Below are 50,309 nucleotides of genomic sequence, written 5' to 3'. Positions count from 1 at the left end.
GGTGGCTACGACGGGATTCGAACCTGTGACCCCATCATTATGAGTGATGTGCTCTAACCAGCTGAGCTACGTAGCCAAAACCATATTTTTTGTTCTCAACGCTTTGTTGCCTTGTCGTTGGGAACGGCGCGCATTATGCGAAGTTGAGTGAGATCCGTCAACAGTTTTTTTTAATAAATTTCGGAAAAAACCTCGTTCGCTTCCTTTTTAAACAAAGAGGCGTGTTTATGATCTAAAACTGGAAATAAATTAGCTTGCAGTTGCGTAATTTATTTTTGTTCATTTACTTAAGGTATTAAAAAAGCCAGCTTAACAGCTGGCTTTTAGTGTAAATGAAGTGTTTAGAATTCATTCATTTAATTAAACATTGAAGCGGAAGTGTACAACATCGCCATCTTTTACGATGTAGTCTTTACCTTCTAGACGCCATTTACCTGCGTCTTTTGCGCCATTTTCACCATTGAATTGGATGAAATCGTCGTAACCAACTACTTCTGCACGAATAAAGCCTTTCTCGAAGTCAGTGTGGATCTTACCTGCCGCCTGAGGCGCAGTTGCACCAACAGGGATTGTCCAAGCACGTACTTCTTTAACACCTGCTGTGAAGTAGGTGTGTAGAGTCAGTAGTTCGTAACCAGAGCGAATTACACGGTTCAGGCCCGGCTCTTCGATCCCCATATCTGCTAGGAATTCTTCGCGATCTTCATCTTCTAGTTCAGATAGTTCAGATTCGATAGCTGCACATACAGGTACAACGACATTGTTTTCTTTTTCTGCGAACTCACGAACCGCATCTAGATATGGGTTATTTTCGAAGCCATCTTCGTTTACGTTTGCAATGTACATAGTTGGCTTCAGTGTTAGGAAGTTTAGGTAGCCGATTGCTGCTAACTCTTCTTTAGATAGCTCAACTGTGCGTGCCATGCCGCCTTCAGTTAGTACTGGTAACAGTTTTTCTAGTACGGTTAGTTCAAATTTTGCGTCTTTATCGCCGCCTTTTGCCTTCTTCGCGTTACGTTGAATCGCTCGCTCACAAGAATCAAGGTCAGCCATTGCAAGTTCAAGGTTGATCACTTCGATATCTTCGATAGGTGAAACTTTACCTGAAACGTGAACAATGTTTTCGTTTTCAAAACAGCGTACAACGTGGCCAATCGCGTCTGTTTCACGGATGTTAGCTAGGAATTTGTTACCTAAACCTTCACCACGTGATGCACCAGCAACAAGACCAGCGATGTCCACGAACTCCATCGTCGTTGGAAGAACTCTCTGTGGGTTAACGATCTTAGCTAGTGCGTCTAGACGTAGATCTGGCACAGGAACCACACCAGTGTTTGGTTCAATGGTACAGAACGGGAAGTTTGCTGCTTCGATACCCGCTTTAGTTAGTGCGTTGAACAGAGTTGATTTACCTACGTTAGGTAGACCAACGATGCCACATTTAAAACCCATGATAGTAACCTTATTCAGCTTTGAACGTGTGGAGGCGATTTTGTGCTTTAGATAGGCCATCCTTAATCAGGATATCTAGACAACGAACAGCCTCATCAGCTGCTGCATCTAAAAGCTCTTGCTCTTTAGCTGGCGCTTTACCTAATACAAAACCCGCCACTTTATCTTTGTGTCCCGGATGACCAATGCCAATACGAAGACGATAAAAATCTTTGTTATTGCCCAGTTTGCTAATGGTGTCACGCAGACCGTTGTGTCCACCGTGCCCCCCACCTTTTTTAAACTTAGCGACACCTGGCGGTAAGTCTAGCTCGTCATGAGCAACCATGATCTCTTCAGGTTTAATTTGATAAAATTTCGCAAGCGCAGCGATCGATTTACCTGATAGATTCATGAAGGTGGTTGGGATAAGCAAACGGAGATCCTGGCCATTGACCATAATGCGTCCTGTTAGACCAAAAAACTTTGGTTCGTTCTTCAGTGTAACGTTGTGAACGCGTGCTAATTCTTCTACAACCCAAGCGCCCGCATTGTGACGAGTTCTGGCGTATTCTGGTCCTGGATTAGCAAGACCAACAAGAAGTTTGATTTGTTGACTCAAGGTTAGGATCTCTCTGGAATCTCAAAAAGCGCAGTATGATAGCACAGAAAACTCGCGGTGGGCGACCAAGGGATTTTCTAGTTATCAGTACAAATAAAAAAACACCCCAAAGAGGGGTGCTTTTGAAATCAGTGTAACTGAAATGTTCGTATTAGTTGAACATTGCAGAGATTGACTCTTCGTTGCTGATACGACGAATCGCTTCAGCCAGCATGCGAGATAGGCTTAGTGTTGTCACTTTACCTGTTGCAGCCATCTCTTTAGACAGAGAGATAGAGTCAGTTACGATAACTTGGTCAAGAACTGAGTTCTTGATGTTATCCGCAGCGTTGCCTGAGAATACTGCGTGAGTAGCGTAAGCGAATACACGCTTAGCACCGCGCTCTTTTAGTGCTTCAGCTGCTTTACATAGTGTGCCACCTGTGTCGATCATGTCATCAACGATCACACAGTCACGACCTTCAACATCACCGATTAGGTTCATTACTTCAGAAACGTTTGCACGTGGACGACGCTTATCTACGATTGCGATGTCGATGTCGCCTAGTGCTTTTGCTGTTGCACGAGCACGAACAACGCCACCTAGGTCAGGAGATACCACTACAGGGTTATCTAGACCGCGAGCCTGCATATCTTCAAGTAGCACTGGCGTGCCGAAGATGTTGTCTACAGGTACATCGAAGAAGCCTTGAATTTGCTCTGCGTGTAGGTCGATAGTTAGAACGCGGTCAACACCAACGTTAGATAGGAAATCAGCAACAACTTTTGCAGTAATTGGCACACGCGCAGAACGTACACGACGGTCTTGGCGAGCGTAGCCGAAGTAAGGGATAACTGCAGTGATACGGCCTGCTGAAGCACGGCGCATTGCATCAATCATAACAACCAATTCCATTAGGTTGTCGTTAGTCGGTGCACAAGTGGATTGAATGATGAAAACATCGCTACCACGAACATTCTCATTGATTTGAACTGCAACTTCGCCATCAGAAAAGCGAGAAACAGATGCATCACCAAGAGAGATGTAAAGACGATCAGCAATACGTTGGGCTAGTTCAGGTGTTGCGTTACCAGCAAATAGCTTCATATCAGGCACGGTGGAAACCTCGGGTTTGCGTCCAGTTTAAATAGGTCGGTGTGAGGCTGATTGGTATTCAGCCAAAGTCTCTTTTAATGGCGAAATATTGCGCCCTTGAGCGATAAATGCCGAGACTTTATCAGAGAGTTGTGCAAGGATAGTTTCTGCTTCAGATTTGCTCGAAAATTCAGCAAAAACGCAAGATCCTGTCCCCGTCAATCTTGACGGCGCGTATTGTAGCAGCCAAGAAAGTTGCTTATCAACCTCTGGGTAGAGCATTCGTACAATTTTTTCGCAATCGTTTACGCTTGGCGTATTTAAAAGTGTTTCTAGATCTCGTTTTGGGGTGTTTCGCGTCAGATCTGGATGACAAAAAACGTCGACGGTTGCGATAGATACATTCGGTCTGACGACTAAATACCATTTTTCTTCGGGATAAGCAGGAGAGAGTTTTTCACCAACACCTTCAGCAAAAGCTGCAAATCCGCGCACAAATACGGGCACGTCTGCGCCTAGTTTTAAACCTATTTCAGCCAGTTCGTCGTCAGTTAGATTCAGTTGCCATAAGTAATTCAGTGCCACTAATGCTGTAGCTGCATTCGATGAGCCCCCACCAATGCCTCCACCCATAGGCAGCACTTTCTGTAGCTCAATGTGCGCGCCAAAAGGGCAGTTTGAGTAAGCTTGAAGCGCGGTTGCTGCTTTCCAAATTAAATTGTCTTGAAGAGGCACACCTTCTATCTCTGGAGAAATCGTAATATCACCAGAATGGTTCGCTTGAATGGTGAGCTCATCGCCGTGATCGACGAATTGGAATAAGGTTTGTAACTCGTGGTAGCCATTCTCTGTACGGCCGTTGATATATAGAAAGAGATTCAATTTCGCTGGTGATGGCCAGCGTGTTGAAAGTTCAATCATTGGGTGATGTTCCATTTTGTGATCACTAGATTTATTTTGACATCAGCTGTGGTGAGTTTCAGCTTATTTGGCAGAGGGAGAGACTGTTCATGCCATTGAACGTCGCCATATCGTTGATAAGCGATACTCCAATCATTTAAACCAATTTGTTTGTTTAACGCTTGCAGTGTATTGGTTGGAGACAGTTGGAATTTGTCGGCATCGGTAGGTAGACCTAATAGCCAGTCAGGCATGTGCTCGACGGGCATCATTAACCCTGTAAGACGGTAAATCAGCTGGTTAGCACTGCGAGAAGAAAGGACCTGATCATCGTAAGTTTCTACTGTGGCGCCTTGTGGGGTGATGGTGAGCTTTAATGCCGTTTGTCCGAGAATCGTTGTTAAACGCAACTGGCTTAGTGCTGAAGAATGTTTCCAGTAGAAGTTTAAATTTTGTCTTTGGTCTGGGCCAATATAACCAAGTTTCCCCGTTGCTTGAAAATCTTGGATGGTTTCGAGTCGCTGCTCATGAGCTTGCCATTCAACGCTGGTAACACTTTCAGGAACGGACGAACAACCAGCGAGCAGTAAGCTCGACAAGAAAAAAAGAATAAAGGAGCGTAACGTCATGTTTGATGGCTTATTAATCAGTTTCATCGGGAATCGCTCACAACTATAGCATTGAAAAGTCGCACTTAGGAAAACAAATCCGGCTTACCCTTTCAATAAATGCGTGCTTACAGTAAAATTCTGGACCTATTTTATAACCTATCCCAGAGATACCACGTTAGATGTCCTTGCTTGCTATTGGAATTAATCACAATACAGCGTCTGTCGACTTGCGAGAGAAGGTGGCGTTTGGTCCGGATAAACTCGGCCCTGCACTCGAGCAACTTAGAGAGCACGAAGCGGTTAACGGCAGTGTGATTGTTTCAACCTGTAACCGAACTGAGTTGTACTGCGATGTTAAGCAAGGAGCGCGAAACAAGTTGATCGATTGGCTTGCTCAATTTCATCAAGTGAGCCGCGAAGATTTAATGCCGAGTTTGTATGTTCATGAAGAACAAGCTGCAATAAAGCATTTGATGCGCGTATCGTGCGGTCTTGACTCTCTGGTGTTGGGTGAGCCTCAAATTTTAGGGCAGGTAAAGCAAGCATTTTCTGACTCGCGAGATCATCAAGCCGTCGATGCCTCGATTGATAAACTGTTTCAAAAGACGTTCTCAGTCGCCAAACGGGTAAGAACAGAGACAGATATTGGTGGCAATGCCGTGTCCGTGGCTTATGCGGCATGTACACTGGCAAAACATATTTTTGAGTCGTTATCAGATTCAACCGTGCTTTTAGTTGGTGCGGGTGAGACGATTGAATTGGTCGCGAAGCATTTAGCGTCCAACGGTTGCACAAAAATGATTGTCGCGAACCGCACTAAAGAGCGCGCGCAAGGCTTAGCGGACCAATTTGGCGCAGAAGTGATCAGTTTGAACGAAATTCCTGAACATTTGGCGAAAGCGGACATTGTGATTAGCTCAACGGCGAGCCCATTGCCTATTATTGGCAAAGGTATGGTCGAAACGGCTCTAAAGCAGCGCCGACATCAACCTATCTTGTTAGTCGATATTGCGGTGCCGCGAGATGTAGAGTCGGAAGTCGGTGAACTGAACGACGCATATCTGTATTCTGTTGATGACTTGCAATCTATCATCGACAGCAACATTGAGCAGCGTAAAGTCGAAGCGATTCAAGCTGAAGCGATTGTTAGTGAAGAAAGCGCTGCATTTATGACATGGTTGCGTTCACTGCAAGCCGTCGATAGTATTCGCGACTATCGCAAATCAGCCAACGAAATTCGTGAAGAGTTACTGAGCAAAAGTTTGCAATCTTTAGCGGCAGGCGCAGATCCGGAGAAAGTGCTGCGCGAGCTGAGTAATAAACTCACCAACAAACTGATTCACGCTCCAACTCGCGCATTGCAAAGTGCAGCAGAGCAAGGCGAACCAGCAAAATTAACGATTATCCGCCAAACACTTGGCTTGGATGATCTATAACTCACGCTTTTTATTAAGAAAACGACACTATGAAAGCCTCTATTCTGACTAAGCTAGAAACGCTAGTAGAACGTTACGAAGAAGTTCAACATCTTCTTGGTGATCCTGATGTAATTGGAAATCAGGACAAATTCCGTGCTCTATCAAGAGAGTACTCTCAGCTAGAAGAAGTAACCAAGTGCTTCCAAGCTTATCAACAAGCACAAGAAGATCTTGTCGCCGCTGAAGAGATGGCAAACGAAGACGACGAAGAAATGCGTGAAATGGCGCAAGAAGAAATCAAAGAAGCGAAAGCGACGATTGAGCGTCTTACTGATGAGTTACAGATTCTTCTTCTGCCAAAAGATCCGAACGATGATCGTAACTGTTTCCTAGAAATTCGTGCAGGTGCGGGTGGCGACGAAGCGGGTATCTTCGCGGGTGATCTATTCCGTATGTACAGCAAGTACGCAGAAAAGCGTGGCTGGCGCATCGAAGTCATGTCTTCAAACGAGGCAGAGCACGGTGGTTACAAAGAGATGATCGCGAAAGTAAGCGGCGACGGTGCATACGGCGTGTTGAAATTTGAGTCAGGCGGTCACCGTGTACAGCGTGTTCCAGCAACAGAGTCTCAAGGTCGTGTGCATACTTCTGCTTGTACAGTAGCAGTAATGGCGGAAATCCCTGAAGCGGATCTGCCAGAAATCAAAGCAGCAGACCTGAAAATCGATACGTTCCGTGCATCTGGCGCGGGTGGTCAGCACGTTAACACCACGGATTCTGCAATCCGTATTACCCACTTACCAACGGGTACGGTAGTAGAGTGTCAGGATGAGCGTTCACAGCACAAGAACAAAGCGAAAGCAATGGCGGTTCTTGCTGCTCGTATCGTTCAAGCGGAAGAAGAGCGTCGTGCCGCAGAAGTGTCTGATACACGTCGTAACCTTCTAGGTTCTGGTGACCGTAGTGACCGTATTCGTACCTACAACTACCCACAAGGTCGTGTGTCTGATCACCGTATCAACCTAACCATCTATCGTTTGAACGAAGTGATGGAAGGTGACCTGCAAAGCTTGATTGATCCTGTGATTCAAGAGCACCAAGCAGACCAACTTGCGGCGCTCGCAGAGAACGGCTAATCGATGAGCCAAGTTCAATCGATTGAGCAAGCACTGAAAAGTGCGACGGCGAAACTGGCAGAAGGCGGCAAAGAGTCGCCTTCTCTCGATGCAGCTGTACTCCTTTGCCATGTCCTTGGCAAACCACGAACTTACCTGCTGACCTGGCCAGAAAAAGCGTTAGAAGCAGAGCAAAAATCTCAGTTTGACGCTCTACTTGAACGACGTTTAACTGGTGAACCCGTCGCTTATATTATTGGTGAGCGAGAGTTTTGGTCTTTACCGTTCAAAGTTTCTCCCTCTACCTTGATCCCAAGACCGGATACAGAACGTTTGGTCGAGGTTGCACTCGATAAGACCTACGAGCAAACTGGGCCTATTTTAGATCTTGGAACGGGGACGGGGGCAATTGCTATCGCACTCGCATCTGAAATGCCAAAACGTCAAGTGATGGGCGTAGATCTCAAACAAGAAGCGAAAGCACTTGCAGAGTACAATGCTGAGCAGCTAAACATCAAAAATGTGACCTTTGCTCAAGGCAGTTGGTTTGAGCCTATTACAGAAGGTACGAAGTTTGCTTTAATTGTCTCCAACCCGCCATATATTGATGAAAAAGATCCACATTTATCCCAAGGTGATGTGCGCTTTGAGCCAAAATCTGCATTAGTTGCTAAAGAGAATGGCTTAGCTGATATTCGTCATATCTCGGATCTTGCTCGTCAGTATCTTGAAGTGGGCGGTTGGCTGGCATTTGAACATGGTTATGATCAAGGTGAGGCGGTGCGTGAGATAATGCGTGGCTTTGGTTACCAACAGGTCGCTACGGAAAAAGATTATGGCGGTAACGATCGAGTAACGCTTGGTTGTCTGGCCAGTTAATCATGGAAGTCAGCAAACACTAACTAAAAAGAGAAGAAAAATGTACGTAGCTCTAAAACACATACACTTAGTGACGATCGCTCTCAGCGCGACGCTACTATCGATCCGATTCGTGTTAATGATGATGAACTCACCGAAGCGAAATAATCGCTTTTTGAAAGTGTTTCCCCACATCGTTGATACTGCATTGCTAGTGTCAGGTATCGCGCTTATTTTCATTACGGGTTTCATCCCGTTTACCGATGCCGCACCGTGGTTAACAAACAAAATCACCTGCGTACTGGCGTACATTGCGCTTGGATTCTTCTCATTGAAACTTGCGAAAAACAACCTACTGAAGATATTTGGCTTTTTCGGCGCATTAGGTTGGTTGGTCATGGCTGCAAACATTGCTGTGTCTAAGAGCCCTACGTTATTTGGATAGACGTCATGTTAGAGTTTTTTGACGAAGATTTTGACAATATACCGTTGGTGGAAGGTGCGCTTGAGCTAAACAAAGCGATTAACCCAGAAACCAAAGTACATTGGGCGAAACAAGAGTTAGAGCGTCTTTACAAAGATGCAGAAGCCACGCTTGTTCATGAAACCGATGAAGAGCAACGATTTGATGCATTCCTACGACTGTTTTTCCACGAGTGGGGATTCAAAGGCGACGAGCAGGAATACTTTATTTCGGACAACAGCTTCATCGATAAAGTGTTGGAGCGCAGAAAAGGTATTCCTGTGAGCTTAGGTTCGATTTTGTTATACCTAGGCAAAAAGCTGGGGTTCCCGTTGAAGGGAGTTACTTTCCCTACTCAGTTCCTGTTAAAAGTCGACTGGATGCATAAGAAGCCAGACTACATCAACCCATTTAATGGTGAGTATGTAGGTGAAAGGATTCTTCAAGCTTGGCTTATTGGCCAAGAAGGACCGCTAGCTCAGCTAAAGCCTGAACATTTTGAGGAAGCTGACAACCCAACAATTATTGGTCGCTGGTTGGCGTTGATTAAAAGTGCGATGTTGCGTGAAGAGCATTATACGCTGGCATTACGTTGTACAAATCTTGCTCTAACATTTGTGCCAGATGACCCATACGAAATTCGTGACCGTGGTTTTATTTTCCAACAGCTAGAGTGCCCTCAAGTAGCGGTATCAGATTTTCAGTACTTTATTGACCAATGCCCTGACGATCCGGCTTCCGAGCTACTAAAATCACAAGTTAATGTGATGAGTGAAACGCACGTCACACTTCACTAATTTTATCGATGTGCCGAACGGTGGCGTATCGTGGACAGAAAAAGAGAATCAAAATGGAACAGAAAATCGTTAATATCGGCGACATTCAGGTTGCTAACGACAAGCCATTCACCCTATTTGCAGGTATGAACGTTCTTGAGTCTCGTGATCTTGCGATGCAGATCTGTGAGCACTACGTAAAAGTAACGGAAAAACTTGGTATTCCTTACGTATTTAAGGCGTCGTTTGACAAAGCAAACCGCAGTTCTGTTCATTCATACCGTGGTCCAGGTCTGGAAGAAGGTATGAAAATCTTTCAGGAGCTGAAAGACACTTTTGGTGTAAAGATCATCACGGACGTTCACACTGAAGCGCAAGCTCAACCTGTCGCTGACGTGGTAGACGTTATTCAGCTTCCTGCATTCCTAGCTCGTCAAACTGACCTTGTTGAAGCTATGGCCAAAACAGGTGCGGTTATCAACGTGAAGAAACCTCAATTTATGAGCCCAGGTCAAGTGGGTAACATCGTTGAGAAGTTCGCAGAATGCGGTAACGACAAGATCATCCTATGTGAGCGCGGTTCTTGCCACGGCTACGACAACTTAGTGGTTGATATGCTTGGTTTTGGTGTGATGAAAAATGCTTCAAAAGGTAGCCCAATCATCTTTGACGTAACGCACTCACTACAAATGCGTGACCCATCAGGCGCAGCATCTGGCGGCCGTCGTGAGCAGACAGTTGAGCTTGCAAAAGCGGGTCTAGCGACAGGCATCGCAGGTCTATTTATCGAAGCGCACCCAAACCCAGACCAAGCGCGTTGTGATGGCCCATCTGCACTGCCTCTAGACAAGTTAGAGCCATTCTTAGCACAAATGAAATCGCTTGATGATCTGATCAAGAGCTTTGCAGATATCGATATCAAGTAAACGCCAGATGACTGGTGGTAACACATACTATAGCCAACCGAGTGTTGGCTATTTTTTTATCTGAAAAGCCGTGAATTCTCAAACTTGTTACTGATGAATTTGTTATTGCTAAACAATGCATCATAATTATTAAATCAATGTGTTAGGGTGCACGTGGTTTTCAAATAGATCCAATGCTTAAAATGTGCATCAGTAATCCCAATAAGAAAAAGGTAAATAAATGAATCAGCGTCTGATGATCAAAACTGTTTTGAGTGCCGCTATCTTGGCCTCGTTAGCTGGGTGTGCTACGCAACCTGCACCAGAATGGAATGCCGATACAACCTATAAATTGACCGTATTGCACACTAACGATCATCATGGTCGCTTTTGGCAAAATCGATACGGTGAATATGGCATGGCGGCGCGTAAAACGTTAATCGATGATTTGCGCGAAGAAATACAGGCTGAGGGGGGGAGCGTGTTATTGCTTTCTGGTGGTGACATCAACACAGGAGTACCTGAGTCTGATTTACAAGATGCCGAGCCGGATTTCAAAGGCATGAGCAAAATTGGTTACGATGCGATGGCTCTAGGTAATCATGAGTTTGATAATCCATTGGACGTGCTATTCAAGCAGCAAGAGTGGGCAAACTTTCCGATGTTGTCTGCCAATATTTACGATAAAAATACTGGCAAGCGTTTATTCCAACCATACGCGATGTTTAACAAGCAGGGCATTAAAATTGCGGTCATTGGTCTTACAACCGAAGACACAGCGAAACTTGGCAACCCTGAATTCATTGAACAAATTGACTTCCGTGACCCAAAAGAAGAAGCCAAGAAGTTGATTGCAGAACTGAAAGAGACAGAGTATCCAGATCTGATTTTTGCTGTCACGCATATGGGACACTATGAAAATGGTAATAGAGGCATCAATGCTCCTGGCGATGTGGCGTTAGCTCGTTATTTGAATGACGGCGATCTCGACATGATCGTTGGAGGACACTCACAAGAACCTGTGTGCATGGAAGGTCCAAACGTTATCAAAAAGAACTTTAAACCAGGTGATGAATGTCAGCCCGATAAACAAAATGGTACCTTTATTGTTCAGGCACATGAGTGGGGGAAATATGTGGGACGCGCCGATTACGAGTTTCGTAATGGCGAACTCTCGATGGTGAGCTACGATCTAATCCCTGTAAACTTGAAAAAGAAAATTAAAGTTGATGGTCAGTCGCAACGAGTCTTGATCCAAGATGAGATTAAACAAGACGAAATGATGCTTGAGTTTCTTCGTCCTTATCAAGAAAAAGGTCAGGGCAAGCTAAACGTGAAGATTGCAGAATCTAACGGTAAGCTTGAGGGTGACCGCAATGTGGTTCGTTACCAGCAAACAAACTTAGGTCGATTAATTGCAACGGCTCACATGGAACGTGCGAAAGCAGATTTTGCTGTAATGAATTCTGGTGGTGTTCGAGATTCGATTGCTGCGGGTGATATTACTTATAAAGACGTGCTCACTGTTCAGCCATTTGGCAATATGGTTTCTTACGTTGATATGACGGGTAAAGAGGTATTAGATTATCTAAATGTCGTTGCAACTAAGCCTGTTGACTCTGGTGCTTATGCACAGTTTGCCGGCATTGCGATGAGTATCAATAATGGTGAGGTAACCAATGTGTTTATTGGTAATAAGCAACTTCGCTTAGATGGTAATTACCGCTTTACAGTACCAAGCTATAATGCTGCTGGTGGAGATGGTTACCCTAAAATCGACGATCATCCAGGGTATGTAAATACAGGTTTTACCGATGCTGAAGTTTTGAAGGATTATTTAGAAACACACAGCCCTATTGATGTTAATGAGTATGCCCCTTCAGGTGAAATCACGTATTTAGTTGATACGGCGATTGATCAGTAACCCAACAGAGAAAAAGCGATTGACTCAAACTCGCTGATATCATTAACTAAAAGCGCAGATCCAATTCAGTCTGCGCTTTTTGTTTTTATGAGGAGAATCTTGATGACTCCGGCCATTAATCTTGCGAAAAAGAAAAAAATTCCACACACCATCCATCAATATGAGCACGATCCTAGAGCCGATAGTTATGGTTTAGAAGCTGCTGAAGTGCTAGGACAGGATCCGAAAACAGTATTTAAAACCTTGTTGTTCTGCTTGAACGGGGAGCCAAAGAACCTTGCGGTTGCGATTATCCCTGTTGATCAAAAGCTGAACCTAAAACTGGCGGCGAAAGCAGCGAAGGGCAAAAAGGCCGATATGGCTGATCCGGAAATCGCGCAAAAGACCACAGGTTATGTCGTTGGTGGAATTAGCCCACTAGGGCAGAAGAAAGCCTTACCTACTTTTTTGCACGAAAGCGCAGTAGAGCAAGACACAATCTGTGTGAGTGCTGGTAAACGTGGTTTAGAAATTGAGTTAGCCCCGAGAGATTTGCTGAGCTTAACTCGCGGTCAGTTTGCACCTCTTTGTTTGTAAACTCATGACAAATAAAAAGGACGCTCATGAGCGTCCTTTTTTGATCTTGCCTGTCAGTGAAGCGTTACTTCTTCAGACTCAATGTACCACCAGTGCGTTTAGCTGGTTTACTTGGTTTCGCGGCATTTGGGTTCATGTAATGCTGCTTGGGCTTACTCGGTGATTGAGGCTTGTTTGCTGAATGTGTATTGCTCGATGCATCTGGTTTACGGTGTGATTTACCATGCTCGCCTTGCGGTCTGCTGCGTTCACCTTGTGGTTTCGCTTTGTAATGTTCTTTAGCTGGACGTCCGCCTTCATCATCACGCTGACGACGCTTTTGTTGACCTTTTTTCGAGTTTGGTGCATGACGGAATTCATCAGCATTGTTACCACGGAAAGTTCGTGTCTTCTGGTTACGACGAGCAGTAGAATCTTGGTTTTCTTCACGGCTATCAAACAGCTTCGCGTCGGTCGCTTTACGAATGTTGCGACCTCTAGAGTCTGTTTTTGATGCTTCTTCTGTACCTACCGAGCCTTCACACATTGCTAGGATCTCTGCCACTTCTTCGTCACTTAGATAACGCCATTTTCCATTCGGAATACCATCAAGAGAGATATTCATGATGCGTACGCGACGCAGCTTGAATACTTCATAGCCCAGCGCTTCACACATGCGACGGATCTGACGGTTAAGTCCTTGAGTGAGCACAATACGGAAAGAGAATTTAGTTTCTTTCGTTACCTTACAAGGTAGGGTGACTGTGTCGAGAATCTTAACGCCACTCGACATCTGTTTGAGAAACTCGCCTGTAATTGGCTTGTCCACGCGTACGACGTACTCTTTTTCGTGGCTGTTGCCTGCGCGAAGGATTTTGTTCACGATGTCGCCATCGTTGGTCAAAAAGATCAGACCATCAGAGGGTTTGTCTAAGCGGCCGATCGGAAAGATACGTTTTTGGTGGCCGATGAAATCAACGATGTTTCCAGGGACGTCTCTCTCAGTTGTACAGGTGATGCCTGTTGGTTTATTGAGAGCGATATAAATCGGCTTCTCTTTTGCTGCCACTGGCTTACCATCCACACAAACATCATCACCAGGTAGCACTTTTGTCCCCATTTCAGGTTTGTTGCCATTAATGGTGACACGGCCTTGCTCAATCAGTCTGTCTGCTTCACGGCGTGAGCAAAACCCCGTTTCACTGATGAATTTATTTAATCGTTTAGCGTTGTCTTGTGACATTTTTGTCTCCTAACGTTTCACAACGGCGAATGAAGCTCCCTTCCTTTAAGGGGAAGGAAGAATAAGGGCGGGCATTCTAGCATTAGGGTGAAATTTAGCCTAACCGTTTTTGGTGACGTTCGCGGGTTTCTAATTTCTTTTCCGCACTTTTTCTAAGTAGGACGTAAACGGCTCCAGTTCCACCGTGAAAGCGTTGCGCACTATGGACGCATTGGACTTCCTTTATTTGTCGTAGCCAACTGCTAACAAAGCTTTTCATCATTGCAGGTGGATTTGAGCGTTCTCCTCGACCATGGACGATAACGACCGTTCTAATGTCCATTGATAGGCATTGCTTTAAAAACGTCACGACTTCATCACGTGCTTCTTTCAATGTTTTACGGTGCAAATCCAAGCGAGCTTGGATTGGATACTTACCAAGGCGAAGTTTGCGGTAAACCCCGTCCTGTACACCATCACGTTTGAACTCAACAAAGTCCTCTGGCTTGAGCATTTCAGCGTGATCAAGTGATAGGTATTCTGGGTCATCTTCCGTTAACCAGATTGCTGCTTCGCGTTTTGCGAGCTGTGCTTCTGTTACTTGGTGTACTTTTTTGTGTTCGGTGGTGTCTTGAGTGATTGGCTTTACATCGCCCATCATCTGTTGAAATAGATCAAAATCGTCGTCGTGAGACATAGCAGTAATCTCATTAAGAACAGGGAAGAATAATAGGATTATATCAATGAGTGGTGCATTGAGATCAAATAAAAAACCGGAGTAGGCAAGTAACCGACTCCGGTGCAAAGCGTTTCTAGAGCTAAGCGAGATCTAGTGAGGAGATTTGTCGTTCATGATCTTGTATATGAAGAAACCGCCGTAAAATAACATCAGACCAATTGCCCCAAAAATTACTATCATTGACGATAGACCCACTGCATTACCAAATAGGAGATCAAGCCAAAAGTCCATACGTTTCCTCCAAGATGTTCCCGACAGGAATAAACTAAATGGCGGTGTCTTGTTGCACACTGATCTGGATCAATTATGTTGCTAAGGTTAATAAACTGTATTTTGTTGTGAGTTATCAGTCACATTTTACGTGCTAGTGTTCAGTTATTCATCAAACGAATTAAGACCTAAGGTTTTTTTGTAAAAAGCACTTGCGCCACAGTTCAGAATCCGTAATATACGCACTCGTTGACGGGGACAATTCCTCAGTTAAACATCTCGGTGAATAGCGCAGCTTGGTAGCGCATCTGGTTTGGGACCAGAGGGTCGGGGGTTCGAATCCCTCTTCACCGACCACTTTTAGAAAGCCTGCTCAATGAGTAGGCTTTCGTCGTTTTTAGTGCTAGTAATTTTAGACTTCAATAGTATCGAACCAAATGGGGTTCGCTTGAAGTTAGAACATGGCTCTTCACCGACACGTATTGAGAGGAAGGCTCTACAGAAATGTAGGGCCTTTTCATTTTTTAGAGCGAGTAAATTTATTACTTGATGTCACACGAGATAGTATTGATAGGAGTTTCAGAAGTAGTGAAACAGACATAAGCGGTCTTTGGGTGATTTGGCCCAATCTTGACGTAACCCGCTTTTAAATCGTCTTCATCAAACGTTACTGAGTGAGATTTGCTTGTATTTCCATCATAGTAAACCGCTTCAAAGCCTTGGTTCATCATATGTGCAACGCGATTTCGAGTGTGGGCTGTTGAAAACGTGATGTTCGCGCAACGCATCATTGGTTTTTCGGTAATAAGAAATTGACCACTCTCTTTATCTAAAACACCGCCTTTTACTTCCGGAGTTATATCAATAGCTTGAAAAGCTTCTACGTTGCATGGCGGTTTAGCATAAGACAGCGAAGAAGTGAGCATAATTCCAATCGTGTATAGGAATAAATATTTAAATTTCATATGAGTTGTTTTGTATCCACTTAGCTTAACGGCGTTTTATAAGAAAGTTTGAATGAATTTTAAATGGTTGTATTTAAATAATTGTATTTAAATGGCATTTTTCAAACAATCACTAGATATCACAATTTGCTTGGCGCGTCTTACCCAGTGGTTTGATGTTAAATCCCCGATTTTTAAGCAGTTCAATCAGGTTATCTTTACCTACTAAATGCAAGCCACCAACAACAACGGTGTAACGACCCGATTGCTGAGGTAGAACACTGCCAGTGTCGAGTTTTTTAGCCCAATCTCGATTACGCTCGTATAAAAAGGCTTGGTTAAACTCTTCTGTTGTATGATCGGTCAAAGAGGCTTCGACCAACATGCTACCATCACCACTCTTCCAACTCTCTATCAAGCATTGAACCAACTCTTCTCCGCCATCATATTCTTCAATTGATGAGAGAAGTATCTCTTTACCGCCTTCTGATTGACCTGCGATTAAATCGATTTGGAATTGCACGGACTCTAGTGGAATGACCGGGATTTGCTTTTTATCAGCGAGTCCTATTAAGTGCATGTCGACCCCTTTATCAGAGACATACCCCAGTTTGTTGACTAAAGCGAGTTGGATGGTGAATGCAGCCATCCAAGGTGGGGAATTTAGGAGTTGAGTTTCTGGCAAACCTAAATCTTGGGCAATTTCAATTAAGTGGCGACGTTGAGCTCTATCTAAAACATCTTTAGAAAGAATGGTTGTTTGTGGGTAAACCAAGCCTTCAGAATTCCTGACGTCTGCTTCAATAATCAACCCTGTGCTTTGGCTTAAATGCTGGATGACCGTTCTAGGGAGTGGGTACATCGTTTTATCCCCCACATGTACCGAGCCAATAATCATAAGTTCGGTTTCCCCTTTTTTCGCTAACCAATGCTGTGGCTCTGCATAAGAGGAAAAAGGAGTCAAAGTAACAAGTAGAGATGATATGAGCGTCAAGAGACGAAACATAGAGTGGCCCTCAGATAAGATACCTTTAAACTTTATACGCAAAATAGCGTGAGGTTAAGTGCAATTTCTCCAGTGGTGTATTCGACAAAATCGTCATTTCTAAAAATATTGACGAGTTTTGACGACGAATAAATGAGAGTCACTTCACGAAAGGTAAATAGGTAATTCGCTTACTAATGGTTCACAAAATAATTAGGCGTGATCCAAATCTTACAAAATCAGTCGTAACTCATGAATATAAGTGACCTAGATCGCAGCAAACTCGTCAAAACAAGTTGTTCGATTTTGACGTGTATTGTAACTCCATGAAAATTAGGTTTTTATTGTTTTTGCTGAGTGTCATTTTTTGAGCTGGATCACTTCCTATTTCTATTTATTTTACGCTTAGAAATAACAGGTTGTATGTTGAATGTAACGGTTAGGTACCTCGCATTTGAGGGGCCGAGATTTTTATCATTTATCATTGTCGTTTTGAACCACTGACTTTTTTGGGGAAGTAAGATGTTTAAACCTAGTCTGATTGCTGTTTCTGTTATCACTACATTAGCAGGTTGCTCTGCGCTGCAAAGCTCTGAACAACAAGTTGTAAATTCGTTGGCTAATAATCTTGATATTCAATACCAAGTGTTGACTAACCACGGTGCAAACGAAGGTCTTGCTTGTCAGGACTTAGGGGCTGAGTGGGCGTCTTGTAACAAGGTAAACATGACGCTGGTTAACCAAGGTGAAGCGGTTGACTCAAAAGATTGGGCTATTTACTTCCATAGCATTCGTCTGATTCTGGATGTTGAAAACGAACAGTTTAAAATCTCTCGCGTAACGGGTGATCTACACAAACTAGAACCAACAGATAAGTTTGATGGTTTTGCTGCGGGTGAAGAGGTTGTGCTTCCTCTTGTTGCTGAATACTGGCAGCTATTTGAAACTGACTTCATGCCAGGCGCGTTTGTTGCTGCACCAAATGCAGAGCCTAAGATGATCGCTTCTCTTAACACAGAAGACGTTGCATCTTTCGTGACTGGCCTTGAGGGTAACAACCTAAAACGTACGCCAGATGACAACAACGTATTTGCGAGCGCTGTGTCTCGTTTCGAGAAGAACGAAGATCTAGCAAAACAAGAGGTATCAACCACGTTACTACCAACGCCAATGTCTGTTGAAGCAGGTAAAGGTACGGTAGATATCGCGGCGGGTATTGCGCTGCCTAAAGACGCATTCGATGCGGCTCAATACGCAGCAATTCAAGGTCGTGCAGAAGTGGTAGGTGTGGATGTTCGTGGTGATCTTCCTGTAAGCATCACTGTTGTTCCTGCAGACTTCACCGGTGAATTAGCAAAATCTGGTGCTTACGAAATGAGCATCAAAGGCGACAGTATTGTGATTAAAGCGTTCGACCAAGCAGGTGCTTTCTACGCAGTACAATCTATCTTTGGCCTGGTAGATAGCCAAAATGCTGATTCTCTACCACAACTGTCTATTAAAGATGCGCCGCGTTTTGATTACCGTGGTGTGATGGTGGACGTGGCTCGTAACTTCCACTCTAAGGACGCAATCCTTGCAACGCTTGACCAAATGGCAGCGTACAAGATGAACAAACTACACCTTCACCTAACGGATGATGAAGGCTGGCGTTTAGAAATCCCGGGTCTGCCTGAGCTGACTGAAGTGGGTGCTAACCGTTGTTTCGATTTGGAAGAGAAAAGCTGTTTACTGCCTCAGCTTGGCTCAGGTGCAACGACAGACAACTTTGGTTCTGGCTTCTTCAGCAAAGCAGACTACGTGGACATCTTGAAGTACGCGAAAGCGCGTAACATCGAAGTGATCCCTGAAATTGATATGCCAGCGCACGCTCGTGCAGCAGTGGTATCAATGGAAGCACGTTACGACCGTCTAATGGAAGAAGGTAAAGAAGCAGAAGCGAACGAGTACCGCCTGATGGATCCTCAAGATACATCGAACGTAACGACGGTTCAGTTCTACAACAAGCAAAGCTTCATCAACCCATGTATGGAATCTTCAACTCGCTTCGTTGATAAGGTGATTTCAGAAGTAGCAGCAATGCACCAAGAGGCAGGCACGCCGCTAACAACATGGCACTTCGGTGGTGACGAAGCGAAGAACATTAAGCTAGGCGCTGGTCTGCAAGATATCAACGCAGAAGACAAAGTAAGCTGGAAGGGTAACATTGATTTGTCTAAGCAAGACAAGCCATTCGCACAGTCTCCACAATGTCAGACGCTAATTGCAGACGGTACGGTAAGCGATTTTGCTCATCTACCAAGCCACTTTGCAGAAGAAGTGTCGAAGATGGTGGCAGAGAAAGGCATTCCAAACTTCCAAGCTTGGCAAGATGGTCTTAAATACAGTGAAGGTGAGAAAGCGTTCGCAACAGAAAACACGCGTGTTAACTTCTGGGACGTTCTTTACTGGGGTGGCACATCATCAGTGTACGAATGGTCTAAGAAAGGTTACGACGTGATCGTTTCTAACCCAGACTACGTGTACATGGACATGCCGTACGAAGTTGACCCGAAAGAGCGTGGTTACTACTGGGCTACACGTGCAACAGATACTCGTAAGATGTTTGGCTTTGCACCAGAGAACATGCCTCAGAACGCAGAAACCTCTGTAGACCGTGATGGCAATGGCTTCACTGGTAAAGGTGAAATCGAAGCGAAACCATTCTATGGCCTATCAGCACAGCTTTGGTCTGAGACGGTACGTAACGACGAGCAATACGAGTACATGGTATTCCCTCGCGTACTAGCAGCCGCTGAGCGTGCATGGCACCGTGCTGATTGGGAAAACGACTACAAAGTGGGTGTTGAATATTCGCAAAACTCTAACCTAGTAGACAAAGCTGCGCTAAACCAAGACTACAACCGCTTTGCGAACGTACTTGGCCAACGTGAACTGGCTAAGCTAGAGAAATCAGGTATCGACTACCGCCTACCTGTACCAGGCGCGAAAGTTGAAGCGGGTAAACTGGCAATGAACGTTCAGTTCCCAGGGGTGAAGCTTCAATACTCTCTAGACGGCAAGAACTGGCTAACTTACGCAGATAATGCTCGTCCAAATGTGAAAGGTGAAGTGTTTATCCGTTCTGTGTCAGCAACCGGTGAGAAAGCAAGTCGAGTGACCAGCGTGAAATAACTCGATTCTTGTAAGTTAATTTTTTGGCAAAGCCTCAACATCATGTTGGGGCTTTCTTTATTTTTTGAGGAAATTAAGCGTGATCGATGTCTAATTATTTTTCATTGATAAATAAGTTTTTGGTTGCAATGGTCAAGGTTATTGTGAACTGGATCGACTTAATCTGCTAAATATCAATAAACAACCTGTTTATGATCACACTTCTATTTTTTGAATAATTTTATAAAAATACGATAAGTGCCTGTATTTCCCATGTTTTTATCAGGGTTGTTGAGCTTCGGTTTGAACAAGATCACTTTTTAAAATGTTTTATTTTCCATCGCGAATTAATTAAAACAATATTGCGAACGCAAAGGAGGCACATTCCAAAGTTTGCGATAAAAGGGAAGAGATGCCCTCTAAAACTATCGCATAACGTGAATAAATAAAGGCAGTAATTATGAAAAACATTTTTGCACTGAGTGCTCTTTCTCTCGCTTTCGCTTCTAGCGCTTTTGCTGGTTCTTCTTACGTAACAGGTAATGTTCAATTCCACGATGAGGGTCGAATTCATGGTTCGGACGTTACGTCTACACTAGAAGCTGGTCATACTTTTGATAACCAATTCGGCGGCTTTACGGTTTACACCGAATTTGATGGTATTCAGTTGGGTAAACTGGAAACAGAAAACGGTGGCGCAGGTAACACAACACCAGCAATCACTGTGGGTGGTGAGCAGTCATTTAATATTACCGATCATTTATGGGTTGCCGCGGGTTACCAACACCTGTTCTCTGCTGGCGAGAATGTACAGTACCGTCCATTGGTTAAGATCGGTTACAACTTCGATAACGGCATCTCCTTAAGTAACCGTACTCGTGCGCACATTGATGCGACAGACGCAGATGCGGATACAGATTACCGCATGGACAACCGCATCGGTTACGTGATGAATGAGGATGTGACGCTAAGCTACAACAACGTCTACATGATTGAAGCGGAAACCATGGACCACGAGCTTCGTGCAACGTGGACTCGTAAAGGTGTTCAACCTTACTTTGAGTTCCGTAGTCAAGCACACGGTGCAGAAAACGCGAGTGGTGACAGCCTAGTGAATAACGCTTTTGTATTTGGTGCCTCTTACGGCTTCTAATTTTATATTTGTCTTAACTGTCCATTAAGAAAAAGCCCAGCGGTTTATCTCGCTGGGCTTTGTTTTTATTGGTCGTTGCCTTCGTGGTGGCTATATTCGAACACTTGGCCTTTTTCGTTAAAGGCGTAAACGGTGTAGCTGTCTTTTTTGTCGCCATATTCCATACCAGGGGAGCCCATTGGCATGCCCGGTACTGATAGGCCTTTTGCGTTACGTGGTGGATTTTTCAAAAACGCTTTAATGTCTTCGGCTGGAATGTGACCTTCAAACAGATAGCCGTTGATCTCTGCCGTGTGGCAAGAGTAAAGCTGTTCATTCTTGATGCCTAGATCGCGTTTGATGGCGTTCATGTCATCGTGCAATTTTTCTTCGACCGTAAAGCCGTTCTCTTCCATGTGTTTTGTCCATTCTCCACAACAGCCACAGTATGGTGATTTATGGTTAATGACATCGGCTGCCAATACGTTGGCGGACACGGTCGCAAGCATTGCAAAGGTCAATAGTTTCAACTTCATAATACCCTCAAAAAGAAGTAGTTATTTTACTGAAAACAGTCGTAGTCGATTTGCATTACTAACGACAGTAATTGAAGACAGTGCCATTGCCGCTCCTGCGACAACAGGACTGAGCAAAAATCCAAACGCTGGGTAAAGCACACCAGCGGCAACTGGAATACCCAACGAGTTGTAAACAAAGGCACCAAATAGGTTTTGCTTCATGTTCTTAAGTGTAGCGCGAGAGAGTTCAATCGCATGTACTACCGCCATTGGTGATGTGTTCAGGATGGTCATTTGCGAACTTTCAATGGCGACATCACTGCCGCTACCCATGGCAATACCTAGGTTGGATAACGCGAGAGCAGGGGCGTCGTTAATGCCATCCCCCACCATTGCCACGACATGTCCTTGAGATTGAAGTTGCTCAATGTGCTGAGCTTTCTCATCTGGCATTACTTGGGCAATCACTTCATCAATACCAAGTTCTTGGCCGATAGCATTGGCAACGTGTTGGTTATCGCCCGTCAGCATTACCGTTTTGATGCCTTGCGATTTTAATGCAGAGAGCGCTTGCTTCGCATCTGATTTGATCGGGTCGGCAATGGCGATCAGACCGATCAGTTCGCCGTTCAATGCCACAGCTACCGGAGTCCACGCATTTTTTGCGCATTCATCGATGGCGGGTTTTAGTGCGCTGGTCTCGACGTTCTCTGCTTGCATAAATTGAAGCGAACCAATGAGCAGCGGTTTATCTTGATACGTCGCCCAAATGCCGCGCCCGCGAACGTTCTCAAACTTGTCTAATGAGACACCCTTTGCGTCGTGTCGTTTGGCGTAATCACATACCGCTTTTGCCAGTGGGTGCTCAGACTGACGCTCTGCCGCATACGCTAAAGCCAATAGATCTTCTTGGCTGGTGGCGTGAGTAAACACTTGCTGAACGCTAGGTTTACCTTGGGTAAGCGTGCCAGTTTTGTCGAATACAACCGTGTCGACTTTGCTTGCCAATTGAAGGGCGTCGGCGTCTTTGATCAGAATGCCGAGCTCTGCGGCTTTACCCACTCCCACCGTGACAGAAAGTGGGGTTGCTAAGCCTAGAGCGCAAGGGCAGGCGATGATCAGGACGGTTGTGGTGACCACCAGCATATAACTCGCTTTTGGCTCTGGGCCAACGGCAAACCAAACGAGCGCGGCCAGTATTGCTATGCCAACAACGACAGGGACAAACACCGATGAAATCTGGTCTGCCAGTTTCGCGATGGCTGGCTTACTGCTTTGCGCTGTGCGCACCATGCGGATGATACGAGCCAGCATGGTATTTGCGCCAATGCCCGTTGCCTCAATGACTAATCCACCATCGGTATTTAATGTCCCAGCAGACACTTGAGCCTCTTGCGCTTTTAACACTGGTACTGGTTCACCAGTGAGCATCGACTCATCAATGTATGATTCACCTTGAATCACAACACCATCAACAGGCACTTTCTCGCCTGGTTTGATACGCAGTTTCATGCCTAGCGTGATTTGCTCAACCGTTATTTGTTGATCGCCTTGTTCCGTGATTACCGTAGCTTGCTGAGGTTGCAGGTTAATCAGAGCTTGCAATGAGCGTGTTGTGTTTGCTTTGGCTTTTGCTTCTATATAGTGACCAAGAGAAATTAAGCCGATGATCATTGCACTCGCTTCAAAGTACACGTGGCGTGAAGCAAGAGGGAACCAGTCTGGGAAAATCACCACAAGCATCGAATAGAACCACGCTGCGCCAGTACCGAGCGCGACTAACGTGTCCATGGTGGCGCGCTTATGAGTAGCTGCTAACCAAGCGTTACTGAAGAAGTGTTTCCCTGCTGTGGCAAGAAGGAGTAAACATACGATACCGATCGCGCCCCAAGCTAATTGGTCGTTGGTGTTGCGAATCATCATATTGCCGCCAGCAACGCCCCAAATCATTAAAGGGGCACCGACGACAAGGCCAGCAATAGCATCCAGCTTAAAGCATTTTTGTTGCTGACGTTGTTGCTGTGCTTGCTTTTCTTGCTGGGTTGCGGCGTCTTGTAGGATCTCTGCTTGGTAACCGGCTTGTTTTACCGATTCAACAATTGCGTTAAGGAGGTCATCAGAGTCTTGGCTTGCGAATACTAGTGCGCTTTGTTCTGCGAGGTTGACCTGTGCTTTCTCAACGCCTTCTACGTTAGTAAGTGCTTTCTCTACTGAAGAGACGCAACTCGCACACGTCATGCCTTGAATCAGCATTTGCAATTGAATACTCGCTGGTGGCACCTGCGTATCTTTAATATTGCTTTGCTTTTCTACCTGTTCGGTCTCTGGTGAGCTTTCGTTCTCTACTTCGACAGAATCAAGGTTGGCGGTATAGCCGAGTGTTGCTATTAAGTCGATCACTTGTTGCTCGGAGAGGAGGGTACGAATCTCTAAGTGCGTTGTTGAAGCCTCAAAAGAAATAACGTCTTGATTAGATTCTAATAAAGATGAAAGTTTTTTGACGCAGCCGCCACAGCTTAAGCCTGAAAGGTTTAGTTCGTAGTGATTTCCTGCTTGGTAACCAAGAGATTCAATCGACGAGACGAGCTCTTTAAGAGAAGACTCGGTTTTGACCTCTATTTGCGTCGGGGACAAATTGAGGATCTCCACATCGTGATTCGCATGTAAAGCATTCTCAACTTTTCTCGCACAGCCCATGCAGTTGAGCCCTGATAAAGGTATAACTAACTGATACATAATCTGCACCTCAATAGTAGTGATGCTATGAGCTTAAACCTTCCTGCAAGGGTAAGGTCAATACCCATTTGCTACTCACAACAATTTCGTCAAAATCTCTCGAATCCCACAAGTGCACGGTCATTTTACTTGCGAGTGATCTCAAGGTTTTTTCTCTTTGAATATAAAGTTCCGTTAAAACACCTAAAAGATGAATGAAGTTGCTCACGTTTTTTAGATACTCTCAATGTCAGTTCAGTGTCAAAACGTACTTTTAACGTTTTTTATTTTTTATATTTGATGTTAAACAATTGTTTTTTATTGATTTATTTTATTTTTGATCTTCTCATTTTGAAGTCGCTCAGATTGCTGTAGGGAAAGTTTTTTAGTGCGAAAAAAGTTTGTCATATTTGCCCCGTCCAAACACTGTTTCAAGTTCCTGCCATGTCCTAGTTAGTGAATTTGAAAATGGAAAAAACTAAAAATATAGGGGTTTATAATGTCTTACCTAAAGAAAAGCCTACTTGCCACGGCAATTACCGGCATGATGTTCAGTGGTGCTGCATTTGCTGATGGTGCAAACAGTGACGCAGCAAAAGAGTTTCTAACCAAAGATTCATTTTCTTATGAAGTTTACGGGATCATCGCGATGCAGGCCGCGTACCGCGATTACGATTCTGGCAGCAAAGCAACGGACGATGACTTGGGTGGCATGCAGCTAAACAACGAATCTCGTATCGGTTTCCGTGGTAAGAAACAATTTGCTAACTTCGACCCTACTTTTATTTGGCAAATCGAAGGCGGTTATGTAGACCCTAGCTTTGGTGGCGAGGGCGCAGGTCTTGGTGAACGTGACACATTCGTCGGTTTTGAAAGTGCATCTTGGGGGCAAATTCGCCTGGGTCGCGTTTTGACACCTATGTACGAATTGGTTGACTGGCCAGCATCTAACCCTGGCCTGGGCGATGTATACGACTGGGGTGGTGCTATTGGTGGCGCCAAGTACCAAGACCGTCAATCAAACACTATCCGCTGGGACTCTCCAATGTTTGCTGACAAATTCTCCCTAGATATCGCAGCTGGTGCAGGTGATAAAGCAGGTCTAGGTGAAGGGGATGACTACTGGGGTGGTATCGCAGCACACTACAAAATTGGTCCTATCCAGTTAGATGCTGCATATGAAGGTAACCGTAATATCAAGATGGAAAGCCAAACGTGGGAAAACAACACGTACTTGGTAGGGGCACAAGGCTGGTTTGATAACGGAATCTCTTTCTTCGCGCAATACAAATACATGGAGGCGGACGCAAGCAATGGTGTGAGTGAAAAGCAAGATGCAATGTCTGCCGCTATCATGTACACCACGGGTGATTGGCAATACAAACTGGCTTACGCCGCTAACTTTGATCTCGAGCGTGATGGTAAGAAAATTAACGATACAGCGGACGATGTGTTATCAGCACAAGTTATGTATTTCGTAGACCCATCGGCAGTGCTGTACGTACGTGCTCGTACTCTAGACTTTGGCGACGGTGCGTCTCAATTAGATAAACCAACAGAAGCACGTTGGAAGTCTGCTGACTACGACGAGTTCTCTGTAGGTGTTGAATACTACTTCTAACTAAAGAAGCAGCTAAAAGGGCGGAAACGCCCTTTTTATCTTGATACTTATTCAAATAAGCCTTTGAAATGACTGGCCTGTAAGTTTTAGAGGCTTATCTAAATTGGTATAAAGTGAGAAACCATGATGAAAAAAACAACGACACTTCTCGGACTTTGCGCAATGCTTTCGGCGCCAGCTTTTGCTGCTCAACTCACTCTGCAATCTGAATTAGTTCCTCGCGTTCTCAACGGCGAGTTCGTCTACCCTGAGTGGATATCCAAGAACAACAGCATCGAGTTAAAGGATGGGGAAAACCAATTAGCGGTAACGGTTGGACAAATTGTATTTGAAGATGGAAAGCGCCGTAAATTCGATTCGCAGCCGCTGGTATTAGAGTTTGATTCAGAAAAAGACACCGAGCTTTCTCTGACTTATCAAACATTCCGTACTATTGAAGAGGCGAGAGCCTTCGAACTCGATCCTAAAGTGGTATTGAAAGACAAAAACGGAAAAGAAGTGGCATTCTCTATGGTTCAACTTCGTAAAGGTGGTTTGCAAGGTTTTCGTGATTATGAACGAGAAGTTGCCGACTATAATAACGCAATGAATAAAGAATCGACTAAGGCAAGCATTGCGTCTTCTCCAGCGGAAACCAAAACAATCAAAGCATCGTTTAATGAATTGAGCCGTGAAGAGCAGCAAGAATTTATGCAATGGGCAATGCGTAACCTGAAGTAATTTCGTCTCGTGCTTTAACAGTAAATAGCAGGGCTGTGCCTTTTTGGTTCTGCCCCGTTTTTATTTCTGTTGTCAAACCGATTGTAGAATTGACTTACGGTGGTAAAATGTCGCCACTTTTATCCTTGACATTACAACGAGAGATCTCTCGTTGCTCATTACCCCTAAGGAACTCAAATGACGGTTAAAACTCGTTTTGCTCCTAGCCCAACTGGCTATCTACACGTTGGTGGTGCGCGTACTGCACTTTACTCTTGGCTATACGCTAAAAACCAAGGTGGTGAATTCGTTCTACGTATCGAAGATACAGACCTTGAGCGTAACTCTCAGGAAGCGGTTGATGCAATTCTTGAAGGCATGGAATGGCTAGGCTTGGAGTGGGATGAAGGTCCTTACTACCAAACTCAACGTTTTGACCGTTACAACGAAATGGTTGATAAGCTTCTTGCTGAAGACAAAGCTTACAAATGTTACGCGTCCAAAGAGCTGCTAGATGAAATCCGTGCAGAGCAAGAAGCAAATAAAGAAATGCCTCGCTACGATGCTAACCATCCAAAAATCAAAGCAGCAAACGAAGCGGCAAAAGATGGCGATCCATGTGTTATCCGTTTCCGTAACCCGAAAGAAGGTAGCGTAGTATTTGATGATCAAATCCGTGGTCGCATTGAAATCCGCAACGATCAAATGGATGACCTAATCATTCGTCGTACTGACGGTTCACCTACTTACAACTTCTGTGTAGTAGTGGATGACTGGGACATGGGTATCACTCACGTTGTTCGTGGCGAAGACCACATCAACAACACGCCTCGTCAAATCAACATCTACGAAGCACTAGGTGCGCCAGTACCTACATTTGCACACTGTGCAATGATCCTGGGTGATGACGGCGCGAAACTGTCTAAACGTCACGGCGCTGTATCAGTCATGCAATACCGCGATATGGGCTACCTGCCTGCGGCACTAAACAACTACCTAGTGCGCCTTGGTTGGTCTCATGGGGACCAAGAAATCTTCTCTCAAGAAGAGATGATCAATCTATTTAGCCTAAACGCAGTATCTAAGTCAGCGTCTGCTTTTAACACTGACAAACTGCAATGGTTGAACAACCACTACATCAAGAACTCAGATCCTGCGTACGTTGCTGAGCATCTACAATGGCATCTAGATCAACAAAAACTAGACGTAACGAATGGTCCTGCTATTACTGACGTGATCAAGCTAGTGGGTGAGCGTTGCAACACACTAGTTGAGCTAGCTGAGCAAATCCGTTACTTCTATGAAGATTTCTCTGAGTTTGAAGCGGGCGCAGCGAAGAAACACCTACGTGGCGTGGCTAAAGAGCCTCTAGAACTTGCATTAGCGAAAGTGGAAGCACTAACTGAGTGGACGACAGCGAACATCAAAGATGGCGTTATCGCAGCAGTATGTGAAGAGTTGGAAATCGGCATGGGCAAAATCGGTATGCCATTACGTGTTGCTGTAACAGGCGGGGGTCAGTCTCCTTCTGTCGATGCAGTAATGGAGCTGGTTGGAAAAGAGCGTTGTATTGCTCGCATTAAGATGGCGCTTGAGTTCATTGCTGAGCGTGAAGCAAACGCATAATTGTTTTGAACTGAACGTTCTTTTGAATAAATAGTCACAAAGCCGCGGTGAGCAACCGCGGCTTTTTTGTATCTTCAACTTAGATAACGAGAAACTTTCTCTCATATTGGTGAATGAAGAGATGGTTTCACCTGTAATTTACCTCAATATGGATAAGATTTTTTAATCCAAATATCGTTGGCATGAATAAAAAACGAGCGATTATATATCAAATATCTGATTGATTTTTATCCATGTTCCTTAAAGTTCCATTTTGTTTGTCTCATTTTTAAGAAAAAACCTTTGCTTTAGCTATGTTGTTTCAAAAAACAAAGCAAACGTTTGCGTGGTGATTGCGTGGGGATTTTTTTGCTTAAGATCACATGTTGTCGAGATTTTTGATGACAATAAATTGACAGAATTGGGATTTTTCTCGCGATTTCTTAGCGTTATAGTTCATCCCGTCAGCGATACCGAGATGGCGATATGTATCACTGAACAGGAAATATACGTAAGTTGCTTCCATAAAAAAAGTGCATGTGCATAAAAAGAAGCTGACTAAGTATCTCACTCAAGGAATGAATAAAAAGAATTGAAATACAACGTCAGTCAGACGGCGCATTTCGGCATCTAACAAAAGAACTTCTTTAGAGGAATCAATAATGAAAAAATTAGCAGCGGTAATTTCAGCGTCTCTACTTATGGCTTCAGCAGCACAAGCAGAAGTATACGTTGGTGGTAAGATGGGTAAGTCATGGATGGAAGACGCGTGTGTAGCGGGCCAGGCTTGTGACAAAGACGATTCTACTCTTGGCGCTTTTGTTGGTTACGAAATGAATAAATACTTCGCAGTAGAAGCGGGTTTCGACAATATCGGTGATTTTAACCAAACTTCTTTCGGTGGCCACGTAGAAGCGATCACTCTTGCTCCTAAATTTAGCCTACCAATCACTGAAGACATCGCACTTTACGGTAAAGTGGGTGGCGCTTACGTAATGTTTGATGGCAAAGATGATTACTCTTACCTAGGCGCGGCTGGTCTTGAATTCAACCTAAGCCAAAACGTAACAGCTCGTGCGGAATACCAAACACTGACTGACATCAGCAACGATGTAACTCGTGCGACAGGTAACACTGCAACACTAGGTGTTTCTTTCAAATTCGGCGGCAACGATGAGCCAGTAATCGTAGAAGAGCCAGTTGTTGTTGAAGAAGTGGTTGTAGAAGAAGTGGTAGAAGAGCCAGTTGTAGTTACGAAAACATTCGAAACTCAAACAATTGGTACAGGTAGCTTCGATCTAAACAGCACAACTCTAAAACCAGAGAGCGCTGCAAAACTTGATAACTTAGTTGCTTTCCTAAACGAGCACCCACAAGCGAACGTTGAAGTTGTAGGTTACACAGATACGTCTGGTCCAGCAGCTTACAACCTAAAAGTTTCTGAAAAACGTGCTGAGTCTGTTGCTAACGCACTCGTTGAAAAAGGTATTGATTCATCACGTATCCAAGCTCGTGGCGAAGGTGAAAACAACCCAATCGCTTCAAACGACACTCGTGAAGGTCGTCAACAAAACCGTCGCGTAGAAGTCGTTGTTCCAGAATTTGAATACCAAGTTCAGCAATAAGCTCCTATTCGACCGTAGTATAGAAGACTGAAGCTGAAAGCCCCAAAGAGTTCGCTCTTTGGGGCTTTTTATTTCTCTTCAAAAAAACTGACTGAAATGTTCAAAGTGGCCAGGTATTACTTAAGATCAATGCTGTTTAAACGCCCCATAAATGTCAGGATCTCCAAGTTATCTTTATGTGCTTCTAACAACGCTTTTTTGGTTTGCATGTAGGCGGCAAGTTTGCCGTACTTACTAATAGAGCGAACCACCGTTTTATATTTATACTCGCCGTCATCATTGAACTCTCGCCACTTGGCGATGTAACACGTATCTCGGTTGTCAGGGTTTTCAAGAGTAGGGTTAGGCTTGTGAACGATTTTAGGCTCAACGCTATGTGGAAGCCTAGTCATTAGGTAAGGGTCTTTCAAAAGACGTCGCCAGAATTTGCCCCACATTTGCCGGCCTAACTCGTTTCTCAGCTTAATGGCTTTTTGTAAGCCTTTCTTTTCTCCAATACGAACAAATCCTACCGAGCGGTGTAGTACCGTATCCTCGGGGGTATGGATATGTATCTTAAAGGCTGTCTTGCCTTTAGAAATAAAGCGGTGTCCAGTGTTAGTTATTAAATTGCTCTTAGACATAGTGCTAACTAATAATTTTATTAATAGCTAAAAGGGTAAGCAAAACTCATAGATAATTAAAGTAATAAAATACAAAACTGTAAATAGGGCTTGTTGAAATGATTTCAAGGGGAAGAAGTCAGATCAGTAGAAGACTTTATCCCGTAACCGAAACACCCGATCCGATCATATTGATTACTGGGAAGATTACCTAACACGATGTACTAGGGGGAGAAGTGCGAGGCTTGAAATTGAAGATACAAAAAAGCCTTAGCTCAAGTGGGAGCTAAGGCTATGATATGGCGCCCCCAGTAGGATTCGAACCTACGACCTGTCCCTTAGGAGGGGACTGCGCTATCCAGCTGTGCCATGGGGGCGTAATACCAATAGTTGCAGTTCATTGCACTGTTTTACTGAGTTCAAATCTAGCAATCTACCAGATCTGTATCAGCATCACGTTGAACGATTCGCTACGGTCATTGGTATAATCAAATAAGATGCGCTGCCTATGATATTCAAAAGTGAGCATATCTCAAGACTTAATGTTTGCTTTTATAGGATCTTGTTCATTACGTCGCCAATTTGAACGCTAGATGCTAAATTTGGCTGATCAATCGTCAGTTCCGCTTCGTGTTCATATATGCGTGATACCGTTAATGTAATTTCGCTTTGCGAGACTTTGTTTCTTGGCAATCCATTTTGGTCGATAAACGACGCGGTGTGCCAAAGCTGCAATTTGTCTCCCTCTTTTACGCCGTGCATACGGCCGAGATCCATCGTTACGGTATTACCGAAGACTGCCACAACCTCTGGCAATGTAATTTTGCAAGACAGCTCCGACTCCAGATCCAACATAATATTGCGACTAACGCGAAGCATCATCTCGCCATAGGTCGATGCCCAAAAACGTGCACTACGAGTGTCCACTTGACTCGTCTTAGCAAATGGCCAACGCGCGACCTCACGGTAGGCTTTGTTGAAGATTTCATGGCCAGTTTTACCATCAAATACTTTCATTTCTAACGCAAACTGACGATTGATGATGTCATCTTGCAATAGTTGAGATTCGACCGTTGCAGTGAGATCGGTTATGACCCCTCCAATGATGTATTGTGCGCCATTGTCTTGTGCGATCATTTGAGTGCGAGCAGGATAGTTGCTGCTTATTGAGTAGTCCGTTGTACCAACAGACACAAAGCTGCGTGAGGTTTGATCAAGTTGACGGTTCACTACGTGGCTAAAATCGTCACCAACTTGATAAATTTGTCCCATCACTGCTTGTTGTGGTGATGCGACCTCAATATTGCCGACCAGCATTGTCTTTTTGTATTGATCGGTGTGGCAACCCGTTGCCGATGGATAAATATCAACGCGGATTTTTACCTCGACTTTACCGCGACGTTTGCGTTCAGACTCGACCAAAATGTAACGGACTTCATGATTGGTAAACTGGTATTCGTTGCGGCTTTCTTCTAATAGCGGCATCAAGTTGCTAATACTGCCAATATCTGCGCCCGAAAAATCGACGGCTTTGAACAGCGCGTCTTCCAACGCATGGAGCCTTGCCGTCTCTTCTGAAGAAACGATGGTGGCAACGCCTGTGACTTCATACCAAGATGCCATGACCTTAAAAGGCACAAGCATCACTAAAGTGATTGAAAACAGACTGTTTAATATTTTTTTCATTGGTTACAACCGTTCGGGTATAAATATTGCTTTAACAAATTCAGTGAAGTTTGGTGGGTTTTTCTTCGTTAGGCAAACAAAGAAAAGCAAAGACTGTTCCAATATTCACTTTCTTGGAAAGGAATTAATAAAGAACGGTATCACCTAAGATTATCTGGAGAATCAAACCATGAAAAAGTGGCTTGTCGCCGCATCGATGATGACGCTTCTGACATCGTGCGCGTACTCACCGATTTACAATGGTAAAGAACCGTACTCGGGAAGCCAGTTCATGCTGATGGATAGTCCGCGTCATACGATGGACTTTTTCATTGAGAGCATGACAGAAGACCTGATGGTTTCTAATGTGGCAGTATCAGCGCGGACACCGATTGCGATTACCTCGTTTGTTGATCTACAAAATATGGATGCAACAAACTGGTTAGGTAACTCGGTCTCTGAAGGTTTTATCCATCAGTTTCAGCGCCGAGGGTTTAAAGTGGTTGATTTCAAAACTACGGGCTCTATTCAAGTGACGCAGCAGGGCGATTTTGCTTTAAGTCGTGATTGGCAAGATTTAGCTCAAGAGCAGCAAATTCAGTATGTACTGACCGGAACAATGCTGCGCCAAGAGGGCGGAGTGCTTGTCAATGCACGCGTGGTTGGCATGCAAAGCCGTGTAGTTGTAGCGACAGCGCAAGGTTTCCTTCCGGCTGACCGTATTGGGCGTGACTTAGATACGTTAAATAGCATCCGCACACAAGATGGTGTGTTGATTCGCTCAGACCCAACCATTCGTCAGCCGTACACTGTGATTCTCCGTCCATAGGATAGAAGCATGAAGAAGTTATTATTTATTGTTGCCACACTGATATTGGTGGGGTGTCAGCCATTACAACAGATGCGTCAAGATGAAATCTTAGTGGCAGTGGGTTACGCCAGTGTCAGTGAGCAAACAGGCCGCACAGTAGAAGAAAAGCGTGTACGAGCGATGCGTGCATCAAAAATTGATGCTTATCGTGAGCTAGCAGAGCAAGTTTATGGCATGCGTGTTAGTGGACGTGCAGAGCTGCAAGACCAACGTTTGGGTATTGAAAGCACCACTGGTGCCGTCGATGGTGTAATTCGTGGTGCAGAAGTTGTGCGTAGTTATCTTGTTGAAGACAGTTATGTGACTGAGCTGCGTCTGGATATCCGTAAAATGGATAAGCTACGTGATTACGGAGAAGTTCAACAGGTGCCTGAGAAGCGTCAACAAACCTTGTTCTAATGCCCTAAGCGCATTACTTCAGAAGACCAGATAATCTTTCCCGCGGCTGATTGGCAACAATGAGTCGCTTTTTTATATCTACATTCTAGAGATGGTGGGGCAGGAGTGACGTTTAGGCTTTTATATTGGTGCCAAGTGTCGAAATAGTATGGGTTTTGCCACCGGCATTGTAGGTCATGCCCACTTTGCCATGAGTTCGCTGAAGCATGTTATTGAGTTTATTGAAACTCAGCTGTGCGCGACTAAGCGATTCACCATTTACTTTGTTGACTTGTTGACAGTCGAGGACGATCGATTGGATTTGAGCAACAACCTGACTTAGGTGCTCATCTTCAGTAAGTTGATTGACGTGCGGGTGAGAGGCGATTCGCTGATCAGTCGTTCTAAGCTGATCAATGAGTGTCATCTTCTGTTTGGCAATATTCTCAATCTCGGTAGAGACACGCGCCGTGATTGCTTGTGTTTCTTGGCGTAAAACAGCGGAAAGTGCTTTAGCATTTTCTAGCTGGAAATTAACGAGATCGACTAATGCTGCCATAAAATACTTACCTTCGGCCTAAGTCAGTTAGCTTTTGCCTTGCAATTCGTTTTCAAACTTAATCATGTTGTCAGCCAATTTTTCAGGATCGACTGTGTATGAACCGTTTGTGATAGCTTCTTTGATTGCTGCAACTTTGGCGCTGTCATATGCCGGAGAAGCTGCCATATCCTTCTGGAGTTTACTGACGGCTTTACTTTGCTGGCTGAGTGATACTGCGTCTTGTTGCGCTGGCGCCTTTTTTGATTCTGTCGTGCTGGTAGCATTGGAATCGTTACGTGCAGGTGCGCGACTTGTTGTCGTCATCATTTGCCCTGAACGTATATTATCTATACCTGCCATGTTTAACCTTTGCCTTGTATCGTAATACTGGTATCCAGACTATCGACCAGCGCAAAAATAACTTTAGTCATTTTTTGCATTTTTATTGATCAGTTTAAACACGCTACCAGTGGGTATTAAAAATTAACAGTGATTTCCGCAATGTCAGTCACTATGCCTTCTATTATACGTTGTGACTTATCATTTTTCACTCTTACTTGATCGCCAGCTGAACCATCCTGCAATGCTGTGCCTTGCGTGGTGATCGTCATGCCAGAATTCACCGCTTTGATAATGACCTTTTCATTTCGGCATACCACACAAACATCATTTCTCTCTACGACATCGCCTAAACGAACATTACGCTTTAGCTTTGCCCCAACCACTTGATCGTAGCTAGAAAATCCATCTTTACGAAAGCGCTGTAGCTCGATCATGGAAGTGGTAACATCCGATGCGCTGACGATTTCTCCTCTCCCTAATGTTCGTGTCGCGACGATCATTGGTACTGATACCGAGATCCTCACAGGGACATAGACTTTCCAGTCATCCGGTTGGCATTCCACTAACACATTGATGTTACTTCTCGTGCTGCTGGTGGAAGAGGCAGATGTATCTAACGGAACAGGGCAATCCGTTGCTTTTATTCTCGAGTCGATCTCTGCCGCATTAACAGATAGCTCGCCACCATCAGGCTGATCAACCGTAGCAAGAATATGTTGTTCTGCTGCTGTTTTTATTTGCTCGATCTGATTATCTGAAGCTGAATGAACAAAAAAGCTAAACATACTGAGCAAAATGCCGATAGACTTAGCGTACTTTGTAATTAGCGCTCTACATATTGTCATAGTCAATGGTGTCGAAGTGAAAGTGAAATACGCCATACTGTCTCCCTGGTATCGTGCTTGCCAGTGGTAGAGTATCATTTAAAAACAAAAAGTTTGAGATGGAGATGAGCATATGACGGGGATTCTTGACTCGGTGAATCAGCGTACGCAACTCGTCGGTCAGAACCGATTGGAATTATTGACCTTTCGACTGATGGGCCGACAGCGCTACGGCATTAACGTATTCAAAGTGAAAGAAGTACTACAGTGCCCTAAGCTGACTTCAATGCCAAATCTACACCCTCTGGTTAAAGGTATCGCTCATATCCGCGGCCATACCGTGTCCGTTATTGATTTGAGCCTGGCAATTGGTGGCCGCCCAACCACTGATTTAGATAAATGTTTTGTTGTTATTGCAGAATTTAACCGTACGATCCAAGCATTTTTGGTATCATCGGTTGAGCGTATTATCAATATGCATTGGGAAGCGATTTTGCCACCGCCAGACGGCGCAGGTAAAGCGCACTACTTGACTGCCGTGACAAACATTGACAATGAGCTGGTTGAAATCCTTGACGTTGAAAAAATCCTGGCAGAAATTGCGCCAGTTGATGAAACGATGGATTCCGCTATTGGCGAAGAAATCGCACAAGCAGAACAAGAAAAGCCTATTGTACGCCGCATACTGATTGCTGATGACTCGACGGTCGCGCGTAAACAGGTAGAGCGTGCGATTACATCCATCGGTTTTGAGGTCGTATCTGTCAAAGACGGCAAAGAAGCGTACAATAAGTTGATTGAAATGGCTCAAGAAGGCAATATCTACGATCAAATTTCGTTGGTTATTTCCGATATTGAAATGCCAGAAATGGACGGCTATACCTTAACGGCTGAAATTCGCAGACATGCCGATTTGAAAGACCTTTATGTTATCCTCCATTCTTCATTAAGTGGTGTATTCAACCAAGCTATGGTTGAGCGTGTAGGTGCCAATACCTTCATTGCGAAATTTAACCCAGATGAATTGGGTAACGCGGTTAAATCTGCATTAACACAATAAAAGAGACATTAATGACTGCTATTACAATCAGTGATCAAGAGTATCGTGACTTTAGCCGTTTTCTAGAATCGCAATGTGGCATCGTGTTAGGTGATAGCAAGCAATACCTCGTGCGTAGCCGACTGAGTCCTTTAGTGACGAAGTTTAAGCTCGCATCGTTATCAGATTTGCTACGTGATGTTGTTACAGGGCGTAATCGAGAATTACGAGTCGCCGCTGTGGATGCGATGACGACTAACGAAACTTTGTGGTTTCGAGATACTTATCCGTTCACGGTTTTAGCTGACAAATTATTGCCAGAAGTAGCGGCAAGCAAGCGCCCAATTAAGATCTGGTCTGCTGCCAGTTCATCGGGCCAAGAACCGTATTCTATTGCAATGACGATCCTGGAAACGCAACAGCGCAAGCCGGGCTTGTTACCAAACGTGTCCATTACAGCCACAGACATTTCGGCAAGTATGCTCGAGATGTGTCGTGCAGGGGTGTACGACAACTTGGCTTTGGGTCGCGGGCTTTCACCAGAACGTCGTCGCACCTTCTTTGAAAATGCGGACGGTGGTCGCATGAAAGTCAAAGATAACGTCAAGCGTTTGGTGAACTTTCGTCCACAAAACTTGATGGACAGTTACGCACTGATGGGTAAGTTCGACATCATTTTCTGTCGTAACGTATTGATTTACTTTTCTCCAGAAATGAAATCTAAAGTGCTTAACCAAATGGCGAGCAGTTTAAACCCTGGTGGTTACTTGCTGTTAGGGGCATCAGAGTCGCTAACTGGTCTGACTGATAAATTTGAAATGGTGCGCTGTAATCCGGGCATCATTTACAAGCTTAAATAGCGGTATCTCTTCATTGATAAAAAGCCTGACCTAGTGTCAGGCTTTTTTTGTTTGCTGGTTTCCTGCCTTCGAGTGTTTCCACGTTTTCACTTGCTAAATTGAAGCGCGATTTTGCTTTGTTCCCTCATCACGGTGTATCTTTATTAAGTGAACAAAGTGAAACGACATGACATTCCAGTCACTTTGGCTCACTTATTGCTATTCCAATGGGTGATAGCTATTAAGTAGATAGAGCGCTTTATGTTTTTGGCATGCTAATTGCTTTTTGGTTATCAATCACGGTCAGTTCTTAATTGTAGAGGCAAACATGGCTATATCTTTTGACAATGCACTAGGCATCCACCAGCACACGGTGGGCGTACGTGAGCGCAATGCTGAGGTGATTTCCACCAACATTGCACAAGCCAACACGCCTGGTTACAAAGCAAGAGGTTTAGACTTTGCGAAGGAATTGCAAGCGGCAACATCTGAGGCAAGCATTGGTCTTAGTCGTACGGATGGTCGGCATATTCCTGCCACTACAACGTTGGTCGGGGACAAGCTATATCGTCTTCCTACGCAACCTGATACGGGTGATGGCAACACGGTAGACTTGGATTTAGAGCGTAACTTGTTTATGCAAAACCAAATCAGACACCAAGCATCACTCGACTTTCTAGGCAGCAAATTCAAGAACTTAACCAAAGCAATCAAAGGGGAATAATTTAGATGAGCTTATTTAACGTTTTCAATGTGACAGGTTCCGCAATGAGCGCTGAATCCGTTCGTCTGAATACTACCTCAAGCAACTTGGCGAATGCCGACAGTGTCAGCAGCTCTGCGAAAGACACTTACAAAGCGCGTCATGCAGTGTTTGGTGCAGAGTTAAGTAACGCCATGCGTGGCGGTGATACGGTGCCAGTGAAAGTGATGGGTATTGTAGAAAGTGATAAACCGCTGAGTGCGGAGTACAACCCAGACCATCCCCTTGCAAACGAAGAAGGCTACATCTACAAGCCTAACGTCAATGTAATGGAAGAAATGGCAAACATGATTTCAGCTTCTCGTGCATACCAAACTAATGTACAAGTCGCTGATTCTAGTAAACAAATGCTGCTGCGTACGCTGCAGATGGGTCAATAAGGATAAGGGGGTAGCGTATGGCCGGAATTAACAACGTTGGTCAAAGCGGCTTGTCCTATATCGACCAGCTTAAAAGTCTACAAGAGAGTAACAAGAAAGCGGAAGAGAGCACGGGTAAGCAGGACCTAAAACAGGAAGACTTCTTATCATTGCTCACGAAGCAACTGTCTCAGCAAGACCCTTTTAAGCCGGTAAGTAATGACCAGATGATTGCGCAAATGGCTTCATTTGCGACCGTTGATGGCATTGGCAAGATGAACACTCAGTTTGAGAGTTTGAATTCGTCAATGACATCAAATCAAGCGTTACAAGCTTCCTCTTTGGTAGGGCGTGACGTATTGGTCCCAGGAGCAGCAGGTGTGAAGCAGGACGACGCACCAATGGCGGCAATGGTTAAGCTTTCACAATCTATCGATAATCTGTTTGTTCGTGTAGAGGATGAAGCTGGCCAACTGGTTCGTACCTTTGAGGTAGGGGCGAAACCAGCCGGCGACACGCGTGTGCTTTGGGACGGTAAAGATGAAAGCGGAAATCCACTGCCAGCTGGCAAATACAAAGTGAAAGCGTCTGGCTTAGTTGAAGGGGAGTCGCAAGAGTTCCCAGTATCGACGTATGCCAACGTAAACAGCGTATTGCTTGGCAAAGGTGACGGAAACGTATTACTCAATCTGGCTGGTTTTGAATCGCCAGTTCGACTTGCAGAAGTATTGGAAGTCGGCAAAGCGTAGTCATAGCTCGCTAGATTAGGAGATTTTGGAATGTCATATGTATCTTTAAGCGGTTTGTCCGCCGCCCAACTGGATTTGAACACCACCAGTAACAACATTGCTAACGCCAACACGTACGGCTTTAAAGAATCCCGTGCTGAGTTTGCTGATGTTTACTCTAACTCTTTATTTACTAACGCAAAAACCACGCCGGGTGGTGGTGCGCAAGCAAGCCAAGTGGCGCAGCAGTTCCATGAAGGCTCAAGCATTTACACCAACAACCCAATGGATCTGCGTGTTTCGGGGACAGGTTTCTTCGCCGTGGCGAAGGAGCGTCTGACTCCACAACAGAATGAACTGACACGTAATGGTGCATTCCATTTAAATAAAGAAAACTACATGGTGACCGCGAACGATGAGTTCTTATTAGGTTACCAAGTGGATCCAAGCTCTGGTGAGGTTTCTTCATACGAGCCACAACCCATCAATATTCCTGCTGAATTTGGTAAGCCAAAACAAACAGCAAACATTGAAGTGGGTGTGAACTTGCCAGCGAACGGCGATTTGAAAGATCCAACGCAGTTTGATTTTTCAGACCCAGATACATACAACCGTTCAACCTCTTCGACAATTTATGACTCGATGGGTCAGTCTTACAAGCTAACGACGTATTACTTGAAAGATCAGACTCAGCCAAATACATGGAACACTTACTACACCGTGACAGATAAAGAAGGTGAAAAGCCTTTAAATGTTGCGGCTGGTGATGCGCAAACGCCAACAGGTCATGTGGGGCATACCATGAAGTTCAACAACGATGGGACGTTGGCGAGCTTGAACAATGGTCAGCCAATCACTTCTGTGGCTCTGGGCGATCCGGCGACGAACACGACACCAGTCGATATGAATGGTGCCGATCCTGCGCAGACGCTTAACTTTGGCTTAGGCTCAGCAACACAGTTTGCGGCTCCGTTCGAACTGACTAAGTTTGACGAAGACGGTGCAACGACGGGCTTCCTAACCAAAGTTGACTTCGATGAAAACGGCAGCGTATTGGGAACTTACTCAAACGGTGAAAACGTTACATTAGGTCGTGTTGCTCTCGTACGTGTTCCAAACGAGCAAGGTCTGGATAAGAAAGGCGGCACTCAATGGGATTCAACGCAGTTCTCGGGTGACAAGATCTGGGGTGAATCAAATAAAGGCTCTTTCGGCACCATCAATAACGGTATGCTGGAACAGTCAAACATTGATATGACGCAGGAGTTGGTGGACCTGATCTCTGCTCAGCGTAACTTCCAAGCAAACTCACGTTCGCTAGAAGTACACAACCAACTACAACAGAATATCTTACAGATCCGCTAGAGCACTAGCTGGGTCATTCGATACTCTGCTTGAGTAAGCAATGGCGTGTGATTGCTTCTTAGTAATTACCGCTTTGTTCATTTTCATCATGACATTCATCTGATGCTTAGCCTGAATACACCTCACTCAGGCTAAGCATGCTTTGATCTACGATTTGCCGCTGTTGCCGCCGTATGGATCAAAACCTTGCCTCTCGTTACAGTTTTCTGCCTCTATTGACCTCTTTTAATAGTTTGTTATTAATTCAAGATATTGATTAGTAAGTCTATTTTTATTTTGGCATAACTATTGCTTTTACTCCGTGTACAGAGAGATTTTTTGGAGTAATTTATGGATCGCGCACTGTTTCTCGCAATGAGTGGCGCCAAGCAAAATATGCAGGCACTACAATTGCGCGCTAATAACTTGGCTAACGTAAGCACGACCGGATTTCGGGCTGATTTAGCACAGGCTCGCTCAATGCAGGCTTATGGTGAAGGCCATCCTTCACGTGTATTCAGCATGACAGAGCGTCCAGGGCATAACTTTGCTCAAGGTAGCGTGATTACAACAGGGCGTGATCTGGATGTGACGATTGAAGGCAGCGGTTGGATATCGGTACTCGATCATACAGGGAAAGAAGGGTTGACCCGTAACGGCAACCTAAAAGTCGATCAAAATGGCATGCTTACCAACGCAAGTGGTCATTTGGTGCTGGGTGAAAACGACGCGCCGATTACTTTGCCTATCCCTCTCTCCAAAATTGAAATCGGTCGGGATGGCACCATCTCTGTACTTCCTCAAGGTGCCCCGGCAGAAGAATTCCAAGCGGTTGATCGCATTAAGCTCGTTAAGCCTAATGATCAAAGCTTGTTTAAAGACACCAATGGCTTATTTCGCCATAAAACTCCAAACCAACCTTACGAAGCAGACGCGACTGTTAGTCTCCAGACGGGAGCGATAGAAGGCAGTAACGTGAATGCCGTAGGTGAAATGACCGCATTGATTGACTTACAACGTCAGTTTGAAATGCAAGTCAAGATGATGAGCACAGCTGAAGAAATGGATAAATCTTCAGATTCACTGCTTCGTATGAGTTAACAGAGTTAGAGGTTCACTATGCATCCAGCACTATGGGTAAGTAAAACAGGTCTAGACGCCCAACAAACCAACATTGCCACGATTTCGAACAACTTGGCGAACGCCTCTACTGTCGGCTACAAAAAGAGCCGTGCAGTATTCGAAGATCTGTTCTATCAGAACATCAACCAGCCTGGCGGCCAGTCATCTCAGAACACGGAACTGCCAAGTGGCTTGATGCTAGGTGCGGGTTCTAAAGTGGTTGCGACGCAAAAAGTGCACACGCACGGCAATGCACAGACAACGACCAACGCACTGGACATGATGGTGGAAGGCGACGGTTTTTTCCAAGTGACATTGCCGGACGGCAACATCGGTTATACCCGTAACGGTCAGTTCACGCTAAATGGTGAAGGCACGTTAGTCACGTCGGGTTCTGGCTACCCTGTAGAGCCTGAAATTGTGATTCCAGAAGATGCGATTTCTATTACTGTTGGTACGGATGGTGAAGTGTCGGTTCGCGTCCGAGGTCAGCAAGACAACCAAGTCGTTGGTCAGCTAACCATTACAGATTTTGTTAACCCGGGTGGCCTAGAGCCAATTGGTCAGAACCTTTACTTACCAACGGGTGCCAGTGGCGATCCACAAGAGGGTGTTCCTGGTTTGGACGGTTTGGGTGAAATTCGTCAATCCATGCTGGAAGCGTCCAACGTGAATGTAACGGAAGAGTTGGTCAACATGATCGAAGCCCAGCGCGTTTACGAAATGAACTCAAAAGTGATCTCGTCAGTCGATAAAATGATGAGCTTCGTTAACCAGCAATTGTAACGATTAAGAGCAAGATTTGAGGAGCTCACGATGAAACGTATTTGCCTACTCGCTTTGATTGCTACGATGTCGGGCTGTGCCATGTTGGAACCGATTGAAACGGATGAAGTGACACAAGCAACCACTGTGGTCGACGCAGTAGAAGGCGATAAATCGAAAGAAGAGAGCAGCGGTATTGTAGATACTTTACGTGGTAGAAGTGATCCGGTTGCTGGCGACCCTGCTTGGGCTCCAATTCATCCGAAAAACAAACCTGAGCATTACGCTGCTGCAACAGGTTCGTTGTTTAGCGCCGAGCACATTACCGATCTCTACGACGATTCTAAACCACGTGGTATTGGCGACATTATTACCGTAACACTGGATGAGACAACCAGTGCGACGAAAAGCGCAAATGCCGATTTATCGAAAACCAATGAAGCGCAAATGGACCCGCTTCAAGTGGGCGGAGAAGAGCTGCAAATTGGCGGAAAATATAATTTCTCTTATGACTTAAACAACTCCAACTCATTTGCAGGTGACTCTTCTGCAAAGCAGAGCAACAGCATCAGTGGTTACATCACTGTTGAGGTGATCGAAGTATTGGCAAACGGCAACCTCGTGATCCGCGGTGAGAAGTGGATGACGCTAAATACGGGTGATGAGTACATACGTTTAAGTGGCACTATTCGTCCGGATGATATTAATTTCGACAACACCATTGCATCAAATCGCGTTTCTAACGCAAGAATTCAGTACTCTGGCACTGGTTTGCAACAAGATATGCAAGAGCCAGGCTTCTTGGCACGATTCTTTAATGTAGCGCTATAACACGCCGTGCTGACGGCAATTTGACTGCAAGAGATAAGTAAGCATGAAAAAACTCCTTTTAGTACTGATGAGCGTTGCTCTGTTTTCTACCGTAGCCCAAGCCGCACGTATCAAAGACGTCGCGCAAGTGGCAGGTGTACGAAGCAACCAACTCGTGGGTTATGGTTTGGTTTCAGGCTTACCTGGTACGGGTGAAGCGAACCCGTTTACAGAGCAAAGTTTCGCCGCCATGCTGCAAAACTTCGGCATTCAGATGCCGCCGGGCACAAAGCCAAAAATTAAAAACGTTGCCGCAGTCATGGTTACGGCAGAATTGCCGCCTTTCTCTAAACCGGGTCAGCAAGTGGACGTGACTGTCTCTTCCATCGGAAGTGCTAAAAGTTTGCGTGGTGGTACGCTACTACAAACGTTCCTCAAAGGTCTCGACGGTCAAGTTTACGCGGTTGCTCAAGGTAACTTAGTAGTGAGCGGCTTCAGTGCTGAAGGCGCTGACGGTTCTAAAATCGTAGGTAACAATCCAACCGTTGGTCTTATCTCTAGTGGTGCGACAGTAGAGCGAGAAATTCCAAACCCATTTGGTCGTGGTGATTACATCACGTTCAACTTGCTTGAGTCAGACTTCACAACGGCTCAACGTATGGCGGATGCTGTAAACAACTTCCTTGGCCCACAAATGGCGAGCGCTGTTGACGCGACATCAGTGCGCGTGCGTGCTCCTCGTGACGTCAGCCAGCGTGTTGCGTTCTTATCGGCAATCGAAAACCTAGAATTCGACCCGGCAGATGGTGCAGCCAAAATCATCGTTAACTCACGAACGGGCACTATTGTAGTTGGTAAGCATGTACGTCTTAAACCAGCAGCAGTAACGCATGGCGGCATGACGGTTGCGATCAAAGAAAACCTGAATGTTAGCCAACCTAACGGCTTTTCTGGTGGGCAAACCGTAGTCGTACCAGACTCGGATATCGAAGTCAGCGAAGAGCAAGGAAAAATGTTTAAGTTCGAACCAGGCTTAACGTTGGATGATTTGGTCCGTGCCGTGAACCAAGTCGGGGCTGCGCCTTCGGACTTGATGGCAATTTTACAAGCATTGAAGCAAGCTGGTGCCATTGAAGGCCAGTTGATCATCATTTAATGGTTAGGAGGTAGGTATAATGAACAATCCTAACGACATTGGTTTTATCCATGACATCAGTTCTCTGGATACTCTGCGTCAAAAAGCAGTGAAAGAGGGAAAAGATGGCGAGCAAGAAGCATTGCATGCGGCTGCTCGTCAGTTCGAATCGATCTTCACCTCCATGATGTTGAAATCCATGCGTGAAGCCAATGAGGGCTTTGAGTCCAACATGATGAACAGCCAAAACGAGAAGTTCTACCGACAAATGTTGGATGAACAGATGGCGAGTGAATTGAGTTCGTCTGGTTCAATGGGACTGGCCGATATGATTGTTAAGCAATTAACGGCTGGGCAAGAGAACGACAAAAAAGAAACGGCTATGCGTGATGCGGCAAACAATGCTGCGGAATATCGTCGTGTTGACCCGAAAAAAGCGCGCGAGATTGAACAGCGCTTGATTGAATCTGGTCAATTATCTCGACCAAGTAATGAACCCACTCGATTCGATTCACCAGAATCCTTTGTTAACTCGATGAAGCCATACGCGGAGAAAGCTGCGAAAGCCTTAGGTGTCGAGCCATCTTTGCTACTTGCGCAAGCCGCTTTGGAAACGGGGTGGGGACAAAAGGTCGTGAAGAACGCTCGTGGCAGCAGCAACAACTTATTTAATATCAAAGCAGATCGAAGCTGGCAGGGTGACAAAGTGACGACTCAAACTTTAGAGTTCCACGATAACACGCCAGTGAAAGAGACGGCAGCGTTTCGCTCATACTCAAGTTACGAAGACAGCTTTAATGACTTTGTACGATTTTTGAATGACAACCCACGTTACGAGACAGCATTGCAGCAACGCGGGAATTCAGAGTCGTTTATTCGCGGTATCCACAGTGCGGGTTACGCGACCGATCCGAACTACGCAGATAAAGTCCTGCAGGTGAAGGATAAAATCGAAAGTATGTAATGTCTCTGCGCCAATTTATGACGTTCTCGAAGGCTTGCCATAGTGCAAGCCTTCACTTTATCTGAATATCTACGCCTTTCTATCACTTGGCACATCTTTTGCTTTTAACGTGTCTAGGTGATCGGTTTTGCCGATTTATATTTCGTTTTTGGGGGCATGTATGGCGTCAGATCTTCTGAATGTAGGTACTCAAAGTGTGCTTACTGCTCAGAGACAATTAAACACCACTGGTCATAACATTTCTAATGTTAATACAGAGGGTTATAGCCGTCAGTCTGTTATCCAAGGCACGAATGATCCGCGCATGTTTGGTGGTTCTACCTACGGCATGGGTGTGCATGTGGAAAATGTTCGCCGCTCGTGGGATCAGTTTGCCGTGAATGAACTGAACCTGTCGTCGACCAACAATGCCAACAAAACGGATACCCAAGACAATCTTGATATGCTCTCTAGCATGTTGAGCTCCGTGGCATCGAAGAAAATTCCTGAGAACCTGAATGAGTGGTTCGATGCGGTAAAAACCATGGCAGATACCCCGAATGATTTAGGGGCACGAAAAGTGGTATTGGAAAAGGCGAAAATCTTCTCTGATACATTAAATGATTTCCACGAAACCGTGCGACTGCAATCTGATGTCACCAATAAAAAATTGGATATGGGCATTGAGCGCGTTAACCAACTTGCGTTGGAAATTCGCGATATTCATCGACTGATGATGCGTACTCCCGGTCCACATAATGACCTGATGGATCAGCATGAAAAGCTGGTTACTGAGCTGTCAGAGTACACCAAAGTTACCGTAACCCCACGCAAAAATGCGGAAGGGTTTAATGTTCATATCGGCAATGGACACACACTTGTTTCTGGCACGGAAGCAAGCCAGCTCAAAATGATCGATGGCTATCCGGATGTTCATCAAAGACGATTAGCAATGGTGGAAGGGAATGGCATTAAAGCGATCAAGTCTGATGATATGGATGGCAAAATCGGCGCTTTACTTGAAATGCGCGACAAACACATCCCACAACTGCAAGATGAAATGGGCCGTTTAGCGACGGGCTTTTCCTACAAAATTAATCAGCTGCAATCTCAAGGTCTGGATCTCAACGGTAAGATAGGTAAAGACGTATTTACCGACGTGAACTCTGAGCTGGTGGCAAAATCTCGAGTTTTTGCTGCGCCTGACTCCCAAGCTGATGTTGCGGTTTACATCGAGGACATTTCCGCGATCAAAGGTGGTGAATATTCGCTGCGTTATGATGGCGATCAATACAGCGTGACAACACCGAAAGGTGAGCAAATGTCGTTGAACATCGACCGTTCGGATTCGTCATTTGTTCTGGATGGTATGAAAGTGCAAATTGGTGAAGGCCTTGCCGCCGGTGAGCGCGTATTGCTACGCCCAACGAGAAGTGGTGCAGCCATCATAAAGATGGAAACCAATGACGCAAAAGCTATTGCCGCACAAAGTTATGAAGCCTCAACCACTTTTGCCCAAGGTAACGCCAAGTTTAAAATTCGTGAGGCGGGGGATGTTAAAGAGTTTGAGGTTACCGTACAACCAGCCGACGAGAAGCATGATAAGCCGTGGTTAAAGATCACGGATAACAAGGGTAATTTACTATCGGACAAATACTCATACCCGTTAGATAAAGATAACCCGATGATTGAAATATCAGTGCCGAAAAGCCATCCGCTGTATAAAAACGGCGATGCAACCGTGTTTGAGTTGAGCGAAGGCGCACTGATGAATGATAAATTCACCGCAAACTTGGTGCCTTCTGAAGGTGGTAACGGCAACTTGAGAAAAATGCAGAAGATCCAAACAGACAAGATGATGGATGGAAAATCCAGTACCTTGATCGATGTTTATCATAACCTCAATACTGAAGTTGGACTGAAGTCTTCTACAGCAAACCGTTTAGCCTCCGTCGCTCGTTTAGAGCATGAAGCGGCGCAAGAGCGCGTTGCTTCTATTTCTGGTGTTAACCTCGATGAAGAAGCGGCCAACATGATGAAGTTTCAACAAGCGTACATGGCTTCATCACGTGTGATGCAAGCGGCGAACGATACCTTCAATACCATTTTACAACTGAGGTAAGGAGAAGAGATAAGTGCTAACCCGAATTTCTAGTTTCCATAACTATCAGTCCGTACAAAATGATCTGCGTCGTCAAGAGAATAAGGTTCACCACAACCAAGAGCAGCTTGCTTCAGGGAAAAAGTTACTGAAACCTAGTGACGACCCCCTCGCTGCGCATTACATCCAAAACATTAGTCAGCAACAAGAACAGCTACAACAATATCTTAGCTCGATAGTGTTGGTGCGTAATCGTCTAGAAAACCACGAAGTTAATATCGCCAATGCGGAGAATTTTGCCGACGAGTCGAAGCGCTTAACGATGGAGATGATTAACGGTGCGTTTTCTGCGGAAGACCGACAAGCAAAGAAGCGTGAGCTAGAAGAGATTGCGAACAACTTCCTTAACTTGGTGAACTCGCAAGATGAATCTGGTAACTACGTGTTTGCTGGCACTAAGCCAAAAAGCCAACCATTTTATCGCGATAAAGATGGTAGCGTGCAATACGCTGGGGACGATTATCAGCGCAAAATGAAAGTTTCTAGCATGCTTGAGATGCCAATGAACGATCCTGGCAGCAAGCTGTTTATGGAGATACCAAACCCATTTGGCGATTATCAGCCGAATTACGATCTACAAAACGGTTCTGAGTTGCTATTAAACAGAGCCACTAACGTTGATACGAAGGATGATGCGGCGTATCGCGTGACATTTGTCGATATGAATAACGGCAAATTTGGTTACCAATTAGAGCGTAACGGCAAAGTAGTGGATGCCGATGAGTTTTCACCAGAGAAAGGGATTGAATACAAAGGCCTGAAAGTGCACGTAAAAGGCCAAATTACGCCTGGTGACAGCATTGAGATCGAAAAGCGGGCAGAGTTCAGCATTTTCGATACCTTCAAGGATGCAATGGCATGGTCAGACAAATCGGTTTCGGATACGTCGGCGACTGCTAAATTGCACCAAATGACAGAAGAATTCCACGCTGCTTTTATCCATTTGAATAAAGCGCGTACAGATGCCGGGGCTCGATTGAGTACGCTGGATATCCAAGAGCAAAATCATGAAGACTTTAATTTGTCTCTGGCAAAAGCGAAGAGCAACTTTGAGGACTTGGATTACTCTAAAGCCGTGATCGAGTTCAGTGAAAACTCGCGAGCATTACAGGCATCGCAACAAGCATTCGGTAAGACCAAAGATCTAACGTTGTTTAACTACATCTAGTATGACACTCATACACATTGTCTGATTTTGATGCCTTATGTGCAAAGCCTTAAGCGCGATAAGTCGACGTAACCTGAGAGTCTGAGATGTCATGCGGCACGATTTTACCCAAAGCGGCAATGATGCGGGAGGCAAGTCGGGCGGCAACAGGGCAGCGTTCAATACCCTTGGGCTAAGATGAGGCTGACAAACCGGAAATAGCTTAATGATAAAGCTAACTTATTGTTTATTTGATTCTTTTAAAAGTAGTTAAATAATTTACGCAAGTTGGCACACAAATTGTATTGAAAATATCAGAACAGATTTAGAGATTCTAAACCCTGCGTTTAAGGCAGATTTAGCAAGTAACTTTTACGGTCAGTGCTTATCCAAATGAGAGTAAAGCTGGCCGCTTCGCAAAAGCTTGCGAACTCAACAGGAGAGCAAAATGGCTGTAACAGTTAGTACTAACGTCTCCGCGATGACCGCGCAGCGTTACCTAAACAAAGCGACTGATGAATTAAACACGTCGATGGAGCGCTTATCTTCAGGACATAAGATTAACAGTGCAAAAGATGATGCGGCAGGTCTACAGATCTCTAACCGCTTAACTGCACAGTCTCGTGGCCTAGATGTCGCAATGCGTAACGCGAACGATGGTATCTCGATTGCACAAACCGCTGAAGGTGCGATGAATGAGGCAACCTCTGTCATGCAACGAATGCGTGACCTTGCGATTCAATCATCGAATGGTACTAACTCTCCAGCTGAGCGTCAGGCGATCAACGAAGAGTCAATGGCATTGATTGACGAGCTAAACCGTATTGCAGAAACCACTTCATTTGGTGGTCGTCGTCTATTGAACGGCTCATTCGGTGAAGCAGCATTCCAGATTGGTGCGAGCTCAGGTGAAGCCATGATCATGGGACTCACCAGCATTCGTGCGGACGATACTCGCATGGGCGGTGTGACCTTCTTATCTGAGAACGGTAAAGATAAAAACTGGAGCGTTGACCCAGCTAAATCTGACTTGAAGATCACGCTACCAGGTATGGGTGAAGACGAAGACGGCAATGTTGATGATCTAGAAATCAACATTAATGCCAAAGCGGGCGACGACATCGAAGAGCTTGCCACTTACATTAATGGTCAGTCTGATATGATTAATGCGTCTGTAAGTGAAGATGGCAAGTTGCAAGTTTTTGTCGCGCATCCAAACGTTCAGGGTGAGATTTCTATTTCTGGTGGATTAGCATCTGAGCTTGGCCTGAGTGATGAACCTATCAGAACGTCAGTACAAGATATTGATATGACCACGGTACAAGGTTCTCAAAACGCGATTTCTGTGCTGGATTCGGCACTGAAATACGTAGACTCGCAACGTGCAGACTTAGGTGCGAAGCAAAACCGTTTGAGTCACAGCATCAACAACTTGGCGAATATCCAAGAAAACGTTGACGCATCGAACAGCCGAATTAAAGATACAGATTTTGCGAAAGAAACCACGCAAATGACCAAAGCACAAATTTTGCAACAAGCAGGTACATCGATTCTTGCTCAAGCGAAACAGTTGCCAAACTCTGCAATGTCACTATTGCAGTAGTTTACTTAGCCTGTACTCAATACATTCAGACGTGGATGGGAATGCAGGCTTTTGGCAAGCAACTTTACAATAGAATGAGCGGCTCTCTCATCTCTCACCTGCCAATCATTTTCAATGTAAAGTTGCACTCGGTATGCCGGAAATGTGTTCATTTCTCTTGATCTCCACATAGGCTCTGGCGACCAACCTAGCCCCAGTTCTCTCAAAGGAAAAGGGGCTTTTTCTTTTCTAATTCTTACGTCTATCGTCTGCGAACTTATCTTCAATTGTTTCCTTTTGCTGGTTTTCTATACAATCTGGCCCTCTCGGCTCGATTTGTGGAAACTTGAGCACTTTTTCTTACTTTTCTTCAATTTTATTAGCTAAATCTCGCAATGTTATTTTTTTAAACTTTTTTCTAAAGCTTCTGAATTTGGTGTCGTTAATAGAGGTAACTTTGAGAGAACTACTTGGTTTTCCGAGACGTCGGAAACCGCTACACCGGAAAATCAATTGGAGAAATCACCA

The 50,309-nt window shown here is 44.9% G+C and carries 47 protein-coding genes and 3 tRNA genes; 31 read left to right on the top strand and 19 right to left on the bottom strand.

Going from position 1 to position 50,309, the window contains the following annotated elements; translation table 11 throughout:
* Positions 1-2: 2 nt before the first annotated feature.
* From R7Q46_RS22870 to lolB, 6 genes are all read right to left on the bottom strand, one after another.
* A tRNA-Met gene (locus R7Q46_RS22870) sits at positions 3-76 on the bottom strand.
* Between the two features lie 284 nt (positions 77-360).
* Entirely contained in the window at positions 361-1,452 is a 1,092-nt protein-coding gene (gene ychF / locus R7Q46_RS22865) for a redox-regulated ATPase YchF (protein WP_005393178.1), read from the bottom strand.
* Positions 1,453-1,462: 10 nt separating this feature from the next.
* Positions 1,463-2,053, bottom strand: coding sequence for an aminoacyl-tRNA hydrolase (gene pth, locus R7Q46_RS22860; RefSeq protein ID WP_005384112.1), 591 nt, complete (start codon positions 2,051-2,053; stop codon positions 1,463-1,465).
* A 151-nt stretch (positions 2,054-2,204) separates the two neighbouring features.
* Positions 2,205-3,149 (bottom strand): ribose-phosphate pyrophosphokinase, encoded by a 945-nt coding sequence (locus tag R7Q46_RS22855; protein WP_005393176.1) that lies wholly within the window; start codon positions 3,147-3,149, stop codon positions 2,205-2,207.
* A 27-nt stretch (positions 3,150-3,176) separates the two neighbouring features.
* Positions 3,177-4,049 (bottom strand): 4-(cytidine 5'-diphospho)-2-C-methyl-D-erythritol kinase, encoded by an 873-nt coding sequence (gene ispE, locus R7Q46_RS22850; RefSeq protein WP_017634844.1) that lies wholly within the window; start codon positions 4,047-4,049, stop codon positions 3,177-3,179.
* Entirely contained in the window at positions 4,046-4,684 is a 639-nt protein-coding gene (lolB, locus tag R7Q46_RS22845; RefSeq protein ID WP_085570134.1) for a lipoprotein insertase outer membrane protein LolB, read from the bottom strand. The genes ispE and lolB overlap by 4 nt, the downstream gene beginning before the upstream one ends.
* Positions 4,685-4,818: 134 nt before the next feature.
* Here lolB and hemA point away from each other — a divergent pair, with 134 nt between their 5' ends.
* The 8 genes from hemA (at position 4,819) to ybaK (ending at position 12,674) form a co-directional block, all read left to right on the top strand.
* Positions 4,819-6,075, top strand: coding sequence for a glutamyl-tRNA reductase (gene hemA / locus R7Q46_RS22840; protein ID WP_005384104.1), 1,257 nt, complete (start codon positions 4,819-4,821; stop codon positions 6,073-6,075).
* 29 nt (positions 6,076-6,104) lie between these two features.
* Positions 6,105-7,193: a peptide chain release factor 1 gene (prfA, locus tag R7Q46_RS22835; protein WP_005382222.1), complete on the top strand. Its 1,089-nt coding sequence runs from the start codon at positions 6,105-6,107 to the stop codon at positions 7,191-7,193.
* Positions 7,194-7,196: 3 nt separating this feature from the next.
* Entirely contained in the window at positions 7,197-8,051 is an 855-nt protein-coding gene (gene prmC / locus R7Q46_RS22830) for a peptide chain release factor N(5)-glutamine methyltransferase (protein ID WP_017634841.1), read from the top strand.
* Positions 8,052-8,091: 40 nt separating this feature from the next.
* Positions 8,092-8,475 (top strand): SirB2 family protein, encoded by a 384-nt coding sequence (locus tag R7Q46_RS22825; RefSeq protein ID WP_005382225.1) that lies wholly within the window; start codon positions 8,092-8,094, stop codon positions 8,473-8,475.
* Between the two features lie 5 nt (positions 8,476-8,480).
* Positions 8,481-9,290, top strand: coding sequence for a SirB1 family protein (locus R7Q46_RS22820; RefSeq protein WP_005384098.1), 810 nt, complete (start codon positions 8,481-8,483; stop codon positions 9,288-9,290).
* A 53-nt stretch (positions 9,291-9,343) separates the two neighbouring features.
* Complete coding sequence (gene kdsA, locus R7Q46_RS22815; protein ID WP_005384095.1) at positions 9,344-10,195, top strand: 3-deoxy-8-phosphooctulonate synthase; 852 nt, start codon at positions 9,344-9,346, stop codon at positions 10,193-10,195.
* Positions 10,196-10,415: 220 nt separating this feature from the next.
* Positions 10,416-12,098 carry a bifunctional UDP-sugar hydrolase/5'-nucleotidase UshA gene (ushA, locus tag R7Q46_RS22810; RefSeq protein WP_253657015.1) on the top strand — a complete coding sequence of 561 codons (1,683 nt, stop codon included), beginning with the start codon at positions 10,416-10,418 and terminating at the stop codon, positions 12,096-12,098.
* Between the two features lie 102 nt (positions 12,099-12,200).
* Positions 12,201-12,674 carry a Cys-tRNA(Pro) deacylase gene (gene ybaK / locus R7Q46_RS22805; RefSeq protein ID WP_154204786.1) on the top strand — a complete coding sequence of 158 codons (474 nt, stop codon included), beginning with the start codon at positions 12,201-12,203 and terminating at the stop codon, positions 12,672-12,674.
* A gap of 64 nt (positions 12,675-12,738) precedes the next feature.
* Here ybaK and rluF read toward each other — a convergent pair whose 3' ends face one another.
* The 3 genes from rluF to R7Q46_RS22790 all read right to left on the bottom strand — a co-directional run bounded on the left by rluF (position 12,739) and on the right by R7Q46_RS22790 (position 14,845).
* Positions 12,739-13,896, bottom strand: a complete 1,158-nt coding sequence (gene rluF, locus R7Q46_RS22800; protein ID WP_064377052.1) for a 23S rRNA pseudouridine(2604) synthase RluF — start codon at positions 13,894-13,896, stop codon at positions 12,739-12,741.
* A 94-nt stretch (positions 13,897-13,990) separates the two neighbouring features.
* Complete coding sequence (smrA, locus tag R7Q46_RS22795) at positions 13,991-14,572, bottom strand: DNA endonuclease SmrA (RefSeq protein WP_005382233.1); 582 nt, start codon at positions 14,570-14,572, stop codon at positions 13,991-13,993.
* Between the two features lie 132 nt (positions 14,573-14,704).
* Complete coding sequence (locus R7Q46_RS22790) at positions 14,705-14,845, bottom strand: DUF3149 domain-containing protein (protein ID WP_005382236.1); 141 nt, start codon at positions 14,843-14,845, stop codon at positions 14,705-14,707.
* A 259-nt stretch (positions 14,846-15,104) separates the two neighbouring features.
* On the opposite strand from R7Q46_RS22790, the gene R7Q46_RS22785 reads away from it, so the two are divergent.
* Positions 15,105-15,181: transfer RNA gene (locus R7Q46_RS22785), tRNA-Pro, on the top strand.
* A 185-nt stretch (positions 15,182-15,366) separates the two neighbouring features.
* Here the strand turns inward: R7Q46_RS22785 and R7Q46_RS22780 are convergent.
* Together R7Q46_RS22780 and R7Q46_RS22775 are read right to left on the bottom strand one after the other, a co-directional pair.
* Positions 15,367-15,750, bottom strand: a complete 384-nt coding sequence (locus tag R7Q46_RS22780; RefSeq protein WP_005384085.1) for a hypothetical protein — start codon at positions 15,748-15,750, stop codon at positions 15,367-15,369.
* Between the two features lie 151 nt (positions 15,751-15,901).
* Positions 15,902-16,774 (bottom strand): TraB/GumN family protein, encoded by an 873-nt coding sequence (locus tag R7Q46_RS22775; RefSeq protein ID WP_054576682.1) that lies wholly within the window; start codon positions 16,772-16,774, stop codon positions 15,902-15,904.
* 501 nt (positions 16,775-17,275) lie between these two features.
* On the opposite strand from R7Q46_RS22775, the gene R7Q46_RS22770 reads away from it, so the two are divergent.
* Together R7Q46_RS22770 and R7Q46_RS22765 are read left to right on the top strand one after the other, a co-directional pair.
* Positions 17,276-19,927 (top strand): beta-N-acetylhexosaminidase, encoded by a 2,652-nt coding sequence (locus tag R7Q46_RS22770; protein ID WP_318077802.1) that lies wholly within the window; start codon positions 17,276-17,278, stop codon positions 19,925-19,927.
* 439 nt (positions 19,928-20,366) lie between these two features.
* Positions 20,367-21,059, top strand: a complete 693-nt coding sequence (locus tag R7Q46_RS22765; protein ID WP_318077801.1) for an oligogalacturonate-specific porin KdgM family protein — start codon at positions 20,367-20,369, stop codon at positions 21,057-21,059.
* Between the two features lie 65 nt (positions 21,060-21,124).
* On the opposite strand, the gene R7Q46_RS22760 is transcribed toward R7Q46_RS22765, so the two are convergent.
* On the bottom strand, positions 21,125-21,574 hold the full coding sequence (locus R7Q46_RS22760; protein WP_005382005.1) for a DUF411 domain-containing protein: 450 nt from the start codon (positions 21,572-21,574) through the stop codon (positions 21,125-21,127).
* A gap of 21 nt (positions 21,575-21,595) precedes the next feature.
* Positions 21,596-24,292, bottom strand: a complete 2,697-nt coding sequence (locus tag R7Q46_RS22755; protein WP_318077800.1) for a copper-translocating P-type ATPase — start codon at positions 24,290-24,292, stop codon at positions 21,596-21,598.
* Between the two features lie 478 nt (positions 24,293-24,770).
* Between R7Q46_RS22755 and chiP the strand changes: the two genes are divergently transcribed.
* From chiP to R7Q46_RS22735, 4 genes are all read left to right on the top strand, one after another.
* A complete protein-coding gene (gene chiP, locus R7Q46_RS22750) occupies positions 24,771-25,892 on the top strand; it encodes a chitoporin (protein WP_005382007.1) in 1,122 nt (373 codons plus the stop codon).
* Between the two features lie 123 nt (positions 25,893-26,015).
* On the top strand, positions 26,016-26,612 hold the full coding sequence (locus tag R7Q46_RS22745) for a DUF2057 domain-containing protein (RefSeq protein WP_054729756.1): 597 nt from the start codon (positions 26,016-26,018) through the stop codon (positions 26,610-26,612).
* A 177-nt stretch (positions 26,613-26,789) separates the two neighbouring features.
* The gene (gene gltX / locus R7Q46_RS22740) at positions 26,790-28,217 is read left to right on the top strand and encodes a glutamate--tRNA ligase (protein WP_005384075.1); all 1,428 of its coding nucleotides are present in this window, start codon (positions 26,790-26,792) and stop codon (positions 28,215-28,217) included.
* 641 nt (positions 28,218-28,858) lie between these two features.
* Entirely contained in the window at positions 28,859-29,821 is a 963-nt protein-coding gene (locus tag R7Q46_RS22735) for an OmpA family protein (protein WP_005382010.1), read from the top strand.
* A 116-nt stretch (positions 29,822-29,937) separates the two neighbouring features.
* Here the strand turns inward: R7Q46_RS22735 and R7Q46_RS22730 are convergent, their stop codons facing one another.
* The 3 genes from R7Q46_RS22730 to R7Q46_RS22720 form a co-directional block, all read right to left on the bottom strand.
* The gene (locus R7Q46_RS22730) at positions 29,938-30,444 is read right to left on the bottom strand and encodes a hypothetical protein (protein ID WP_005382011.1); all 507 of its coding nucleotides are present in this window, start codon (positions 30,442-30,444) and stop codon (positions 29,938-29,940) included.
* 279 nt (positions 30,445-30,723) lie between these two features.
* Positions 30,724-30,800: transfer RNA gene (locus R7Q46_RS22725), tRNA-Arg, on the bottom strand.
* 175 nt (positions 30,801-30,975) lie between these two features.
* The gene (locus tag R7Q46_RS22720) at positions 30,976-32,109 is read right to left on the bottom strand and encodes a flagellar assembly protein FlgT (RefSeq protein ID WP_213872110.1); all 1,134 of its coding nucleotides are present in this window, start codon (positions 32,107-32,109) and stop codon (positions 30,976-30,978) included.
* Positions 32,110-32,278: 169 nt separating this feature from the next.
* Here R7Q46_RS22720 and R7Q46_RS22715 point away from each other — a divergent pair, with 169 nt between their 5' ends.
* A complete protein-coding gene (locus R7Q46_RS22715; protein ID WP_005382013.1) occupies positions 32,279-32,917 on the top strand; it encodes a FlgO family outer membrane protein in 639 nt (212 codons plus the stop codon).
* Positions 32,918-32,926: 9 nt separating this feature from the next.
* Complete coding sequence (gene flgP / locus R7Q46_RS22710; RefSeq protein ID WP_005382014.1) at positions 32,927-33,358, top strand: flagellar assembly lipoprotein FlgP; 432 nt, start codon at positions 32,927-32,929, stop codon at positions 33,356-33,358.
* 112 nt (positions 33,359-33,470) lie between these two features.
* On the opposite strand, the gene R7Q46_RS22705 is transcribed toward flgP, so the two are convergent.
* The 3 genes from R7Q46_RS22705 to flgA all read right to left on the bottom strand — a co-directional run bounded on the left by R7Q46_RS22705 (position 33,471) and on the right by flgA (position 35,101).
* Positions 33,471-33,896, bottom strand: coding sequence for a flagella synthesis protein FlgN (locus R7Q46_RS22705; RefSeq protein ID WP_012842057.1), 426 nt, complete (start codon positions 33,894-33,896; stop codon positions 33,471-33,473).
* 27 nt (positions 33,897-33,923) lie between these two features.
* On the bottom strand, positions 33,924-34,238 hold the full coding sequence (flgM, locus tag R7Q46_RS22700) for a flagellar biosynthesis anti-sigma factor FlgM (protein WP_213872109.1): 315 nt from the start codon (positions 34,236-34,238) through the stop codon (positions 33,924-33,926).
* Positions 34,239-34,354: 116 nt separating this feature from the next.
* Positions 34,355-35,101 carry a flagellar basal body P-ring formation chaperone FlgA gene (gene flgA / locus R7Q46_RS22695; RefSeq protein ID WP_005382020.1) on the bottom strand — a complete coding sequence of 249 codons (747 nt, stop codon included), beginning with the start codon at positions 35,099-35,101 and terminating at the stop codon, positions 34,355-34,357.
* 76 nt (positions 35,102-35,177) lie between these two features.
* On the opposite strand from flgA, the gene R7Q46_RS22690 reads away from it, so the two are divergent.
* From R7Q46_RS22690 to R7Q46_RS22625, 14 genes are all read left to right on the top strand, one after another.
* Positions 35,178-36,104 (top strand): chemotaxis protein CheV, encoded by a 927-nt coding sequence (locus tag R7Q46_RS22690; protein WP_005382022.1) that lies wholly within the window; start codon positions 35,178-35,180, stop codon positions 36,102-36,104.
* A gap of 11 nt (positions 36,105-36,115) precedes the next feature.
* Entirely contained in the window at positions 36,116-36,943 is an 828-nt protein-coding gene (locus tag R7Q46_RS22685) for a CheR family methyltransferase (RefSeq protein ID WP_005382024.1), read from the top strand.
* 307 nt (positions 36,944-37,250) lie between these two features.
* Positions 37,251-37,646 (top strand): flagellar basal body rod protein FlgB, encoded by a 396-nt coding sequence (flgB, locus tag R7Q46_RS22680; protein WP_213872108.1) that lies wholly within the window; start codon positions 37,251-37,253, stop codon positions 37,644-37,646.
* 5 nt (positions 37,647-37,651) lie between these two features.
* Complete coding sequence (gene flgC, locus R7Q46_RS22675; protein WP_005393132.1) at positions 37,652-38,065, top strand: flagellar basal body rod protein FlgC; 414 nt, start codon at positions 37,652-37,654, stop codon at positions 38,063-38,065.
* 17 nt (positions 38,066-38,082) lie between these two features.
* Positions 38,083-38,793, top strand: a complete 711-nt coding sequence (flgD, locus tag R7Q46_RS22670) for a flagellar hook assembly protein FlgD (RefSeq protein ID WP_005382029.1) — start codon at positions 38,083-38,085, stop codon at positions 38,791-38,793.
* 30 nt (positions 38,794-38,823) lie between these two features.
* Positions 38,824-40,137: a flagellar hook protein FlgE gene (gene flgE / locus R7Q46_RS22665; RefSeq protein WP_005382030.1), complete on the top strand. Its 1,314-nt coding sequence runs from the start codon at positions 38,824-38,826 to the stop codon at positions 40,135-40,137.
* A gap of 330 nt (positions 40,138-40,467) precedes the next feature.
* The gene (gene flgF / locus R7Q46_RS22660) at positions 40,468-41,217 is read left to right on the top strand and encodes a flagellar basal-body rod protein FlgF (protein WP_005382031.1); all 750 of its coding nucleotides are present in this window, start codon (positions 40,468-40,470) and stop codon (positions 41,215-41,217) included.
* Between the two features lie 18 nt (positions 41,218-41,235).
* The gene (flgG, locus tag R7Q46_RS22655) at positions 41,236-42,024 is read left to right on the top strand and encodes a flagellar basal-body rod protein FlgG (RefSeq protein ID WP_005382032.1); all 789 of its coding nucleotides are present in this window, start codon (positions 41,236-41,238) and stop codon (positions 42,022-42,024) included.
* Between the two features lie 30 nt (positions 42,025-42,054).
* On the top strand, positions 42,055-42,834 hold the full coding sequence (gene flgH / locus R7Q46_RS22650; protein ID WP_005382033.1) for a flagellar basal body L-ring protein FlgH: 780 nt from the start codon (positions 42,055-42,057) through the stop codon (positions 42,832-42,834).
* A gap of 43 nt (positions 42,835-42,877) precedes the next feature.
* Positions 42,878-43,969: a flagellar basal body P-ring protein FlgI gene (locus tag R7Q46_RS22645; protein ID WP_005393118.1), complete on the top strand. Its 1,092-nt coding sequence runs from the start codon at positions 42,878-42,880 to the stop codon at positions 43,967-43,969.
* A gap of 16 nt (positions 43,970-43,985) precedes the next feature.
* Entirely contained in the window at positions 43,986-44,912 is a 927-nt protein-coding gene (gene flgJ / locus R7Q46_RS22640; RefSeq protein ID WP_318077803.1) for a flagellar assembly peptidoglycan hydrolase FlgJ, read from the top strand.
* A gap of 160 nt (positions 44,913-45,072) precedes the next feature.
* On the top strand, positions 45,073-47,013 hold the full coding sequence (gene flgK / locus R7Q46_RS22635; RefSeq protein WP_065274248.1) for a flagellar hook-associated protein FlgK: 1,941 nt from the start codon (positions 45,073-45,075) through the stop codon (positions 47,011-47,013).
* 13 nt (positions 47,014-47,026) lie between these two features.
* A complete protein-coding gene (gene flgL, locus R7Q46_RS22630) occupies positions 47,027-48,220 on the top strand; it encodes a flagellar hook-associated protein FlgL (RefSeq protein WP_047102907.1) in 1,194 nt (397 codons plus the stop codon).
* 427 nt (positions 48,221-48,647) lie between these two features.
* On the top strand, positions 48,648-49,802 hold the full coding sequence (locus R7Q46_RS22625; RefSeq protein ID WP_005382038.1) for a flagellin: 1,155 nt from the start codon (positions 48,648-48,650) through the stop codon (positions 49,800-49,802).
* The last annotated feature ends 507 nt before the right edge of the window (positions 49,803-50,309 follow it).

Source organism: Vibrio sp. 811 (assembly GCF_033339195.1).
This window is presented reverse-complemented; position numbering and strand designations above follow the sequence as displayed.

Bases quoted from the DNA above. Each gene is read 5' to 3' on its own strand.
- R7Q46_RS22690 (WP_005382022.1), top strand. From the start codon at position 35,178: ATGACGGGGATTCTTGACTCGGTGAATCAGCGTACGCAACTCGTCGGT.
- hemA (WP_005384104.1), top strand. From the start codon at position 4,819: ATGTCCTTGCTTGCTATTGGAATTAATCACAATACAGCGTCTGTCGAC.
- ychF (WP_005393178.1), bottom strand. From the start codon at position 1,452: ATGGGTTTTAAATGTGGCATCGTTGGTCTACCTAACGTAGGTAAATCA.
- flgP (WP_005382014.1), top strand. From the start codon at position 32,927: ATGAAGAAGTTATTATTTATTGTTGCCACACTGATATTGGTGGGGTGT.
- flgE (WP_005382030.1), top strand. From the start codon at position 38,824: ATGTCATATGTATCTTTAAGCGGTTTGTCCGCCGCCCAACTGGATTTG.
- ispE (WP_017634844.1), bottom strand. From the start codon at position 4,049: ATGATTGAACTTTCAACACGCTGGCCATCACCAGCGAAATTGAATCTC.
- R7Q46_RS22645 (WP_005393118.1), top strand. From the start codon at position 42,878: ATGAAAAAACTCCTTTTAGTACTGATGAGCGTTGCTCTGTTTTCTACC.
- R7Q46_RS22775 (WP_054576682.1), bottom strand. From the start codon at position 16,774: ATGTTTCGTCTCTTGACGCTCATATCATCTCTACTTGTTACTTTGACT.
- rluF (WP_064377052.1), bottom strand. From the start codon at position 13,896: ATGTCACAAGACAACGCTAAACGATTAAATAAATTCATCAGTGAAACG.
- flgA (WP_005382020.1), bottom strand. From the start codon at position 35,101: ATGGCGTATTTCACTTTCACTTCGACACCATTGACTATGACAATATGT.
- R7Q46_RS22745 (WP_054729756.1), top strand. From the start codon at position 26,016: ATGATGAAAAAAACAACGACACTTCTCGGACTTTGCGCAATGCTTTCG.
- R7Q46_RS22780 (WP_005384085.1), bottom strand. From the start codon at position 15,750: ATGCTCACTTCTTCGCTGTCTTATGCTAAACCGCCATGCAACGTAGAA.
- flgK (WP_065274248.1), top strand. From the start codon at position 45,073: ATGGCGTCAGATCTTCTGAATGTAGGTACTCAAAGTGTGCTTACTGCT.
- flgD (WP_005382029.1), top strand. From the start codon at position 38,083: ATGGCCGGAATTAACAACGTTGGTCAAAGCGGCTTGTCCTATATCGAC.
- R7Q46_RS22825 (WP_005382225.1), top strand. From the start codon at position 8,092: ATGTACGTAGCTCTAAAACACATACACTTAGTGACGATCGCTCTCAGC.
- R7Q46_RS22705 (WP_012842057.1), bottom strand. From the start codon at position 33,896: ATGGCAGCATTAGTCGATCTCGTTAATTTCCAGCTAGAAAATGCTAAA.
- flgF (WP_005382031.1), top strand. From the start codon at position 40,468: ATGGATCGCGCACTGTTTCTCGCAATGAGTGGCGCCAAGCAAAATATG.
- R7Q46_RS22685 (WP_005382024.1), top strand. From the start codon at position 36,116: ATGACTGCTATTACAATCAGTGATCAAGAGTATCGTGACTTTAGCCGT.
- flgH (WP_005382033.1), top strand. From the start codon at position 42,055: ATGAAACGTATTTGCCTACTCGCTTTGATTGCTACGATGTCGGGCTGT.
- R7Q46_RS22715 (WP_005382013.1), top strand. From the start codon at position 32,279: ATGAAAAAGTGGCTTGTCGCCGCATCGATGATGACGCTTCTGACATCG.
- flgB (WP_213872108.1), top strand. From the start codon at position 37,251: ATGGCTATATCTTTTGACAATGCACTAGGCATCCACCAGCACACGGTG.
- smrA (WP_005382233.1), bottom strand. From the start codon at position 14,572: ATGTCTCACGACGACGATTTTGATCTATTTCAACAGATGATGGGCGAT.
- lolB (WP_085570134.1), bottom strand. From the start codon at position 4,684: ATGAAACTGATTAATAAGCCATCAAACATGACGTTACGCTCCTTTATT.
- R7Q46_RS22730 (WP_005382011.1), bottom strand. From the start codon at position 30,444: ATGTCTAAGAGCAATTTAATAACTAACACTGGACACCGCTTTATTTCT.
- R7Q46_RS22720 (WP_213872110.1), bottom strand. From the start codon at position 32,109: ATGAAAAAAATATTAAACAGTCTGTTTTCAATCACTTTAGTGATGCTT.
- ybaK (WP_154204786.1), top strand. From the start codon at position 12,201: ATGACTCCGGCCATTAATCTTGCGAAAAAGAAAAAAATTCCACACACC.
- R7Q46_RS22760 (WP_005382005.1), bottom strand. From the start codon at position 21,574: ATGAAGTTGAAACTATTGACCTTTGCAATGCTTGCGACCGTGTCCGCC.
- kdsA (WP_005384095.1), top strand. From the start codon at position 9,344: ATGGAACAGAAAATCGTTAATATCGGCGACATTCAGGTTGCTAACGAC.
- R7Q46_RS22765 (WP_318077801.1), top strand. From the start codon at position 20,367: ATGAAAAACATTTTTGCACTGAGTGCTCTTTCTCTCGCTTTCGCTTCT.
- R7Q46_RS22625 (WP_005382038.1), top strand. From the start codon at position 48,648: ATGGCTGTAACAGTTAGTACTAACGTCTCCGCGATGACCGCGCAGCGT.
- gltX (WP_005384075.1), top strand. From the start codon at position 26,790: ATGACGGTTAAAACTCGTTTTGCTCCTAGCCCAACTGGCTATCTACAC.
- R7Q46_RS22770 (WP_318077802.1), top strand. From the start codon at position 17,276: ATGTTTAAACCTAGTCTGATTGCTGTTTCTGTTATCACTACATTAGCA.
- flgG (WP_005382032.1), top strand. From the start codon at position 41,236: ATGCATCCAGCACTATGGGTAAGTAAAACAGGTCTAGACGCCCAACAA.
- R7Q46_RS22790 (WP_005382236.1), bottom strand. From the start codon at position 14,845: ATGGACTTTTGGCTTGATCTCCTATTTGGTAATGCAGTGGGTCTATCG.
- R7Q46_RS22820 (WP_005384098.1), top strand. From the start codon at position 8,481: ATGTTAGAGTTTTTTGACGAAGATTTTGACAATATACCGTTGGTGGAA.
- flgC (WP_005393132.1), top strand. From the start codon at position 37,652: ATGAGCTTATTTAACGTTTTCAATGTGACAGGTTCCGCAATGAGCGCT.
- R7Q46_RS22755 (WP_318077800.1), bottom strand. From the start codon at position 24,292: ATGTATCAGTTAGTTATACCTTTATCAGGGCTCAACTGCATGGGCTGT.
- flgM (WP_213872109.1), bottom strand. From the start codon at position 34,238: ATGGCAGGTATAGATAATATACGTTCAGGGCAAATGATGACGACAACA.
- chiP (WP_005382007.1), top strand. From the start codon at position 24,771: ATGTCTTACCTAAAGAAAAGCCTACTTGCCACGGCAATTACCGGCATG.
- R7Q46_RS22735 (WP_005382010.1), top strand. From the start codon at position 28,859: ATGAAAAAATTAGCAGCGGTAATTTCAGCGTCTCTACTTATGGCTTCA.
- prfA (WP_005382222.1), top strand. From the start codon at position 6,105: ATGAAAGCCTCTATTCTGACTAAGCTAGAAACGCTAGTAGAACGTTAC.
- ushA (WP_253657015.1), top strand. From the start codon at position 10,416: ATGAATCAGCGTCTGATGATCAAAACTGTTTTGAGTGCCGCTATCTTG.
- prmC (WP_017634841.1), top strand. From the start codon at position 7,197: ATGAGCCAAGTTCAATCGATTGAGCAAGCACTGAAAAGTGCGACGGCG.